The sequence below is a fragment of the Gracilibacillus lacisalsi DSM 19029 genome (assembly GCF_000377765.1).
Lineage (GTDB): Bacteria > Bacillota > Bacilli > Bacillales > Amphibacillaceae > Gracilibacillus > Gracilibacillus lacisalsi.
The window spans coordinates 115344-173014 of record NZ_KB898668.1; the positions used below are offsets into that span (position 1 = coordinate 115344).

Below are 57671 nucleotides of genomic sequence, written 5' to 3' on the forward strand. Positions count from 1 at the left end.
GTCATTTCCCAGATAGACATTGGCCATTCCACCGCCACCAATTAATTTAATGATCTCGTATCGTTCATTTAACACTTTTCCTTCTAGCATGGCGGCTCACCAACTTCTTCGTGCTGTTTAATAATCGCTAGCGATATGTTATCTTCTCCACCGCGTTCATTAGCCAAATCAATTAAGGTTTGACTTAGCTTATCATCTTCTGTTCGCATAATTATTTCATGTAGTTCCTCATCCGTAATTTTATTGGTTAATCCATCGGAACAAATTAATAATCGCTGATATTCATCCCACTGAGCATGAAAAATATCCGGTTCTAAATCTGGTTCTGTACCTAAGGCCTTTAGAATAACATTCCTTTTTGGGTGTAATTGCGCATCTTCTTCTGATAATTGACCAGTGCGGACCAGTTCACCTACTAACGAATGATCAGCTGTTACTTGTTTCCAATTCGATTGATTGAATAAGTATGCACGGCTATCCCCAATATGGCCAATTACAAGCTCTTGTGCAGTACAAATTGCAACCACTACGGTAGTTCCCATCCCTTGACAAGCAGAGTCCGACTGAGCTTTTTCAAATACCACGTTATTTACTTTCTTAATAGAATCTGCTAACCAATTTTCCAAATCTAGCTTTTCCAAAGGTTCATCTAATTCGGACCACATTTTTTCTATTTCTTCAATGGTGAGTTTACTAGCCACATCTCCCGCTTGATGTCCGCCCATGCCATCAGCTACCACTGCAAGCACCGCGTTTTCACTAGGGAAAACAGCTACAGCATCTTCATTTAACTTACGGACCTTACCTTTGTCGGATTGATATACGTATTTCATTTCAACACCTCTTCTCCCAGTCAACTATCCCTAACTAGTCTTGTCATGAAAAAGCCATCACTATTAATATCTTGAGGGAAAATCTGAATCCCCCACTCACTACGACCGCTACTGTCCTCCAATACTTCTGGAAGTTCAGCAAAAAATGCCGGATCCACTCGATAAGCTGGGTGTTTTGCAAGGAAATCCTTGATAACTTCTTCATTTTCCTCTTGATCAACGGTACAAGTGCTATACATCAGTTTACCTTCATTTTTTAATAATGGTTCTACATGGTGTAGAATTTCTTTTTGAATTGTTGCTAGCTTCCTGATGTCCTCACTTGTCTTATTATATTTTATATCAGGCTTACTCCGAAGTACACCAAGACCTGAACAAGGTGCATCAATTAGAATTCGATCAAATGTATGGTTAACGTGCTTTTCTTGTAGCTTTCGTGCATCTGATTGCGCTGCCTGAATAGATGTTAGTCCTAATTCTTTTGCTTTTTTGTTGACTAATGCTGCTTTTTTCGCGTGCAAATCATACGCAAATACAGTCCCGCTATCATTCATTTTTTCAGCGATATGTGTTGCTTTTCCTCCAGGTGCACTACATGCATCAAGCACGGTCATTCCTTCTTTTAAGCCCATCAATTCTGCAACCAACATAGAGCTTTCATCTTGAATGGTAAATAAAGCTTCCTGAAACGTTTCATCTTTCAAAATATTACCTTCTTCAATGACTAAACCTTGCTCTGAAAAATCGGACAATCTCACCCTTATATGACTATTTTCCAACCTTGAGAGTAATTGCTTTCTAGTTATACGAAGCGGTTGGACTCGAATAGACACTTGTTTATGTGTAATATTGGTTTGACACATTTGTTCGGTGGTTTCGATTCCGTATTGCTGATTCCATCGCTTTACCAGCCAGAGTGGATGACTTGTTTCGATACTAACTCGTTTCACTGGATCATTTATAAGCTGATAATCAGGAAAACCGTCCCGTTGTGCCGAGCGTAAAATACCATTGACAAAGTTGGCAATTCCTTTATGTCCTTTTCGCTTAGCAATTTCAACAGATTCATGAATCACGGCATGATCTGGCACTTTGTCCAAATACTTCATTTGGTAGAAAGATAAATAGAGTAACCATTTCACCCATGTATCGATCTTTTTGTTCGATTTAATAAACGTGTTCAAATCATATTCAAGTGTTAGCTTTCTTTGCAGTGTACCGTAGACGATTTCAGTAAGTAATCCTCCGTCTCTTGGTTCAAGTTGGTGTTTTTTAAGCATTTGATCAATAACTAGGTGACTATATCCACCTTGATCACTTATGCGCATTAAAAGGTCGAGTGCTATGTTCCTAATGTTGTATAATTGTTTTGTCATTCGCCTAGTTTCTCTCCTACTGTCATATTGCTGCCTACACCTCTAAGAAAATCGGCTGTCGTCATTTTTTTCTTTCCTGCTGGTTGTACTACTGTTAATTGTATTGCTTTGTGATCACCTGTTGCAACAAGAAGGCCTTCTTCACTAATGTTAATCACGCTACCTGCTTGCTCGTTAGTTGTTTTGTTTACCTTGGCTGCTTGATAAACTTTAAATACTTTGCCATTCCATGTTGTAAATGCAACCGGCCAAGGATGTAATCCTCGAATACGATTATAAACATCTTGTTGTGGCAGCATCCAATCAATTTCTTCTTGATCTCGAGTAATATTTGGCGCAAATGTTGCTTGACTATCATCTTGTGGCTTTCGATTAGCCTCCCCTGAAAATATCGAAGGAATCGTTTCTAGTAATAAATCTGCTCCCAATTCTGATAGTTTGTCATGTAATGTTGCTACGTCATCATTGTCTTCAATGGTAACTTCTCTCTGACTAATGACATCACCAGCATCTAATTTTTCTGCCATATACATAATGGATATTCCCGTTTTATCATGCCCCTCCAGAATTGCATAATGAATCGGTGCACCACCCCTTAACTTCGGTAATAATGACGCATGAACATTAATACAACCAAACTTCGGGATTTCTAATAACCCTTTTGGCAGTAATTGACCAAATGCAGCGGTAACAATAAGATCAGGATTTCTCTTCTTAATTTCTTCATAGTCGTCTTTAATTTTTTCCGGTTGAAATACTGGAATATCATGCTTTTCTGCTGCCACTTTCACTGGTGGAGGTGTCAGGATTTTTTTTCTTCCACGAGGGCGATCAGGCTGTGTTACGACTAAATCAATGTGGTAGTCTTCCTTAATCAATACTTCTAAAACTGGCACAGCAAAATCTGGCGTCCCCATAAAAATGATTTTCTTCATTTAAAAAACTCCTCTTACATTAATGAATATGGTTCAAAATCGACTTGTATCGTTAAATCATGTCGTTGAATATCATCATAATAATGTTCTTGTATTTTGCGAATAATTTCTCTTTGATTCGGTTCATCCTTATATTTTACCATGCACTGGTAGCGATATCTATTATTTATACGAACCATTGGTGAAGGAGTAGGTCCTAAAATAGTGGCATGATCTGACAAATATTTATATAACAGCTTACAAATTGTTTTGGTTACTTCTTGTGCCTTCCATTGATTTGGATGTGAAACGGTAATTAATGTCAAAAAATAATAAGGGGGATAATGAAAGCTTTTACGCATCTCCATTTCTTGCAAAAAGAACTGTTCATAATCATATTGACTAGCTAACTGTACACTGTAATGTTCAGGTGTATAGGTTTGAATAATAACTTCTCCAGGTAAACGATGTCTTCCTGCTCGTCCACTCACTTGTGTCATCAGTTGGAATGTTTTTTCAGCAGACCTGAAATCCGGCAAATGCAACATCGCATCGACTGCTAAAACACCTACAAGCGTTACATTTTCAAAGTCTAGTCCTTTAGCAATCATTTGAGTACCTAATAAAATATTGGCTTGTCCATTTCCAAATTGCTCTAAAAGCTTTTTATGCGATCCCTTTCGTCTCGTTGTGTCAACATCCATTCGAATCACACTAGCCTCAGGAATATGTTCTTTTAAGGCTTCCTCAACTTTTTGCGTTCCTGTTCCAAAATAACGAATGGTTTTACTTCCGCATGTCTCACACTCTTTCACCATAGGTATCTGATGATCACAATAATGGCATTTTAATTGGTGAGAGCTTTTATGGAACGTCAAGGCGATATCACAATTCGGACATTTCATCACATCTCCACATTCACGGCACATCACAAAAGTAGAATATCCTCTTCTATTTAAAAATAAAACAACTTGCTGGTTCTGATCGATCCTTTCTTTTATAGCATCAAGCAATTTTCGTGAAAACATGGTGCGATTTCCTGCATATAATTCGTCACGCATATCGACAATATCGACAGGAGGCATCGTACCTTCATTCATTCGATCAGGCATTTCTAATAAGTGATAAACGCCTTTTTTTGCTCTAGCATACGATTCTAACATTGGTGTCGCACTCCCTAAGACTACAGGACAGTTATGATAAGCACCTCGTTTTTTAGCAACTTCTCGTGCGTGATATCGTGGTTGTTCATCTTGCTTATAACTGGTTTCATGTTCTTCATCAATGATGATAATACCAATATTCTCAAATGGCGCAAAGATTGCCGATCTTGCTCCCACAACAACTTTCACTTCTCGTTTATGAATCTTTGTCCACTCATCAAATTTCTCTCCTGGTGATAATGCACTATGTAAAACCGCCACTTCCGACCCAAATCTGCCTTTAAAACGTTGCACCATCTGTGGTGTAAGTGCAATTTCAGGAACCAATACAATGGCCTCTTTTCCTTGATTTAACACTTTTGCGATCGCTTGTAAATACACTTCTGTTTTACCGCTACCTGTTACACCATGTAATAGAAAGACTTGATCCTGTTTCTCTTCAATTGCTTGCCAAATTGGTTCGATCGCTTGTTGTTGTTGCTTACTTAATGGTAGTGGTTGTGTTCTTTCAAATTCGTTACCTTGATAGGGATCGCGATAAACCTTTTTTTCTATTTTCTTTAAGAGCTTCTTCTCGACTAATTGATTAATGGTAGCTGTCGTCGTTTTGAAATTAGTTAAAAGTTCTTTTTGTTCGATCGGATCAGGATGTTGAATAAAGTAATTAATGATCTGTTTTTGTTTTTTCGCCCGGTTCGATATATCTTCTAATGCTTCCTCTAATAAGTATGTCTCTTTATCCGGTGCAATAAACAGTTTTGTTTTCTTCGTTTCTTTAGATTTAACGATATAATTGATTTGAACATGTCCGTTGCGTACCTCTTTTAATAATAGATGATAGTTACCATTTCTTTCGATAAATTCATCGTAATCGATAACGGCTCTTCCTGCAAAAAGTTTTTGCAATTCATCTGGTAATTCGTAATCTGTTAATGCCTCAATTTCCTTTTTGTATTTTGCCTTTAATATCTGCGGTAACATCGCCTGAAATGTTTGGATATAAAAGCTAACCGTTTGCTCGCTAATCCATTTACCTAGTTGCAATAACTCCTCTGTTAAGACCGGTGTAAGATCCATCACTTCATCAATAGATTTGAGTTTATCAAAATCAGAGTGATCAACAACGTCTAATACAAAGCCCATTATTTTTCGTGGTCCAAATGGAAGTGATACACGCATACCTTTTTGCACGAGATTCTCAAGCTTTTCTGGTATCAAATAATCAAACGTATGATTTGTCTGGTTTGAGGGGACATCCACAATAACTTTTGCTACTCGCATACTTAAACCTTCCTTAGTTCAGATTCTATTAGTTGAATAATCTGTTTGGCAATGTTCTTTTTGCTGGCCTGTTCAATTGCCTGTTCTTTCCCATCTCTCGTCATAAATAAAACTTCATTTCGATCAGAAGCAAACCCGATATCTTTACGGCTAATATCATTGAGTACAATGGCATCAAGATTTTTCTTCTCAAGCTTTTTCCTTCCGTACCTCTCAATATCTTGTGTTTCTGCAGCAAATCCAACAATAAATTGCTTTGTTTTGTGTTGTCCAAGATAATGTAGAATATCCGTGGTCCGTTCCATTTCTAGTGTCAATGGTCCATCTTGCTTTTTCATCTTGTGTTCGTTTCTTAATGTTGGACGGTAATCTGCTACTGCAGCGGCCTTAATAATAATATCCATATGCTCATAATGCCTTCTCACTTGTTCAAACATTTCATCCGCACTTGTTACCTCAATCGTTGTGACGTTTACCGGAGGGGTTAATGTTGTTGGTCCTGTTATTAAAATGACTTCCGCCCCGTTTTCCATTGCTGCTTGTGCTAGTGCATATCCCATTTTTCCAGAAGAATAATTGGTAAAAAAACGAACCGGATCTAAAGCTTCTCGAGTCGGACCCGCTGTAATTAATACTTTCTTTCCCATCCAGTTATTTGTTCGATTTGTTTCCATTTCTAATAGTTCAACAATGTTTTCCGGTTCTTCCAATCGACCTTTACCAATATAACCACATGCGAGATAGCCATCACCTGGTTCGATAAAGCGGTAACCCCAATTCTCCAGTGTATGTAAATTCTGTATCACAGCTGGGTGCTGATACATATGAACATTCATGGCAGGTGCGATATAAACAGGTGCTTGTGTAGCTAAAAGAGTAGTGGTTAACATATCATCCGCAATTCCATTTGCTATTTTGCCTAAGATATTTGCCGTAGCAGGAGCTAACAACACTAAATCAGCCCAATCTGACAAATCGATATGTGCTATTTTTGCAGGATCTTTTTCATCAAATGTGTCTGTATAAACCGGATTTCTTGATATCGCTTGAAAAGTAAGAGGTGTCACAAATTCAGTTGCATGTTCCGTCATTATTACTCTCACATCTGCCCCAGCCTGCGTTAATTTACTAGTTAATGCAACTGCTTTATAAACAGCAATGCCACCAGAAACTCCTAAAACCACTTTCTTTCCGTTTAACATATCGGTAACCCCTTTCCTGATATAGAAGAAACCCCCGCAAGCAGAAGCAATGCGAGGGAGTCTCTTCTATTCAACATCGATATTATTCATTGATCATTTTATACTCAGGATCTACTGTTAATTTCTCTTCTAAGATTTCCTCCAAAGCAAGCCCTACGAAAGTTGCTGCTCTAGGAGTTTCTACCTGGTGCATTTTCGTATCTTGAATTTGTCGTGCTCTTTTGGCAGCAAGTGTTACTAATGTGTATTTGGAATTAATTTTTGTTTGTAATTTATCAATCGATGGCTCCAAAATCATTTTTCATCTACCTCCAATAATGCTTTGTATTGTTTTGCCACTCTTTCGCGTTTACAATGTTCACTTTGTACAATTGCACGAACTTTTCTGACAGCTTCATTTATATTATCATTTACCACAACATAATCATATTTATCCATCATTTCAATTTCATTTCGTGCTTCTTTCAACCGGTTCATAATAAGGTCTTCTGTTTCCGTTCCACGGTCGATAATTCGATTTTTTAATTCTTCCAGACTAGGTGGTATTAAAAAGATAAAGACACCTTGCGGGAAGTTTTCTTTCACTTGTAATGCACCTTGAACTTCAATTTCAAGAAAGACATCATGGCCTTTCTCAATTGTATCTTCGACATATTGTTTTGGTGTGCCGTAATAGTTGCCAACATACTCGGCATATTCTAACATTTTTTTCTCATCTATCATTTGTTCAAACTGCTCACGTGTTCGATAAAAATAATCGACACCTTCTTGTTCTCCTTCACGCATCGCTCTTGTTGTCATAGAGATAGAATATTTTAAATTCGTATCTTGTTCAAATAACGCTTTTCGTACTGTTCCTTTTCCTACTCCAGATGGTCCAGATAGAATAAACAGTATTCCTTTCTCATCTATCAACATAGCTCCTCCTACTACTCTTCATTTATTTCGTCATGACTAATCACTCTTTGGCCGACAGTTTCTGGTTGAACAGCTGACAACACTACATGGTCACTATCTGTAATGATAACCGCTCTTGTTCTTCTGCCATATGTAGCGTCTACCAGTTTATTATTATCTCTTGCAACCGTAATAATACGTTTGATTGGAGCAGATTCTGGTGACACAATGGAAATAATTCTATTCGCAGACACCACGTTTCCAAAACCTATATTAATTAACTTCAAACTCATCTCGAGCTCCCCCTTAAATTGTAAAGAACAACTTATTCTACATTTTGTATTTGTTCTTTCATTTTTTCTGCTTCACCTTTTAAATAAACAATTTGCTCACTGATCCACACGTCATTTGACTTAGAACCTATTGTATTTAACTCTCTGTTTAATTCTTGAACAATAAAATCTAATTTTCTACCAATCGGATCAGTCTCCTCCATTATTTGCTGAAATTGCTTAATATGACTTTTTATTCTCGTTAGCTCTTCAGAAACGTCGCCTTTTTCTGCAAGCAGTGCAACTTCCTGATAGAGTCTCGAATCTTCGGAAACAGGCGTATCTTCAAGATATCTGTTAATACGCTCAAGTATTCGCTCTTGATACTCTATTATAACAATTTTTCGTCTTTCACCCAACTGTTTTATATTATGAAGTATATTTTCTGTTCTCATCAAGAGATCTTTTCTTAACTCAGCTCCCTCGGTTGTACGCATTTGATTAACTTTAGAGACCGCTTTTTCCAATGTTTTTTTCATATGTGTTTCTGTGTCAGAATTTATTTCTTCTTTTTCTTCAATGTGAAATATATCGGGAAACTGACTGATCATTTCCACTGAGATTTCTCCTGCCAACTGGTATTTTGTTTGTAATTGTTTTACATGATCAACGTATTGATCCACTAAGTCCCAATCTGTCTTTAATTGTTTACGGTGTGTATAGGCACCAGAAATATGTATAGAAACGTTGATTTTCCCCCGTTTCATCTTATTTTGGATGATTTTTTTTAATTGATCTTCAATAGGCAATAAAAAATGAGGCATATGAAAAGTAATGTCGAGATAACGATGGTTAACCGCTTTAATTTCTGCACTAATTTCTAACTGTTCATTCCGAAACTCTTCTCTGCCAAAACCAGTCATGCTTAACATATTTCATATCCCTTCCATTTACAGTATAAACACTAGTTTCTAACCATAATCATCATATCAAAAATTCTATTCAATAGACAAATAATTCTGTTACCTATGAAATTTGTGTTCAGAAAGTTGCCAAATAAGAAGCCAGAAGGTAAAGCGGTGTAGTTTCGAATCGCGAAACGTGTCCTTTTAAATACGTGAGCACAAAGAAAAGCTCCATAGAACTACATCGCACGCCGGAAAAGTGTTCTTTTTTTCCAAGGTACGGAGAAACAAGAAAACAAAGAGATTCGCCGCTTAACATTTGGTGACTTTTTGAACAACTTCTATAAGAAATGGTATAATGAAAGAATGAGGTGATTGAAATGGTTTTTGATGGAATTGTTACACGCGCAATAACACACGAACTTCATCAGGAAATGGCATCAGGACGTGTATTAAAAATATATCAACCTACAGATACTGAATTACTATTTACAATTCGAAAGTTCGGTACCAATAAACAACTTTTAATTAGTGCTCATTCAAGCTATGCTAGGATCCATTTTACAACAGATACATACGAAAATCCTCCAGAACCTTCGATGTATTGTATGATGCTTCGTAAATATTTAAATGGAAGTTTTATTGAATCGGTTGAGCAAATGGAAAACGAACGAATCATTCATATTCATTTTCAGACGAAAAATGAAATCGGAGACCAAAGCGTAAAAACATTGATAGTGGAACTGATGGGGAAACATAGTAATATTATTTTAGTTGATCAAGAACGTCAGATGATACTTGAAAGTATTAAACATGTTTCAAGTGCTCAAAATCGACACCGATCGATTTTACCTGGTAGCACGTATGTGCAACCACCTGATCAAGGGAAATACAATCCGTTAACCATTGACGGAGATACCTTTATTCGAAAATTGGATTTCAATGCAGGTAAACTTGATCAACAAATTGTCAATACCTATATGGGGGTTTCCCCTGTTTTAGCAAAGGAAATAGTAGCGCAAGCAGGGCTTGGAAAAACAGATGCATTTAAAGACGCATTTACAAGCATTCAACAACAAATACTAGAACATCAATATGAACCTTTTATATCGAGGAATAAAAAAGAAGGATTTTATGTTTTACCTTTATCGTTCAAAGATGGAGAGAAAGAGTATTTTAATTCTGTCAGCAGTATGTTAGATACGTTTTATTCCGGTAAGGCTGAACGTGACCGAGTAAAACAAAAAGCTGGTGATTTATTACGCTTTTTAACGAATGAACAAAAGAAAAACAAACGAAAGTTAGTGAAATTAGACAAAACATTGGAGCAAGCGAAAAATGCGGACCGCTACCAACGAGATGGAGAATTGTTAACAGCTCACATGCATTTAGTGAAGAAAGGCGATAAAGAAGTCACAGTAGTCGATTACTATGACCCAAATCAAGCAGAAAGAACGATTGCTTTAAACGAGAATAAAACACCAAGTGAAAATGCGCAAGCTCTATTCAAAAAGTATCATAAATTAAAAACGTCGAAACAGATGGTTGAAGAAGAGAAAAAGAAAACCTATCAAGAAATGGAATATTTAGACCAAGTGATCGAACAAATTGACACTGCTAGAGAACAGGATATCGAGGAAATACGCGAGGAGTTACAGGAACAAGGATATTTAAAGAAGCGACAAACAAAAACAAAGCAAAAAAAGAAAACGAAAAAACCAGTTCCGGAAACCTTTTATGCTTCAGACGGAACGGAAATTTTGGTTGGGAAAAACAATAAACAAAATGAATATTTGACCAATCGTATAGCACGCAAGGATGAAGTCTGGTTGCATACAAAAGATATTCCCGGTTCACACGTTGTAATTCGTTCAACAGACCCTAATGAAGATACGTTACTGGAAGCAGCACAGTTGGCCGCTAATTTCAGTAAATCAAAGCATTCTTCTTCTGTTCCAGTTGACTATACCTTAATCAGACATGTAAAAAAACCAAATGGTGCGAAACCAGGCTTTGTTACTTATGATAATCAAAAGACATTGTTTGTGACACCTGATCAAAGTTATTTGACAAAGTTAAAAGCAAAGCTAGACAATTAGTCGGTCTGGTATATTCCCCCTAAGATGGAAACAGATTAATAAATAAAATCTTTTTCCATCTTGGGGGATTTTTATACCTGCAGGTTCTATGCTTATTACCACAAAGGTCACGCCAATGTTAACAACAAGCGACAGTACCTTAAACTGTTATTTTTATGGTTGATCATTGTTATTATTTGGATCCATTTTTCCTTCACCTCGTTGGACTCTCATTTCTAAAGGAGGTGTACCATGAATGTATGTTGGCCCTGGTTGTAATTTAGGTTTTTGTCCCATCGCTTTTGGATTTTGAATATATTCAAAATTAGCCTGACCATCAAGAGTTGGACCATTTGCCCATCTTCCTGTACTGCTTTCTTCTCCTTCAGAATAATTCATAAACGAATACGAAACCTCTTGTTTTTCATACTCTTGGTTAAATGTACTAGGAACTACAGCACCTTGAGATTGTTCTAATTCTTCAATTGCAGCCATCCATTGATTTTGATGCATTGTATCGCGCGCAATTAGGAAGGAAAGCATATCTCTAACTCCTGGATCCGTTGTCATCTCGTACAATCGAACTACCTGAAGTCGCCCTTGAGATTCTGCATTAAGATTCGCCCTAAAGTCAGCTAGCAAGTTTCCACTGGCTATTGTATAACGGGCATTCCAAGGAAAACCTACACTATCATTAGGCTGTGCACCTAGTCCATTAACAATTGCGTGTTGAGGGTTCATACCGCCGAGAACAGCTTCAACAGCTGGATCTTTAGCAACTTGTTCTTGATCATGGGCAGGCGCACCATCTAATAATTGAGCAATCATTGTTGCAATCATTTCAACGTGTGCTATTTCTTCTGTTGCAATATCGAGAATCATATCTCGGTACTTACCTTCAGCACGACAATTCCATCCTTGAAATAAATATTGCATCATAACAGACATTTCACCATACTGTCCACCTAGAATTTCTTGTAATTTTTTCGCATATACTGGGTCTGGCTGACTTGGTTTGGCATCATATTGTAGCTCCTTAACATGATAAAACATTTACTAACCTCTCCTTTTTGTTAGGAATAATACTTCACAATACCAATTTTTATATGTTAAAACTGCGGCAAATTATCTAAGTTATTACTGGGATCACCATCTGCATTACTACGCAAATGCTTATCTCCATCCCGTCCTTTAAATGTATTGACATGTTCGATCTCACCGTTATCTGCCATTTGTTGTGCTTGTTTATAATCAACGACTTGTCCAGAAGATAATTTCATTTTCACAATATCTCCATCTTCATTTTTTTGAACAGCAACAATTTGTTCAGCCATTATATCGCCTCCTTTATTTCCTATTTTGCTTATTTTTTTTAAATTTATTACGGATTTCTATAGATCAATTAATTACAAGATCACATATTGATCAAAGTTAACAAGTAATTTGGTGGATATTATCTAATATTTTCTTTTCACCCCTTAACTAACTTGATATAGTTCTCTCTTTGATGGGGATAAACTTACTGTCAATAAGATTAGTGATAGCAACATCATTACTATTGTTCCTAGAATTACTGTTATTTGAATTGAAATAACTTGAGCAGCAGCTCCCATGATACTCGTGGTAACTATTATTAACATTGCTTCCACTAAGCTAAAGAAACTTCCAACTCTCCCCATCACGTCAGTAGGAATATTTGATTGGTAAAATGTAAGAAATCCCGTATTAGCATAGGAAATAAAAAAGGCAAGAATAAAAAAATCCTATTCCGGCAATAAGGAATGTATTAGAAAAAGCATATATAACATAACCAAATGAGACTAAAACCGTACCTATTCCAATTAAAATAGAATTTGTTATCCATTTTACTTAAAATGAATTTATAACTGCTCCTACCACGATTCCTCCACCTGCTATGGATACAAGTAGCCCATATTCGCTATCCGATAAAGATAAAACTTCTTTTGCAAAGGCAGCTTCGAGTGAGTCAATTGAACCAGCCAATACAACCATTACAAAACTAAACAAAACGTAAACCACCATTATATATTTCTTTTCACGAATGAATTTCAGTACTACGGTCCAATCATTTATAAATAGCTGAATGGAGATATTGTTACCTTCTGAGGAAGGAATGCTCTTCTTTTCTAAGTTCGGCATTAAACAGGTGATCAATCCAGAAAAGAATAAAGCTATTGCATTTATATAAATTGCAATTATAGGATTACTAATCAGAAACAATAATCCTGCAATAGCTGGGCCAATTAAAAATGCCCCTGAAGTAACTAAACTATGAAGTGAATTAAACCTTTTTCTATCTTTAGCAGGTATTAGTTTAGTTATATAAGTCATTGATGTTGGTTCAAACATTGAACTCGCCATGTTTATGATAAAAACAACTAGATATATGAGGAAAACGGATGACATCAAAGGCAACAAAGCTATCAATATAGATCGTATCAAATCAAGAAATATCATAAGTTTTCGTTTGTTTATACGGTCTACAAGACTCCCAGCCCAAAAATTTGTCAATAAAGTAGCTAAAGCTTTAATAACATACAATCCTGATACTGCAAGAGGTGAGCCAGTCATATCTAAGACGATTAAGTTAAGTGCTATAAAGTAAATCCATTCGCCTACATTTGAAACACCAATACCCAGTAATAAGATGGACGGGTATTTCCAAGACATAATAATATTCTTCATTCATACACCCCCATTATACATCCTTGAAATATTGTCAAATTCTTTAAAACAGTACAAAAAAATCTCACCCCCAAGACCTTAGTCTTGGGGGCGAGATTTAAATTTTATAGTCGCGGTGCCACCCCAGTTTATTAATATGTCACCATATTAACCTCTTCAAGTACGACAAAAGATAATTTTGCTTATACTTTAGCCCTATAACAGGAGCCCCTGTCACGCCATCATTTTATAAATCCAACGTGATACTCTGAGGTTTGTTTCAACAAAATAATTCATACTCCTTTTCACCTACTGGAGCTCTCTGATATGAATCCATTTAGTTTACTCTTCTCGTCATTGTATTTTGCATTTGAATGTATAATTTTATTTATGTTAACATTTGGTAGCTAAATATTCAATATTTTCATTAAACATAGTTAAAGAATAGCGTCTATTATTTATTTGACATGAACAATATTCATTTATATCATATCCTTGAAAGAATTCTTAATTGGAAAACTGCTTCATGACATTCAGTAATTCCTCAATGGTTTCTTGTCCCTCACCTTGCTTGATCGCTTCACTGACGCAATGTTTGATATGTCGTTCTGTGACTGAAAAACCTACATTTTTAAGTGCTGATTGAATGGCACTTATTTGAACTAATACATCTACACAATATCGATCATCTTCCACCATTTTTTGTATTCCTCGAACCTGACCTTCTATACGTTTTAAACGGTTAATGACTTTTTGTTTTTCATCATTGCTTCTTGGCTTAATTGGTTGGTCGTGTAAAAATTCATCCACAAAAACACTTCCTCTCTTTGTACTTACTTCATATCCATTATGGGTTTGTGTATTTTTTACAAGCGAACTGATAAAGTAAAGCTATTATACCATATCAATGCATCACCAGTTATCGTTCAATTACTACGCATTATATAGTACACTTGGATTATTGCTGAGTCCTTAGTTAACCATAATAACTCCATAATTGTAGTCATCTATCTAGTTAATGAGATCACCTCTTGAGTTACATAATTTTGCTTTTAAAAATTTCTACAACATTGGCAACACGATCTTAATATATGAACTTAGCCCCTGTTGGGATAACCTGATCACAATGAGTGAAACCTTTTATACAACCAGATCGTATATAAATTAGAGAGGAGCTTGAAACATTATGAAGAAGAACCTGCTACTAATTGCTTTTGTTTTTTCTATTTTTTTACTACCTCAACAAGTCTTTGCAGTCGATTTTTCCATTACAAACACAGAAATTAATGCATATTTACAGGAAGATGGTGATGTACAAGTTAAAGAGCAACATACCTATCAATTTGAAAGTGACTTTGATGGAATCACTCGAACATTAATACAGAAAGAACAGACAGAAATAACTGACTTCCAAGCATTTGAAAACAACAACTCTTTAGATGTTGAACAAGAAGAGAATCTTTTTAAAATTTATCGAAGTGGTTCAAACGAAGAGATCAAAATTGACCTATCATATACCATTACCAATGGAGTAGAACTATACACGGACTTGGGGCAATTTTACTGGCCTTTCTTTGACACCAGTAACGAATCCACGTATCAAAATATGGATATTTTTATCCACCCGCCTCAGGAAACTGAAGATGTGCTGACATTGGGGTATGATGAAGCTTATGAAACTGCGAGTATAGCTTCAGATGGGATTGTGCATTTTGCCATGGGTGAAGTTGAAAGCGGGACAAATGGTGACATCCGTGTAGCTTATGATGCTTCACTTTTCCCTGCCGCGGATCTTAAAGAAAACAAGACAATTCGCGAAGATATTCTAGCAGATAAAACTGAATTAAAGGCAAAACAAGAGGCATACGAGAATAGACAAGATCTATTAAGCCGTATCTCCCCTTATATTGTTAGTGGTTTATTTATTTATTTAATCGTGCTAGTTATGATCGGATGGAGAAAAAAGAACAGCAGGTTAAGAGAAGTAGTACGTAGCTCCATGCAATCACTATACTTACCGAATCAAGAGTTGAGTTTACCAGCTACTATCCTTTATATCAGAAATATGTCAGTGAGTAGTGAATTGGTTTCGGCAGCATTATTGGATCTGGTTAGAAAAGGGTATGTTAAACGAGATGGTGAAAGTAAATTTGTTGTCGTAAGTTCGAACACAGACTTTCAGCATGAAAACATATTAATCGAATGGTTATTCCATAAAATAGGTAAAAAAGGTGTATTCTCCTTAGCAGATCTTGAGGCCTATACAAAGAACAAAGATAACCATTCGACATACCACAATGACTTTGGCAAATGGATGGAAGCTGTAAAAGAAGAGGTAAAACAGAACCACCTGTTTGAAAAGAAAAAAGGAGTTCGTTGGACAGCAGGTATTGTCAGTCTTTTAATCATTCCCTTTATTATCATGCTAGGTGTACACTCTCTTTTAATGTGGATGATTTTCTCTATCTTTCTTAGTTTCTCCTTATTGCTATTCGCTATATTCTACCAACCCCTAACTATTCAAGGGGTTAGGATCAGGCAACAATGCAAACAGCTCAGCTCCAATTACGAGAATATCAGTGAAAACGATTGGAATGAATCGATGAGTGATGAACATATGCAAGCATATATTTATGCAATCGGTACAGGTAATAAGTCAATGCAGAAGAAATTCGAACACCTTAGTAATAATTTGTCCCCAACCTCTAAAGCTGATAGTAGCTTGCAAACAAATGACTTAGTGATGTTTATCCTTATTGCGAGTGCAATAAATAATCAATTTGACAATACTGTTTCGACGGTGTCCGCTACTACTAGTAATAGTGGAAGTGTTCCTGGCGGCGGAACAGGAGTCGGTGGCGGCGGTGGAGGTTCAGGTGCCTTCTAAAAATAAAAAGGTTTCGATCATAAATTGAGTGATCGAAACCTTTTTATTAATTTAGTAATAACATTCTCACTTTACTAAACATAAATCCCTTATCAAACAACCGACAGCGGAAAAAGCTTATTAAAGAAAATCATTCGTTTGTGCAATTACATAGTTAAAAAAGTATCTATTATTTATTTGACATAAGACCTATTCATTAATACTATTTGCCAACTTTCAGGGTCTTCTACGGTAATCCCCTGTTCTTTCCAGTATTCATTCTCTGGTTCCGCTTCTGGATAACCCAGTTGCTTTAACCGTTTCGATACTATTGCGATTTCATTTTCATCGGTTATATAGAAAACTAAGACATTGTCATTTGTAGGGGCAGGACAAGGACTGCCATCAATATGACGGGTGAATTCTAGATGATAATTAACATCTGGCAATCCAAATATAACTCCTTCATACCCTCTATGACCTTTAAATTGTTGAATTTGTTTAAGCCCTAACCCATTTTGATAAAAATCAATGATTTCTTCTAATTTGTCAGTAGGTCTAGCTATTCTTACTTGAGCTGCTGTGAAGTCCTTGAATTCCAAATATAAACATAAACCATCCTTTCTTTTAAATAGAATTTTTCAAAGAACTCATTTATACCTTAACATAATTACCTAATATTGGAGATAAAAATCCTTCTACTATGATTAAATTGGATCTAACGCAAACTGAATCAACCTATAAATTTACCCCCCTCTACATATATGTGCTTTAATGACATCCCATTTTTTACTTTGATGATGGATCATATATTGTCTAAAAAAGGTTAAAGCCTTCGTATAATTTAGTAGGAATCAGAGAAAATAAAAGGTAAGTATCGTTGAAACTTGGTAGCAATACTCATACAAATAACAAAGTAACCATGGAGGTGTTTTCCTTGAATCAGCCTTACCGGTGTCCTAAATGTAAAACAAACCGTTCACGTTTTAATGTAATTGAACAAGTTGTCCAACCAGTAAAATTAAACTCAGCTACTGGAGAAGTGATCAATAATTACGAGCAGGAACCGTTAGAAGCTTTTCATGTCGCCTACAACGGCCCTACTAAGAGAATACAATGCGGTGTATGTGGCTTAATTGAAGATGAAAACACCTTTATTAAGTATGCTCAAACAACATAAATAAATTATGGAGGATGAATAAAAATGACCAAAAATCGCAAAGGACCAAAACAACACGAACAACCTAATTTATCCCAAAACGTACAACTGCCCTCTGGTGAACCATTAGCAGGATCGCATAAAGTAAAAAATAAAAAACATTCCCGACAAAAACATGATGCATCACATGACATGTGAGGACCCTGTTCAATACGAAGTACAGGGTAGGAGTTATTCTACAAGCTGGACCGATTGCTAAAGAAAAACACTGCATATCAAAACAATTGTAAATCAACGTTTTCACAACTTATCTTTAAAAGCAGGTTCGGCTTTTTTATGATATAAATTATATTGAATGCAAACTAAATTGTTACCATATTAACTTGACTATTTTTTAAACCAAGTGCAGATCTAATTTTCAGTGCTATTCACTAAAATGTTTAATACATTTTATTATTATAATATGTGTATCAACCTCTTAATTTTTATTCAACAACCGCCCCGTTAGTTAACAAGAAAACCTACTTTTTATTGCTCCGGACTAACTCTTCTCGAACTTTTTAATTTCTTCGGTCTGTTTAAGAAGTTTATTATTAACCTTCCAGGATCGTATATTCCAAAAAATCCATCAAAGATAAAAATGAAAAGAAGTAACTCTATTATTTCCCTTCTTTTTGTTACTATGGCTACTCGTTAGTGCTATAACCTTAATACAACTACTTCGCGTTATATGAACCACTTGAGGGATTAATTTCTCCTAATTCAATTCTATTTCCATCAGGGTCTTTTAAAACCGCAATAGCCCCCCAAGCAAATTTTAAATTTTTATGTATAAAGACAACATCTTTTTCCTCTAATTTTTTCACTTCAGTAGTTAACGAGTCTACATCAAATCGTAGTACAGTGGGATTCTGCTTTCTCTGTTTTTCTTGAACTGAACCAACTCCACCTTGTTCTACCATTAAATAACCATTTGGTAAATCAAAAGCAACTAGAGTTTCTTTAATATTTCTTACAGGTAATTGCAAAATATCTCTATAAAACCTGATACACTTTTCGTACTCTTCAACAAATAATATCAAACCAAACTCTCTAAAATTCATACAGTCACTCCTGATCTCATTATAAGTTTTATTTAATAATTGATTACCAATGTTTCTTAAAAATCGCCTAATCCACTGGGTGAAATTAGACGACATTCTAAAATTAATGATGTATACGCAGTAGTAGGAATTTTCAACACGAACTCGTCGAACAACATCGAATAAATACATTTCCTGCGGTTTCCCAGGAAATATTCATTTTAATTATTTCCTAGTTCATCACGCCATTGTAATAAGTCTATTTTCGCTGCATCTGTAATTTCATTATTTTCGACTAATGCTTCAGCTAAAATATCAAAGTTAGTGATCGTTGTAAAAGGTATGTTAGCATCTTTGAATTGTTTGTCTGCTTTTCTTAATCCATAACTAAAGATAGCTAATACACTCAAAACCTCAGCACCTGTTTCTTGTAATACAAGTGCACTTTCAATAGATGATCCACCTGTAGATATAAGGTCCTCAATTACGATGACTTTATCTCCCTCTTCTACCTTACCTTCTATCTGATTTTGCTTGCCATGTCCTTTTGGCTTGGATCGTACATAAACCATTGGAAGATTTAAATAATCTGCTAGCCATGCAGCATGAGGTATTCCTGCTGTGGCACAACCTGCAATCACATCTGGTTTTTCTTCTAATTGATCAATTATTTCCACGAATTGTTTTACGATTTGCTTTCGTACATCTGGGAAAGACATCGTTAATCGATTATCACAATAGATGGGCGAATGAATACCAGATGTCCATACGAACGATCGGTCGGGTCTAATTTGTATAGCATCTATCTCATATAGAGCATTGGCCATTTCTTTTGATTTAAGCATTTCCCCACTCCTCTACTACTCGGCTATAATTAGCTTTTGGATTTTCTGCCTGTGTAATACTTCTGCCTATCACTAAATAATCTGCTCCATTTTGTTTCGCAAGTTGAGGGGTTGCTACTCGTTTTTGATCATTCTGATTAGACTCAGTCAATCTAATTCCTGGTGTTACGGTTAAGAAGTCATCACCACAAGCTTGTTTAATAATTGGTACTTCATGTGCTGAACATACAACACCATCTGCACCACTATTTTTCGTTAATAATGCTAGACGTTTAACGACATCGTCTACTGATTGATTGATATATAATTCCTCTTTTAATGTTGACTGATCCATTGATGTCAGAACAGTTACCGCAATTAGTTTAGGAACTTTACCATCCGCTCCAGCTTCAAGCCCTCTTTTGGCTGCTTTGATCATATCAGACCCTCCTGAAGCATGGACGTTGACAATATCAACCCCTAAGGTAGCTAAATTATACATGGCTTTTTCCACGGTTGTCGGAATATCATGAAGTTTCAAATCTAAAAAAATCGGATGTTTATGTCCTTTTAACCAATCAATCATTTCCCTGCCTTCACGATAAAATAATTCCATCCCTACTTTTACAGGTACTCCATATAAGTCATGCTTCTCGATAAATACTTTCACATCATCTGCTGTACGAAAATCTAAGGCGAGGAAAAATGGTTGTTCCATTACACATGCCCCTTTCCTATTGCGTCTTCCACAGAATAAAATCCATACTGCTTTAACATACTTGGTAAATCATTAATTATCTCAGGGCATGCAAGTGGGTTTTGAAAATTAGCCGTTCCCACTGCTACAGCATTAGCACCTGCTAGAAGAAATTCTAAAACATCTTCCGCTGTAATGATTCCACCCATTCCAATAATCGGAATATCGAGAGCTTGACGGACTTCATAGATCATCCGAATCGCAATCGGTTTTATTGCTGGACCTGATAACCCACCAGTTTGATTGGCAATAATCGGTTTGCGCTGTTTTAAATTTATTTGCATTCCTGTTAGCGTATTAATCATCGATAAACCATCAGCTCCGGCATCTGCTACCTCTTTTGCCATTTCTACAATATTAGATACATTCGGAGATAATTTGACATATACCGGGTAGTCACTTGCTTCTTTTACCTGATAAGTTACTTCTTTCGCAAGTGACGGATCCGTTCCAAATTGGACACCACCCTCTTTTACATTAGGGCATGATATATTTAGTTCTAATGCAGCGATATCTTTTGAATGATTCAATGCTTTAGTCACTTTGACATATTCTTCTACCGTACTACCTGCAACATTTGCAATTACTGGTGTGTCATATGATCGTAAAAAAGGTAACTCTTCCTCGATAATTTTTTCAACACCAGGATTTTGCAGGCCGATCGCATTTAACATACCACTAGATGTTTCGGCTACTCGTGGAGTCGGATTCCCGAATCTTGCTTCACCTGTTGCAGCTTTAACGATAATTGCTCCCAATTCACTTAAATCATAAAATTGACTATATTCTTTACCAAAGCCGAAACAACCAGAAGCAGGCATGACAGGATTTTTTAACATTAGGCCAGGTAATCTTGTCGTTAAATTCATGATAAGATCACCTCATTTGCTGAAAATACTGGTCCATCCTTACAAATTTTTTTCGATTGCTTAGGATCTTGTTTTAAAGGGACAACACATGCATAACAGGTACCGACACCACATCCCATTCTCTCTTCTAAGGAAATGTAGCCGTTGTATCCCTCTAATTGATGCGAAACCGCCTTTAACATTGGGGTTGGCCCACAAGAGAAAAAGTAATCGAAAGTAGGATTTATTTCATCAATAATATCTGTAACAAAACCTTTTGTTCCATAACTACCATCGTTTGTTGCAATATACGTATCACCTAACACTTGAAACTTTTCTTCATAAAAAATTTGATCTTTCGATTGGAAACCTAGAACACTCGTCACCTTTACTCCGTTTTCCTTGAGTGTTTTTGCTAGATAGTAGAGCGGAGGGACTCCAATCCCACCACCAACTATTAAAGCTTGATCTATTTCTAACTGATCAATGGGGTAATAGGTTCCGCATGGCAAAATTACATCAAGCGTGTCTCCTGCCTGATATTTACTTAGTTCACGCGTTCCTTCCCCGAATATTTTAAAGATAATAGTAAAAGTTTCCGCCTGCGTGTCAACCCCTGCGATAGAAACTGGCCTGCGCAACATATGATTCGGTAAGGCGATATGCACAAACTGTCCAGGTTTTAGTTCTTTTGCTAAAGGTGATTGTACTACTACTTCAAAGGTATCTTCTGCAATTTGCATATGACTGTTTATTTTCAGCAATTGTTTCGTGATCACAGTACAATCGCCTTCCCTTCTACTGCAGGCTTGGCAGTAAATGTTGTCGAATCAATGACATTCACGATTGCTTCTGCAGTGTCTAAGCTGGTTAAACATGGGATACCATGCTCTACCGCTTCACGGCGAATTCTAAAACCGTCTGAGCGTGGTTTCTTACCAGATGTCAACGTATTAATAACAACTTGTACTTCTCCTTGCTCAATAATCGAAATTACATTTTTCCCTTCTGCTCCGACTTTCCCAACTTCCGTAACTGGTATATTTAATTCTCTAATCGTCTTAGCAGTTCCTTCTGTTGCATAAAGATGGAAGCCTAATTCAAAGAAGCGTTTCGCAATTTCTGATGCTTCACCCTTATCTTTATCAGCTATCGTAATCAGGATTGCCCCTTCCATCGGAATTTTTAACCCAGATGCCGTTAGACCTTTATATAATGCTTTTTCTAATGTTCTGTCACGTCCAATTGCTTCCCCTGTTGATTTCATTTCAGGTCCAAGCATTGTATCGACACTACGTAACTTTTCAAAAGAGAATACTGGTACTTTAACTGAAACTGTTTCTGGCTCAGGTAGTAAGCCTTTTTGATAACCCATGTTTGCCAGTGATTCACCGATAATACAACGGGTTGCAATATTAGCCATCGTTACTCCCGTTATCTTACTTAAAAACGGAATCGTCCGGCTTGCTCTAGGGTTTACTTCTAGCACATAGACTTCATCGTGGTGCACGACAAATTGAATATTGATAAGTCCTTTGACACCTAATTTTTCTGCTATTTTTATCGTAGTGTCTACACATTTTTGCTTAATATCATCTGATAATCGCTGCGAAGGATAGACGGCAATCGAGTCACCAGAGTGTACCCCAGCACGTTCAATGTGCTCCATTACACCTGGAATGATCGTTGTTTCCCCATCACTAATTGCATCGACTTCCACTTCAATTCCAGTCAAATATTTATCGATTAACACAGGATGCTTATGCTTAATATGGTTTGTTTTCGCTAAATAGCTCTCCAATTCATCTTCACTATAGACAATTTCCATCTGACTTCCACCAATTACATAGGATGGGCGTACTAAAACTGGATAACCGATTGAAGAGGCTGCTGCTTTTGCTTGATCTAACTGACGCACACTTTTCCCTTGAGGTTGTGGAATGTCTAATTCTTGTAAAAGTTGTTCGAATTTATCCCGATCTTCCGCTGTATCTATTGCTGTTAGCGGAGTACCTAATATTCTTACTCCGCGACGTTCTAACCCTTCCGCAAGATTGATAGCTGTTTGACCTCCAAATTGAACAATTACTCCCTCTGGTTGTTCTAAATCAATGACATGCATGACATCTTCTAATGTTAATGGTTCAAAATATAATTTGTCTGACACACTAAAGTCAGTTGAAACTGTCTCTGGGTTACTATTCATAATGATTGCTTCATAGCCAGCTTCTTTTAGTGCTAGTACAGAGTGAACTGTCGCATAATCGAACTCAATCCCTTGACCAATTCGGATTGGGCCAGAACCGATCACTAATACTTTATTGCGGTTGGTTACTACCGATTCATTTTCCTCTTCATATGCACTGTAGAAATAAGGTGTTTCCGATTCGAACTCTGCTGCACAAGTATCTACCATCTTATAAACTGGCAAAATATTTTCTGCTTTTCTAAGCTGATACACTTCATCTACATCGACATTCCAAAGGCGAGCGATGTGTGTATCTGACAAACCAAATTTTTTTGCTTCTTTTAGCAGGTCAAGATTTTGCGGAATATCCGCTAATTTCGCTTCAAAGTCGATAATCTTCTTTAATTTTTCTAAGAAAAAGCGGTCTATTTTGGTTAATTGGAATATTTCTTCAACTGACATGCCTTGTCTCAATACTTCTGCTAATACATAAATTCTTTCATCATCAGCATGTACTAAACGTTCTTTTAACCATTCTATTGATTCATTTTCTAAGACAGGCAAGTAGAAATCTTCACCACTAATATCGAGTGAACGTATTCCTTTCAATAAGGACTCTTCGAAATTGCGGCCGATCGCCATTACTTCTCCTGTCGCTTTCATTTGAGTACCAAGCTTACGGTTACCTAATACAAACTTGTCAAATGGAAAGCGAGGGAATTTCGTCACAACATAATCCAATGCAGGCTCATACATCGCATAAGTAGTTCCAGTAATTGGATTCATGATTTCATCTAAACTCATACCGATCGCGATTTTAGCGGCAATCTTGGCAATTGGATAACCTGTTGCTTTTGACGCTAAGGCAGACGAGCGGCTTACCCTTGGATTTACTTCAATAATATAATATTGGAAGCTGTTTGGATCTAGTGCTAATTGAACGTTACAGCCCCCTGCAATTTCTAATGCGCGAATTATTTTTAAAGAGGCAGAACGTAACATTTGATATTCACGGTCACTCAATGTTTGTGATGGCGCAACGACTATCGAATCTCCCGTATGAATGCCGACTGGATCAATGTTTTCCATGTTACAAACAACGATGGCTTGATCATTTTTGTCGCGCATGACTTCATACTCTATTTCTTTAAACCCTGCGATATTCTTTTCGATCAAACATTGATTTACTGGGGATAATGCTAAGCCATTTCTTGTTATTTCTTTTAAATCTGCTTCGTTGTAACACATACCACCACCGGTACCGCCTAATGTATACGCTGGTCTTACTATTAGTGGATAGCCAATTTCTTCGGCAAAATCTAATGCTTGATCTACTGTGTTGACAATTTGACTTTCTGGTACAGGCTCATTAATTTCATTCATTAAAGTTCTAAATTTTTCACGATCTTCTGCCTGTTGGATCGCATCCAGTTTCGTACCTAATAATTCTGCTCCATACTCTTCTAAAATGCCTGATTCATCTAAAGCAACAGCTAGATTCAAGCCAGTCTGGCCACCAAGCGTTGGCAATACAGCGTCAGGACGTTCTTTACGAATGATTTTAGATAGAAATTCTACAGTTAAAGGTTCCATATATACCGTATCCGCAATCTTGTGGTCGGTCATAATCGTTGCTGGGTTGGAGTTTGCTAGAATAACCGTATAACCTTCTTCTTTCAATGACTGACATGCTTGTGTTCCGGAATAGTCAAATTCTGCTGCTTGTCCAATCACAATCGGACCTGATCCGATTACTAAAATCTTTTGAATATCCGTTCTTTTTGGCATTAGACTTCCTCCTTCTGTGCTGTTTGATAGCTTGCGATATTCTCCATAAATTGGTCAAATAAATAGTTCGTATCATCAGGGCCTGGTGAGTTTTCTGGGTGATATTGAACCGAAAAAGCTGGATATTCGGAATGTTTAACTCCTTCCACAGTTTTATCATTTAAGGCGATTTGCGTAAGCACTAAATCTGTTTGTGCAATCGATGCTTCGGTGACCGCATACCCATGATTTTGTGAAGTTAAATAAGTCCGTTTGGTTTCAAAATCATAAACAGGATGATTCGATCCGCGATGACCAAATTTTAATTTTTCCGTATCGGCCCCGCACGCTAATGATAATAATTGGTGTCCTAGACAGATACCAAAGGTTGGTATAGTCGGAATCACATTTTTGATCATTTCGATCGCTTCTGGTACGTTTTTAGGATTACCAGGACCATTCGTTAGCATGATGCCATCCGGCTTTAAACGCAAAATATTATCTGCACTGTAGTTGTATGGTACGACTGTAACATGACAATTACGTTTCGTTAATTCTCGTAAAATTCCATGCTTCATCCCAAAGTCGACTAATACAATCCGATATCCTCTTCCTGGTGAAACATACGGCTTTACAGTTGAAACCTGTTCTACTTGGTTTGTTAACAGATTTGCTTGTTTTAATTTCTCCAAAGCTTCTTTATCTTCAGCACCTGCTTCTGTTAAAATGCCACGCATTGTACCATGCTTACGCAATATTTTCGTTAGTTTTCTTGTATCAATTCCAGAAATTCCTGGAATATTATTTGCTTTTAAATACTCATCGAGGTTTTCATCACTACGGAAGTTGGAAGGCATTTCAGCATATTCCTTTACGATAAATCCAAAAATGGATGGCGTAATCGTTTCAAAATCGTCTCGATTAATGCCATAGTTTCCGATAAGCGGATATGTCATCGTAACAAGTTGACCACAATAGGAAGGATCTGATAATATTTCTTGGTAACCTGTCATCCCCGTATTGAATACAACTTCTCCAATACTTTCTTCTAATGAACCAAATGCATCTCCATGAAAAACGGTACCGTCTTCTAAAATAAGCTGTCTTTTCATTCTGTTACCTCCTCAAAAGCGATCTGACCTTGATAAATCGTCATAACTGGTTTTCCCGTTACCTCCCATTTATCAAATGGTGTATTTTTTCCTTTTGATACAAACATTTCTTTATCTATACTTCCTTTTGTTTGGAGATCAAGTAACGTTAAATCGGCACTAGCACCAACCTCCATTCTTCCGTATGGTAGTCCGAAAGTATCTGCTGGTTTTACAGTCAGCCAATCAACGAGCTGTTTCAGTGTAAAGATTCCTTTTTGTACAAAGTGGGTGTGTAGAAGAGAAAATGCTGTTTCAAACCCAACAATGCCAAATGGTGCTTCTTCCATACCGTTCGCTTTCTCTTCAGCAGTATGCGGCGCATGATCTGTTGCAATAAAATCGATTGTTCCATCTAGTAAACCTTCGATAAGTGCCGCTTGATCTTCTTTTGCACGTAAAGGTGGGTTCATTTTAAAATTCGCATCATTTTCGGTAATAGTATTTTCATTGATTAATAGATGATGTGGTGTTACTTCTGCTGTTACACGAATCCCTGCTTTCTTCGCATCGCGGATTACGCGGACAGATTCTTTCGTACTGACGTGGCATACGTGATAATGACATCCCGTTGCTTCTGCTAGAAGAACATCACGGGCAATTTGGACAGACTCACAAATCGAAGGTATGCCAGGTAAACCTAATCGCTGACTCACTTGACCTTCGTGCATCACGCCGTTGTGGATTAAGGTATTTTCCTCACAGTGAGCAACAATAGGCATGTCAACCGCTGCTGCTTGTGTCATCGCCTGGAGCATCATATCAGCTGATTGAACACCTACACCATCATCTGTATAAGCAAAAGCTCCCGCTTGCTTTAATGCCTTCATATCCGTTAACTTGTTACCTACAAGTCGTTCAGTAATGGATGCATAAGGCAATACTCGAATTGCTGCTGTTTCTTTAATTCTGTCCTGAATGGATTGTAGCACTTCAACAGAATCAGGTGTTGGTTGCGTATTAGGCATCGCACATACTGTTGTATAGCCCCCACGTGCCGCTGATTTTGTACCCGTAGCAATCGTTTCTTTAGCCTCACCACCTGGCTCTCTTAAATGAACATGGACATCCACAAATCCTGGAGTAACCAAGTTGCCCTTACCATCGATTCTTTCTGCTCCCGGAACTTCCATGTCGGTTCCAATTGCTTTAATTTTTCCATCTTCTATTAAAATTTCACACGATTGTACATTACCATTATCCGATAATTGCTTGACGTTTGTTAAAATTTTCTCCATTGAAGTTGCCCCCTTGGTTCAAAAGTGTCTCCATTACTGCCATTCTTGCTACTACACCATTTTTCATTTGTTTGAAAATTCGAGATCTTTCACATTCTACTAAGCTAGAATCTATTTCTACTCCTCTATTCACAGGTGCTGGATGCAAGATAATTGCATGCTTCTTCATGCTTGCTTCTCGTTCTGTCGTCAATCCGTATTTCTCCAGATAACTTTCTTGTCGCAGGCTGAATGGACCCTGATGTCGTTCATGCTGAATACGCAGTAACATCAGAACATCCGCTATCTCTATCGCTTCATCCATCGATACATATGGAAAAGCTAATGAGTCATCATGCCATTCTTCCTTACCTGTTAGATAGACCTCACATCCTAATGTGGAAAGGGCAATTGCATTAGATCGAGCAACTCGACTATGCTTGATATCTCCAGCAATCACTACTTTTAATCCATTAAATTGTTTATATTCCTGATAAATGGTTACAAGATCAAGCAGGCACTGTGTTGGGTGCTCACCTGTCCCGTCTCCTGCGTTAATAACAGGGATGGATAAAGATTCGGCTAATTGTTTCGCAATATTCTCTTCTTGATGTCTTAAAACGATAAAGTTTGCCCCAATCGCTTCAAATGTTTTTGCTGTATCATAAATACTTTCACCCTTCGTTATACTTGAGACGTCTGCCATAAAATCTAATGGTTCAATTCCAAGTTTTCTTTCTGCTACAACAAAACTCATCTTAGTGCGCGTACTAGGTTCAAAGAAAAGGTTAGCGGCAAAAAATTGTCCTTTTAGTGGATTTCCACCTGTCTGACTAATATGATTTGCTCTTTTTACCAATTGCAGTATCTCTGTTGCTGTTTTATCCTTCATCGTCACAAAATGCTCCATCTTTACATCCTCCCCTTCTTTTTTTAATGAACACTTATTCTTCATCTTCAGGTGTTGCAAACATATTACCATTGCCATAACCTGATTCTTTCTCAGGTAAGATAAGGTTTAAAATCAAACCAATTAAGGCTGAAAGTGCCATGCCTGCGATGGTCACATCTACATCTCCGACCGGAATGTTTACATATGCTCCACCTATTCCGATTACTAAGATAACTGACGAAATGACTAGATTTCGTTTAATACCAAGGTCGATGTTGTTATCAATCAGCATTCGTAAGCCACTTGAGGCAATAATACCGAACAACAGGATTGACACACCGCCCATTACTGGAGTAGGAATAGATGCTATCAGTTCGGTAATAATTCCGATAAATCCGAAAATAATCGCTAGTACTGCTGCTCCACCGATAACAAACACACTAAATACTCTCGTTATAGCCAATACGCCAATGTTTTCACCATACGTTGTATTTGGCGGCCCTCCTAATAAAGAGGCAATAATCGTTGCAACTCCATCACCTAATATTGAGCGATGTAATCCAGGCTTTTTAATAAAGTTTTTGCCTGCTACTTTAGATAACACCATTTGATCACCGATATGTTCCGCTACCGTTACAACTGCAACTGGTACCATAAGTAATACGATACTCCAGCTAAACACATCCGCTGGATTAAACGTAACAAACGGGAGAACAAAATCGGGTACTAAGAATATAGACTGAATCGCCTCACCAAATGAGTTACTAGAAACAATTTTATCCCATGCAGCTTGTACGCCAGTGGCATCTAAAACCTTAACATTGGTAATAGCAGATATAATGAGTGAGTAAACATAACCACCAATGATCCCAATCAGGATCGGGATAAGTCCGAAAAATCCTCTAAATAATAAGGAGCCAATAACCGTGATCAGCAATGTTACAATGGCTGCACTGAAGTGAACACCGCTATATTCACCGTCTACGTTCATTGCCATATCAATCGCAGTTGGAGCTAATCCTAAACCAATCACAATAATGACTGGTCCTACTACGATCGGTGGTAATACTTTTATAATCCAATCCGTTCCAAAAGCAGCGATCAGTAACGAAAGTGCTCCATACACAACACCTGCAAGGAAACTTCCAATCATGACTCCACCAGGTCCACCTATCGCCATCGCACTTGTGATCGGTGCAATAAAAGCAAAGCTGGAACCTAAATAGGCCGGAATTTGACCTTTTGTAATTAATAGGTATGCTAGTGTACCTAAACCACTGGATACTAAAGCGACCGCTGGCGATAATTCTGTTAGAAACGGTACTAAAATAGTAGCCCCAAACATCGCAAATAAGTGTTGTATACTGAACAGTAACCATTTTGATAATTTCGGTACTTCTCTGACATCTAAAACCATTTTTTTCTCTGACATTTCTCTATCTCCCCTTCATTTCGGATAAAAAAAACCTCTTTGCTGGTCGCAAAGAGGTAGACGTGTAGTATAAAAGGTACACGTATCCTTTAAATGCGACCTTGCAAGCATCTCTGTACTTGTTTAAAGGTCTTATTCTTTTTCATAAATACTGACACTATCTTTTTGATCTATTTCTTCCAACTCAACTGTAATAATTTCATTTTGGGATGTTGGAATGTTTTTACCAATAAAATCTGCACGTATAGGCAGTTCACGATGTCCCCGATCAACTAAGACGGCTAGTTGCATTTGAGACGGTCTTCCTTGATCCATAATCGCATCCATCGCAGCTCTCACTGTTCTGCCTGTGTATAAAACATCATCTACTAAAATAACGTTTTTACCTGTAACTTGCTCTTTTAGGTTGGCTTCATTCAGTGTTGGTTCCTGATTGTCGACATGTGATAAATCATCACGGTAAAGTGTAATATCCAATTCTCCAATCGGAACCTTTACACCTTCGATATCTTGAATCCGTTCTTGAAGCCGTTTGGCAATCGGAACTCCTCTTGTTTTAATACCTACTAGCATCAATCCTTCTACACCTTTGTTTCGTTCGAGAATTTCGTGGGCAATTCGTGTCAGTGCCCTTCTCATTGCCGGTGCGTCTAGTACATTTGCTTTTTTATTCATCATAAAAACCTCGCTTTATATAACTTGTTAAAACCTATTACTCGTTTGAGAGAGATCACCATATATCATTGTTCTTCCATAAAAAAATCCTTATTCTCCGTGAGAGAATAAGGATTTTGGACATACTTGTGGTATGTTGATCCGTTTCCTTTTCAGCCTCACGGGACTGTTTTAAAAGGTCTTTATGATATTGGTTATATTATGTCAAAAACGGCACGTGAAGTCAATAACTTTTTCGGATATTTTCTAATACCTTCGCAAATTTATCTGGTAACGGTGCCTCAAACTCCATTTGCTCTTGCTTGACGGGATGTTCAAAGCTTAAATGATATGCATGTAGTGCTTGTCCATCAACATCAATTGTTTTCCGTTGACCATATTTGGGATCGCCAACCAATGGGTAACCAATATATTTCATGTGTACACGAATCTGATGGGTTCTTCCAGTTTCTAACACGCATTTCACAAAAGTGAATTTCCCATGCAGTCTTTCGATTACTTCAAAATGTGTCACAGCATGCTTGCCTTTCTCCGTAACATCCATTAGTTGACGATTTTTTTCGCTTCGCCCTATTGGAGCATCAATTGAACCATATTCATGCGGAATATCCCCATGAACAATTGCTTTATATGCTCTTTTAATTTTTTTCTCTTTCAGTTGCTCTGCTAATCTTTCGTGAGCAACATCATGTTTAGCTACTACTAATAAACCACTTGTGTCTTTATCAATCCGATGGACTATCCCAGGTCTTTTTACACCATTAATACCTGATAAATCATCACAGTGGAACAGTAAAGCATTGACTAAAGTATCTTCCTGATGGCCAGCTGCTGGATGAACGACCATTCCACTCTTTTTATTAATGACAAGAATATCTTCATCTTCATATACGATATCAATTGGTATATCTTTTGCCACGACATCTAATGGTTCTACTTCCGGTACTTGCCACTCAATTTGATCTTCAGTCTGACATTTATAGTTTTGTTTCACGGACTTACCGTTTACAAGCACTAAGTTTTTATCAAACCAAGTTTTAATTTGTGATCTGGAATAGTCTTCTGTAATGTCGACTAACAGTTTATCTATCCGTGTTCCTTGATCATTCGTCTTAACTACATAAGAAAACTCGCTCATTTCTGGTTGCTCCTTTTTTTGTTTCTCTCATCTAAAAATGTATAGATGAAAATAGCAATAACTCCTACTACCAATGCGGAATCAGCAATATTAAAGATTGGATAATCATATGTACCGATATAAACGTCAAAGAAGTCGACTACTTCTTTTCGGAACAGGCGATCAATAAAATTGCCAATTGCTCCGCCTAATATAAAAGCTAATGCTAGTCTTAACCATTTACTCTCCTTGCCAAACTTTTGGATGTAAAAAATTATAAAACCAATAACAATCACGGTAATGATATAGAAAAAGAACATTTGCCCTTCTAGTATCCCCCATGCTGCACCAGAATTTCGGTGTGATGTTAAATAAAAAAAGGATTCAATAACGGTGATTCGTTCTCCAATTTCCATATTTGTTACGATGAGCCATTTTGTTACTTGATCAACAATGACAACTGCTAATGCTATTACATATACTCTCCACATAATATACCTCCGACATTTCATTAAACGACTACTTAAATACCCATCATATTATACCATTATCCTCCCATTAAAGAAAACTTGTAATACCAAAAGCTACAAACACATGTCTACCATATTAACAACTTTCGTAGTATCCATATACTGCGCAGTAACGAGGAAAAGGATTTGTTCTTTTCCATGCTTCACTTAGAGAGTGCATGCAAACCGCTCCGGCAGAATACTGCGCTTTCCGTGGGCTCGGCTTCAGCTCTCGCTGTCCCACAGGAGTCTCCGTATTCTGCCTACGCTATTTAGATAATTCTACCTTTTATAAGAGGAAATACTCAGTAACCATTACCTGTTATTACTTCTTTCAAAATTCAGGACACTACGCAAAGCGGAGGCAAGATACGTAGACTCCTACGGGAACAGCGCGAGCTGAAGACCCCGTGATGCACCTGCGTCTTCTAGTAACGCTTCGAAGTGGCTTCCTCGGTGCAAGGGAGCAAAGAAGATAATTCCAAGTAGTTCCTGGCTAAGGCCGTGCCCGTGGAAAGCGTAGTATCTTGCCGGAGCGTAAGTAAGCACTCGTTAAAGTTAGAATAGAAGAAAGCTTCACTCCACAAATTTTTACTAGTTCGCAGTATATATCTACTACGATATTTCCATGTGGAATAGAAAAGCAACTATCTTTATGTGGAAGATAGTTGCTTTACTATTACTATTCTACAAGGTCTGCATAGTTTTCTTTTACTACCGTTGCACAACGCGTACATAATGTCGGATGATCTTGATCTTCACCGACGGTATCTGAAATCACCCAACAACGCTCACAGGTTTCCCCTTCATGTTTACTAATTTTCAATTTAACATGTTCAAACGTTTGACCATCTGTTAGTTCATCAACTAGTTCCACATGAGAAACAATTAACAATTGATGTAGATATGGTACTTCAGCTAATAACGTTGCTACTTTATCATCATTTGCTTTGATAGTTACAGAAGCCTCTAATGATTTACCTATTACTTTTTCTGCACGCGCTTCTTCTAATGCTTTCAAAATATCATCACGTACATTCATAAATTGTGACCATTTAGCAGCTAATTGCTCTTGGTCTTTGATTTCTCTTGCTTCTGGCATATCCGTTAGCTGTGGACTTTGTGCTTCCACACCTGGAATATAACTCCACACTTCCTCCATTGTATGAGTTAAGATCGGTGTTAGCAATTTCACTAAGGAAGTGATGATTTCGTGATAGACTGTTTGAATGCTACGTCTTCTATGATTATCCTCTGCCTCAATATAGAGAATATCTTTAGCAAAATCTAGATAGAAGGAGCTTAAATCAATCGTACAGAAATGATGAATCGTTTGATATACCGTTGAGAAATCATATTCATCATAAGCTTTGCGTGCCTTGTCAATCACTTGTTGCAGACGGTATAACATGTAACGGTCGATTTCTTCCAATTGTGCTTCTTCTACACGATTTTGAAGGGTGAAATCAGATAAATTACCAAGTAAGAAGCGGAACGTATTTCGAATTTTACGATATCCTTCTGACGTTTGTTTAATAATCTCATCGGAAATACGAACATCTGCCTGATAATCAACAGAAGATACCCATAAGCGCAGAATATCTGCACCGTATTGTTTCATGATTTTAGAAGGCACAACTACATTTCCTACTGATTTACTCATTTTACGACCATGACCATCTAATGCGAAACCGTGACTGATTACTGTTTCATACGGAGCTTTACCTGTTACGGCCACAGCTGTTGAAATCGATGAATTAAACCAGCCACGATACTGATCAGAACCTTCTAAATAAACGTCTGCAGGTCGTTGTAGATCTTCTCTTCCTTCCAATACGCCTTCATGAGAGCTACCAGAGTCAAACCATACGTCCATGATATCCATTTCTTTCGTAAATTCTCCATTTGGACTGTGTTCAGAAGAGAATCCTTCCGGTAGTAAATCTTTCGTATCCCACTCAAACCAGATATTAGAACCATGCTCTTCAAATAGTTTGGCAACATGATTGATTGTTTCGTCATTAATGATTGGTGTTTTATCTTCACCGTAAAATACAGGGATTGGCACACCCCACGTACGTTGTCTAGAAATACACCAATCTTCACGATCACGCACCATATTAAATAGTCGCGTTTCACCCCATTTTGGTAACCAGTTAATCCGGTTAATTTCCGCTAAAATATCTTCTCGGAAATCTTTGATCGATGCAAACCACTGATTAGTCGCACGGAAAATCGTTGGTTTTTTCGTACGCCAGTCATGTGGGTAGGAGTGAGTGATAAAGGTAAGTTTTAGCAGCGCATTGTTTTCTTCAAGTTTTTCAGTTACTTGTTTGTTAGCAGCATCATAGAATAACCCTTCGAAACCTGGCGCTTCCTCAGTGAAAACTCCTTTTTCATCAACCGGGCACAATACATCTAAACCATATTGCTTACCAACAATAAAGTCATCTTCCCCGTGGCCTGGAGCAGTATGAACAAGTCCTGTACCACTTTCCGTAGTTACGTGCTCACCTAAAATAACTAAAGATTCACGATCATAGAAAGGATGCTTTGCTACTAATTTATCAGCTTCCTGACCTTTAAATGTTTTAACCACTTCTGCTTCTTGCCACTCAAGTGTATCTTTTAAATCACTTAACATATCATGTGCGACAATATATTTTTCTCCAGCTTCTTTAACAACTGCATATTCCAGATCAGGGTGTACCGAAATCGCTAGGTTTGCTGGAATTGTCCATGGTGTCGTTGTCCAGATGATAAATTTTTCATCTCCATCTAATAAATCTTTACCATCTTTCACATCAAATGTTACATAAATAGACGCTGAGCGCTTATCTTGATATTCAATTTCCGCTTCTGCTAAAGCAGATTCTGATGATGGAGACCAGTAAACAGGTTTTAGCCCTTTATAGATATAGCCTTTTTTAGCCATTTCTCCGAATACTTTAATTTGTGCTGCTTCGTAGGACTTGTTTAATGTGATATAAGGATTTTCCCAGTCCCCTCTGACACCTAACTGTTTAAATTGATTTCGTTGATTATCAATTTGTTTTAATGCATACTCCGCACATTTTTGTCTGAATTCCGCAATAGTCATTTTTTTGCGGTTCACTTTCTTCTTAGCAAGTGCTTGCTCGATTGGAAGACCGTGTGTGTCCCAACCTGGTACATATGGTGCGTGGAATCCTGCCATTGATTTATATTTGACAATAAAATCTTTCAATACTTTGTTTAGTGCATGACCCATATGGATGTCTCCATTAGCATATGGAGGTCCATCATGTAATACGAACAATGGTTTCCCTTCTGTTCGCTGTTGTACTTTTTCATACAGATTTTCTTCATCCCACTTTTTCTGCATTTCTGGTTCTTTGTTAGGTAAATTACCACGCATCGGAAATTTCGTTTGTGGCATTTTTAATGTTTGTTTATATTCCAATTTAACTCCTCCTTATTCTGATTTGCAAAAAACTGCGAACTTGTAAAATGTTTGTTGAGTGGACATTTAGTGCGTTATTTGACGGAATAACGACCGTTTTTCGGTGTTGACGGACATCTAATCCCTTATTTGGTTATTTTTCGAGAGAATTAGCCTTATTCTGATGAATAACGGAATAGATGTCCGCTAGTATCCTAAAAACGCCTCTTTTGCAACCATTAACGGAACAAATGTCCGCGATCATCCCGGGTTTACGTTACCCTGCTGTTTACCGATGTTGTTCACCGTTTAAGGTATCTGATCAAAAAAAGAACTCCTCATCCCGGAAAGGGACGAGGAGTTCTCGCGGTACCACCCTTATAGATAACAGCATTCGTTGTGCTATCCACTCAGTAATTCGTAACGTGAATCACTCGTTTACACTTACTCTATTCAGTGTAACTACTCATGGGTGATCTTCTATTTAGGCACTAAATTAGGCTTACACCATCCCTAACTCGCTTTGTTAGTAATCCAAATATACTCTCCCAATCATAGTATTTCCTTCAAGTATGAAAAGTTTGTAGTAAGAATTATATGTAATAATTTTTATTACGTCAAGAATTAATATTGATTGGACTCTTCTCTTTCCATATCTTCTTCTTCGTTTTCGATGTCCATTTCAAATAATCCATCCCAATCATTATTTTCTACTAAATCAAGTTGTGCCTCTACCAACATTTTCAATCTGGTACGGAAGACTTTCGCTTGTTTCTTTAATTCTTCTACTTCTAAAGCGATAGATCTTGATTTATGCAGTGCTTCATTAATGATTCGGTCTGCATTTTTTTCTGCTTCTTTTATGATTAATTTAGATTCCTTTTTGGCATTTTCTTTTACTTCTTCTGCCGTCTCCTGTGCGACCAGAATCGATTTGTTTAACGTCGTTTCGATATTGGAAAAATGGCTAAGCTTCTCATTTAATTGATCCACTTTTTCTTTTAAATCTTTCTTTTCACGAATAACTGTTTCATAATCTTTGATCACTTGATCAAGAAATTCATTTACATCATCTTCATCATAACCCCGAAAACCTCTAGCAAATTCCTTGTTATGAATATCGAGTGGTGTTAAAGGCACATCGGCCACCTCCTATTAGATGTCATTCTTTATACAATATCTTATCATACTTTATTGACAAATCACTAAAAAATTCAACAAAAATTATAATAATTTTTCAAAAGTGATTCTTATTTTATCTTTTTTGGTACGACCTTGTAATTCAGTAATCCTGGATCTACCTTTACCTCTAATCGATATGAGATCTTCTTCCTCAAGCATAAAGGAAGGCTGATCAATGGTTTGGAAATTTACCTTCACTAAACCTTTCTTGATCAGATTCAACGCTTGTTGTCTGGACATTTGGTACAATTCTTTGATGATTACATCTAAGCGTAAAGATGCGCATGTTGCCGTTAGTGATTGCCAAGCATCTTGAGATGGCAGTCTTTCGATCATCGGAACTCTTTCAAAAGTGACTCCTGCCTTCTTGATTGACGTGACATTTGTAATAAGATAAGTTGTTATATCTGATGCTACGAGAATTTGAATAGTATCATCGTGAATAACAATATCACCCATCTTTTTTCGTTTAATACCAGCAGATAGAAAAGCGCCTAATACGTCTCGATGTTCAATGGAAACAAATTTTTGCGGAAATGTGGTTTGTAATAACTCCACTTCAAAACTCGCTTCATTGATTTCTTCATAAAAAGGGGCTAGTATAGCGCGTCTTCGTTCAGCTGATTCCCATCCTCCAAAGAAAGCTAACTGCAATTCTTCATCATTTCCAATTATCATCTCAAAAATCTTTTGTTCCCTTGGGTGTAGAAAATCAATTACTTTTCGCTGATATCTTGTCGTTACTTCATCACGCCAAGACAATACTTGGTCGATAAAAGGGTATTCCTCTTGCCTAAAATGTTGATATAAATCCATAGGATCACCTATATACCGATTACGATATAAAGGAAGTTATAAAATAAGAAATTTAACCCTCGCAAAGCGAATTGCAATACAAATAGTGCCACAATCGGTGATATGTCAATCATACCACCAATTGGCGGAATAATTTTCCGAAATGGTTCCAAATACGGCTCTACGATCGAACCTAACATTTGACCAAAAGAGGACTCCCTAGCTCCTGGAAACCAAGACATCAAAATATAAATAATAATCGCATATGTGTAAATCGTCATCGCATAATATAAAATATCATGTAATAATCCCATTTTAACTAATTACCACCTTTGTTCTGGATCTGCTTCTTCCATTATTTCCGTAATATTTCCGGATATTTCAATGTTTTCTGGGGTACATAAAAAAGTTTGTGAACCTAGCTTTTTAATTTGACCAGATACAGCATAAACTGTTCCACTCATAAAATCAATAATTTGTCTTGCCTGTTGTGTATCCACTCGTTGTAAGTTAATCACAACCGATCTCCGATTCACAACATGATCAGCAATATCTTGTACCTCATTGAATGATCTGGGTTCAAATAAAACCATTTTCGCACTTTTTTGAACTGATTTTAAACTGACAACGTTGGCTTTCTCTTCTTTTCTTTCGCTTCGTCTCTGTGGTTTATCCTCTTCTTCTATTTCTTCTTCGATGATCTCATACTCTTCATCTTCAATTCCGAAGAAATTACGGAACTTCCCCTTCATACTCATCATTCATCACCCCTATTCTTCATATGGCCCCACTAAACTGGAACCAATACGTATATGAGTAGCACCTTCTTCAATTGCAACCTGGTAATCATTACTCATTCCCATAGACAAATACTGACACGGTGCATGGTCCCATCCCTTTTCTTGAATAGTACTCTTTAACTTATGTAAGGATTGGAAGACATTACGCAATATCTGTTCATCATCTACATGCGGAGCCATCGTCATTAATCCAACTACTCTAATCTTTGGATAGTTTCGTAACGTGTCAATAAATGACTCAACATCTTCTGGTTGCAGTCCATGCTTAGATTCTTCGCCACTAACATTCACTTGAACAAAACAATCAACAGGCTTGTCTGTCCGTTTATTAATTTCTTTAGCTAATGATTTTCGGTCTAATGAATGAATATAGTCTATCTTATCAATAATGTCTTTTACTTTACGAGACTGTAACGTACCAATAAAATGCCAAATTGCTTGTTCTCCTATATTCTCGTGTTTCTCAAGAAAACCTTCCATCCGATTTTCACCTAAATGGCGAACCCCAGAATGTACGGCTTCTAAAGCTCTTTCTATTGTAACATATTTTGTTACCCCGATAATGGTGATATCTTCAGGATCCCGTCCCGCTTTCTCGCATGCATGTTTGATATTTTCCTGTATTTGTGTGAGATTTTCTGCTACTGTCATGTTTAAAGCTCCTTTCATCACCGTTAAACGAATGCAATAAAACCCATCATTCGGCCAGTAGGGTGTTGGTCTCTTCGATGAGAGAAAAATGATGAATGATGTGATGTGCAATACTTAGAAATATGTATATGATCGGGTGAAACCCCTGCATCCACTAATAACCGATAGTTTAAATCTTTTAAATCTAACTGGTATTGGTCATCTGCCCCTTGATAAGAATCAACATATTTTGCATCAATATGCTGAATAACATGATCATTTACTTGGTAGCATGAGCCGCAAATACTTGGTCCAATCACAACCTCAATATCTTTTACATTAGATGACAATTGTTTAAAATGATCGATTGTTTTTTTTGCAATATTGGAAACAGTCCCTTTCCAACCTGCATGTGAAATAGCAACTGTTCCTTGCTTTCTGTCAGCGAAAAATAATGGAACACAGTCTGCAAACAATGCGGTACACAACACATTATCCTCCGTTGTAATTAAACCATCCGTTTTTGGTATTGCATCCTCTCTGGAAAATGCTCCACTACCACTATCTTTTGATTGAACGAACTGCACATGATTACCATGTATTTGGTCTGCCATTACCCACTTGTCTAATGAAAATGAGATCATTTTCGCTACTCGTTGTCGGTTTTGTAATACATCGCTTGGATTATCCTCTACATGAAAACCTAGGTTATTACTTTGATATGGGGGGTGACTAATACCGCCCTCACGTGTTGTAAAACCAGCTACAAGGTTAGAGTTATTACTCATCCATGGTTTAATCCATAATATTCCTTCACCTTCAAGTTGCATAAAGGGTTCTGTCATCATACCCCTCCTATTTTAGATCATTTTATCATATTTTAGCGTTGTAATACAGTTCGATGTCGATTACTGCTGATAAGTTGATGAAGAATCCTCTTTCTCTTGAACTGGAAGAGTTGGATATTGTCCGTTCTTTTTCACCAAAATAACATCATGCCCTATTTTCATAACATGTTCCCAAGGAATGATGATTTCCCGTGACTCTCCAAAAACTCCAAAAGTTTTTGTTTTTGTTGCCACTACTAAATTAGTGATTTTTCCTATATCTACATTTATCTCAATATCCGTTAAACTCCCTATTTTTGTTCCATCTTCAATATACACAATATCTTTCATTTGTAAAGCGGATAAGGTTATCATTTCGCTCCCTCCTTTATATCAATATATATGTCTTGACTTAAAAAATATGGTGTTTATGACAATAAAATTCGCACATGTTCTCTTTATAATGGCACACACTAACTATACGAGGAGGGATTAATATGGGTAGAGATGAACATAAGAAAAATACTACGAGAAATCCATTAGCACAAACACCAAAAATGGAAAAAACAGATGGAATTGACGTAGAATTCTCTAATGAACTCGCCGATGCAGAAGATTTAGAAGCAAAAGAACGAGGCGAAAGAGCAGACAAAAGAGCCAAGAAGCGATGAAACCTCATCGCTTCTTAACATCATAAAACACACAATATTTATAAACGATGAAATAACGTGGACATAAATTAATTACCTCCATTGGAGCAAACTGTTCCGGAATTCCGATCCTTATCCCCGGAAGAGTCTTCGCTGTTCCGGGGATAAAGTTTTCTCTTCCGAGGATAACGTCTTCTCTATCGGGGATAAACGACTATATCCAGGGAACAGAAATGAATATCCAGGGAAGGAAAAGAGATATCCCTGGAACAGACAGGGATATCCCCGGAAGCGCCCGTCCTGTTAACAGATGATCCGCAGTATGTTTTGAATGAATAAAAGGAGCAAAACCACTATGGTTTTGCTCCTTTTTTTATTCAAACATTTCTTTATTCATTTCTTTAATTGCAGCTTTTTCCAATCGCGACACTTGAGCTTGTGAAATACCAATTTCTTCAGCTACTTCCATCTGTGTTTTACCTTGGAAAAAACGTTTGTTAAGTATCATTTTTTCACGCTTATTTAACCGCTGCATACCTTCTTTTATTGACAAATGATTAATCCAGTCGTTATCTTTCACATTGTCATCACTTACTTGATCCATTACATAAATAGGATCCCCGCCATCATTAAAAATAGGCTCAAATAAAGAGACAGGGTCTTGAATTGCATCAAGAGCAAAAATCACATCAGTTACTGGTACATCTAATTCTTCTGCAATTTCCATAGGAGAAGGATCTTTTGACGTTTTGTTTAATAATTTCTCTCTTGCATGCAGCGCTTTATAGGCAATATCACGTAATGACCTGGATACTCTTATCGGATTATTATCACGTAAATACCTTCTAATTTCACCGATAATCATTGGGACAGCATAGGTGGAGAATTTTACATTCTGACTTAAATCAAAATTATCAATTGATTTTAATAAACCGATACAACCGACTTGAAATAAATCATCACCGTACTCCCCGCGATTATGAAACCTTTGAATAACACTAAGTACTAATCTTAAATTGCCATTAACTAATTTTTCTCTTGCAGATTGATCCCCATTCTGCATAGCCTTAAATAAAATTCGCATTTCATCATTCTTTAATACTGGTAAGGTTGCTGTATCTACCCCACAAATTTCTACTTTATGTCTTGTCATTTAATACCCTCCCAATTGGAGATCCTTCTCAAAAATCAGTATCACCAATCGGGAGTTTTTTATGCATCATCCATCATTTACCACATGTGTTTTTCAGACCATTTTATTAAACTCTTTTTGCAACCTTTTAATAATTTTTTTCTCCAATCGTGAAATGTAGGATTGCGAGATACCAAGTAAATCCGCAACATCTTTTTGGGTCATTTCTTCCTTATCCACTAGCCCAAATCTTAATTCCATAATTTGTCTTTCTCTGCCATTTAATTGTTCTAACGCTTTTCGTAATAATGTTTTATCAATGCTCTGTTCCAAATCTTTAAATGTCACATCTTCATCCGTACCTAACACATCTGAGAGTAGAAGCTCATTGCCATCCCAATCCACATTTAACGGTTCATCAAACGAAACCTCTGTTTTTATTTTGTTATTTTTTCGAAGATACATTAATATCTCATTTTCAATACACCTTGACGCGTATGTCGCTAGTTTAATCTTCTTTTCGGGATTAAAGGTATTGATCGCTTTAATTAAACCAATTGTTCCAATACTGATTAAATCCTCAATATTAATACCCGTATTTTCAAATTTTCGCGCAATATAAACAACAAGACGTAAGTTTCTTTCAATTAACATAGCTCTTGCAGCTTTATCACCTACTGGCAATCGATGAATTAATTCATATTCCTCTTCTTTAGATAGTGGTGGTGGTAATGCTTCGCTTCCCCCAATGTAATAAATTTCGTCTACTTTAAAGCCCATTTTCTTCAGAATTTTGTAAAATATCATTTTATATTTTTGTTGTACGATTAGCATTCCTTCCACTCCTTATCCTTTATAATGTCACCCTGTCTGCTGAAAAAGTTTAGGGTGTAATAAACAATGGTAACTGTTGTCAGCCACTAAATTCCCAAATTGAATACCTATTAAAACCTTCTTGTTTGTCAGTTGGACATTTTTCATATGTATTTCAAGTAAATCCGGTTTAAAAGCCAGCATAAAATCATGTTGTCCACTCACCCCTTGAAAAGGTAATATTCGAAAAGTGTCCGAAGTAGAATCGGGTATTTCACCTTCCATTAAATTCTGAGCGGATGTTTGCAGTTTCATGATTTCTTCTTTGTCAAACCAATGTTCCAAAATCGTTTGGTCGACAATAATGACAGGCGTCTGGGTAAACGGATCTACTAAATGGTTTCCACTATCTAAATATCCAGTTGTTTCCACTTGTTTGCTTTTCCACTTAATCGTTACCCGATAGTAAAACTCTTGTTGGAACTGATGCATTTTGTGCTTGTCCATTCGGTATTTTGTAAAGAAGAAGATGATAGGAAATCCAATTAAAACAAATAGGCCATGTATTTCATCATTTGCTAGACCTGGACTCGATAAATAATCCTCAGTTGAAAACAAAAAGTGAATGGCAAATAAGCCACCACCTATCGAAAATGTCATAAAATAAAATGAACAAAGCAATTTGAAATAGATAGCAACATTTTGAAAGCCAAAAGCAATCCAAATAATAATAAAAGAATGTACTATTTTTAGTATCCATGAATCAATCGGAAACGTTGGAAAAATGAAGGAAATTGGTACAATAAGCGAACCAAAAAAACTGGCTATTACTAAACGATACCATTTGGTTATTTGTTTTGTAATCGATTGAGTTAGTAATAGAATCATCCAGTCTATCATGAAATTGAGTAGCCATACGACTTCTACATAAACAACCACCATGTCCTTCCTTTCCAGCTAATATGAAATAAGCTTTACTTGTCTATTTAGTATAAAGAATAGAAAGAAAGAAGTCTGTCACAGTTTGTATGCAAAAATCATCTAGTTTTCAGAAAAAAGACATAAAAATGTTGAATTACTGAAGAGACATCGAAGAGAGGATAAATCTAAGAGAGGTATGCTAAAAACTTATGAAAGCAATTTCAATATACTTCGCACTATGTCAACACTACATCAAAAAATGATTCTTTTACATAGTAGATATAAACTGCGAAGTAATGAAAATTTGTGGAGTGTGGCCATCTTCCATTCTGATTGATGATGAGTGCTCACATACGCTCCGGCAGAATACTGCGCTTTCCGTGGGCTCGGCTTCAGCTAACTTGGTGAAGAAAGGCACTTCACCAAGTGGATCTTCAGCTCTCGCTGTCCCACAGGAGTCTCCGTATTCTGCCTCCGCTATTTTTGTTATCTGATTATGGAAAGAAATGAACTCATGGAACTAAACTTTTCTGTTTAATTACAGTACTTATCGGGCTGAGAAAACCTTTTTAGCATAGTCGTACCCTACGCTACATATGGCGGAGAAATCAACTGGCTGATTACGGATAAGTGTTGTGGAGCATATCTTAACGAAGGCCGCCCACTTTCACTCCTGTGGGAATTGTTTGACCTGAAGATCCACTTTTTCGAGCGGTTTTGGCTCGAAAAAGTTAGCTGAAGGGCAAACCCCACGGAAAGGGAAGTGGGCAGCCGGAGTGGTAGTTATCATCACTATATATTTCAAAATTAACTCTTAATGCAGTACGAGTACCGGAGAAGAACAAATCCATGTCCAGTTACTGCGCAGTTTATGGATAATATGTATGTATTTTGTTAGATTAAGAAACCCCCGTTTCAAAACAACTGAAACGGGGGTTTACCGTGAAGGATATTTCCTTATCTTCTTCGATTACGATTTCTTAAAAATGTTGGTATATCTAATGTGTCTTCTTCTTGCTTTGGTCTTGAACTGGAAGAAGAAGATGGACTAGGTTCTTGTGCTTTTTCTGGCTGCTGTTTTTCTCTCTTAGGAGAGCTAGCTTGTAAAACGGACTTTGGTTTATTTTGTGCATTTTTGATTTGTGACTCATCAAAGCCGGTTGCAATAACAGTTACGACAATTTCATCCTTCAAATCTTCGTTAATGACGGAACCGAAAATAACATTCACTTCTTGATCTGCTGCTGATGTTACAATGTCTGCTGCCTCTTGTACTTCATATAAGCTTAAATTAGTTCCGCCTGTTATGTTCATTAAGACACCATGCGCACCATCAATAGAAGTTTCCAGTAGTGGAGATGAAATAGCCTTCTTAGCAGCCTCAGCCGCACGACTTTCACCTGTAGCTACACCGATACCCATAAGTGCCGAACCTTTATCAGCCATAATAGTTTTCACATCGGCAAAGTCGACGTTTATTAGTCCAGGTGTTGCAATTAAATCAGAAATACCTTGTACACCTTGTCGTAACACATTATCTGCTTCACGGAATGCTTCTAGCATAGGTGTATTTTTATCAATTATTTCAAGTAATCGGTCATTAGGAATGACAATTAATGTATCTACACTGCTTTTTAATCCATCAATACCTGAGACCGCTTGAGTGGCTCTCTTTCTTCCTTCAAAAGTAAACGGGCGAGTAACTACCCCTACTGTTAATGCTCCTAACTCTTTAGCTACTTGGGCAATAACTGGAGCAGCACCTGTACCTGTTCCACCGCCCATACCAGCTGTCACAAAGACCATGTCAGAGCCTTTAAGGATTTCTTCAATTTGTTCCTTGCTTTCTTCTGCAGCTTTTCTTCCTACCTCTGGGTTTGCACCTGCCCCCAATCCTCTTGTTAATTTTGTACCAATTTGCATTTTAACTTCTGCTTTTGAAAGATTTAATGCTTGTGCATCTGTATTCACTGCAATAAATTCTACACCTTGTACACCGTGCTCTATCATTCGGTTAACAGCGTTACTTCCACCACCGCCTACACCGATTACTTTTATCGTAGCTAGCTGATCCATGTTCGTATCAAAGTCTAACATACCATTTCCTCCCATTTTGCTAGATTAATAGTCTGTCTTTTTCCACGTCTTCATTTACCCCAATATTCTTAATCAAAGAAATATTTGAAGAAATTTGCTAATTTAGGTTCTTTCTTTTCTTTCACACTTTGTTTATTGGTTGTTTTCTTTGTTCGTTTTGGTTTTGGCTTAGGTTTTTCCATATCTACCTGATGTACTTGTTCTCGTTGTTCTGTTACTGCATCTGAAAACTCTTTCCCTTGTATTTTCGCATTCTTGTACGCAAATTTCAAGATACCAATGCCTGCTGTAAATTGAGGTTCGCGAACCCCGATATAATCAGGAATCGCAATTCGAACATTACTTTGGTAAATATCTTGTGCTAAATCAGCAGCCCCTGGCATACTCATCGTACCACCTGTAAGCACCAGTCCACCAGGAATTTCGTCATATCCCATTTTTTGAATCTCACGCGCACTATATACTAATATTTCTTCTAATCTAGCTTCGATTATTTCGGTTAAATCTAGCTGATTATACACCTGCCTTTGATTACTACCAATGATATTCACTTCAAATGTTTCCTCTTCATTGGCATCATTAAAGAAGGCGTGTCCATGATCGAGTTTAATATCCTCCGCTTCTTCTGATGATGTGCGGAGTCCAATAGATAAGTCCTTCGTAATATTATACCCACCTAATGGGATTACACTAGTAGCTACCAATCCGTCGTTTTCAAAAACAGAAACGGTTGTACTTCCTCCACCTATATCGAGTAATGCGACACCTAAATTTTTCTCGTCTTGAGATAAAGCCACTTCTCCTGTTGCTAATGGTTGCAAGCAAATATCCATAATACTTAAACCAGCTTTTTCAACGCATTTCAATATATTATGTAACATCGTCTTCGAACAGGTTATAATCGTACCTTCCATTTCTAATCGAACCCCAATCATTCCTCTGGGATCTCGAATCTCATCTAAACCGTCAACAATAAATTGCTTTGGTATTACATCAACGATTTCTCTTTCAGGTGGAATGGACATTACCTGTGCTGCATCCAATACACGATGAATATCTTCTTCTGATATTTCCTTATCATCACTGGATACTGCAACAACTCCGTGACATGGTTGTAATTGCACATGATTACCATTAATTCCTACGATAACTTGATCAATATGTATATCTACCATGCGTTCAGCTTGTTCAACTGCTGTTCGAATTGAATGAACAGTCTCGTCTATATCAACGATGGCTCCTTTTTTCATACCTAGAGACTTAGCGGTACCAACCCCAATCACATTTAAAGAATCACCAAGAATTTCTCCGATGATAACCTTTATTTTTGATGTACCTATATCCAAGCTGACTAGAATTTCACCGTTATCCATAAGGCACCTCCTATTTCAATGCATTAAACTACGATTCATTTCATATAAGTATAATAAACTGTATTAAACACTATTATAATAAAAAAAACAATATTTTTACATGAATATATGTAAATTTACCGGAAAAATATTAAATATTATGATTTCTCACCTTTTTTGCTTTTCTATACAATTCATATTTTTCTAGTAAGAGCCTTCTTATCATCGCTAAATTCTGGAATAATCTCACTCCAAATGCGAAAATTGCTGCTAAATATAAGTCAATGCCTAGTTGTACACCGATAAAGGCTAAAAAAGCAGCTAATGATACATTGAAGAAGAAACCAGATATAAATACTTTTTGGTCGAATTTCGCCTCCAGTTGCGCCCTAATACCTCCAAATAGCGTATCTAAAGCAGCCAACACTGCAATAGATAAATAATTGGTATAAGCATCTGGTATGCTCATATTTGTCATAAAACCTAATAATAAACCAATTATTAAAAAGAGTGCCGGTAACCACATTAACTTTCACCTTCTTCTGGGACATCAACAATATCTACATCTTGTAAGTCAATCTGCTCATCATACTCTGGAAGTACGATATCACTTTGTTCAGATATATTCATTGTAACATTTTCTAACGCGAAGTAGTCACCTATTTCACTAACTTCTAGATGGTTTATTATTTCTTCCGAATCATTTGTTAGAACATGTATTTTAGTTGGCAATTCTCCGATTGAACTATTGTTAACATATATGTTTCCATTCACATCTCTTATCGGTGTTATATTAATGACTCGTTGACTTTCAACAGCCATTTCTCTTGCGCCAGCTGCATTTAATTCGTTGATTAATAATTGGAGTAACTCGGCATTTATTTCAGGATATTCCTGATAATCTTCTTCTAAAAACATTGGCTCTAGTGAAATAATGATCCCTTGTCCACTTTTCTCTGTTAACCCGGCTTGTTCCCGTAATTCATGGATCGAATTTTTTAATGATTCAATTTGTTGGTGTTCAGTTTGATCTTGATACTCTTGAAGTGTTTGTTCTGCTTCTGCAATCTCCATGTATAGATTTTGCTGAATCTTCTGTTCTTCCAACAGTGCTGTTCTAATTTCCCAAGTATCTCTTGTATCTCGGTCAATGGTTTGGTGATTGGTATTAAATAATATCGCAATCATCAAGCCGATCAATAAACATACTATTCCAATCGCAACGTGCTGTTTATTAAAACCATTTTTCATACCGTCACATATCCTTTGCGTACATTTCAATATTAGATTTCTTCTCGATTGTCACTTCGATGTTATCTTGAACAAGTTGGTCGATAATCCCATTTCTAAGGTTTAAACTGACATCAAGGACTTCTTGATCACCAATTGCCGTAATCACAAATGGTGCAGGGTATGAATTGCCGTCAACTGATATAACTGGCCCAATACAAGATATGTAACTATTACGATATATTCGCTGTCCATTTATTGCTATTGCTTTGGCACCAGCACTAAATAATTCGTTTACCGTCTGATGAATATGCCGGTCATGAACAATATATTGATTTGCATGATCCTCTGCAGGAATAAAGCTTGCATCTTTTAATGTTACCATAATTCCATCACCACTAATTGACAGTTCACCAGTCAATTTTTGCAAATTAGATTTAGTAGCTACTAAATCTTTTAATACATCAGCTTCCTCACCAATTTCCTGTTCTATGGCTTGTACTTCTTGGCGAATTTGAGTTAATTCAGATCTTAATTGCTTATTTTTTTCTTCCATATCAATTAATTGTTTTCGATAATAAAAATCTCGTTCCCATTCCTGATTATTGACTTGTGAGATTTCAGCAGTTGATTTTGTTTGCTGATAACTAAAAGTTAACAAAAAGCCTGATACCAGAAAGACCAATGCAAACACTAATTGTTTACTCTTCATTTTCCTCTTCTATCTCCTCCTCTTCTTCCTTATCTACATCATAAGGAGTAAATACTGCTCCACTTTCATCAATTTTTATAATACCAGCTTCACTCTGATCCAACTGACTTACAATTGAAGGATAGCTGTCCATGTTTGCAGATAAATTCCGTATCGAGGACTCTACCTCTTGACCATCTGTCATATATAGTTGAATCTTATATGGATTAGAATCTGAAGGAATCCAGTTTACTTCAGAGATTAATGCAGCAACATATGTAGATAGGTTGGCTAATTCTTCCGCTATTTCTTGCAAATAGTGATTATCGTTAAATCCTTTTAAAACAGGAACATCTCCATTTATATTGGAAGAATTAACCTCGTCTAATAAATCACCATTTTCTAAAAGTGGTTGTATTTTTCCATCCAATTCAACATATGCAACATGGCTTAATTCCGTTATATCCATAATGATCGTGTTCGGAAATGATTTCGAAACATCCGCATCTTTAACTTGTGGATGTGAAACAATATTTTCTTCTAATTCTTTCGTTTGTACTCCCCAAAAGTTTGCATTTTCTTCTATTTCACTCTGAGTTATTATTTCTTCTTTTTCCAGCCATTGCAAACCATTTACTGATATATTTTTTACATAACTCATAGGTGATTGCAAGTAAATCACAATAAAAATCAATACAAAAAAGATGAGCAAATAAAAAATCAGTTTTCTGTTTGCTTTTTTTCGACGCTCTTGTTTCAATTTTGGAATTCGATCTTCTATCGAAACGACTCTTTTTTGTACCATATTTATACTTCCTTTTCTATTATCCATTCACTAATTTTGGTATGCATGTCTTATTCCGATTATATCATAGTCATTACTTTCTAGGTATCATCCAAATCTCCCAAGTTTATTGCCGATATTTACTAATGTTGATTAATATTCCGACAGAACAAAGCGTCAAAGTTAATGAGGAACCTCCATAGCTTAAGAATGGTAATGTAATGCCAGTGACCGGAATTAAACCAATGACAACACTGATATTAATCATGACTTGGATAGCTATCATACCGACAATGCCAACCGCTAGTAATCTAGCAAAAAGATCTGGTGCATGGATCGCCGTTAATATTCCTCTCCAAATAAACAAAAAGAATAGAATAATGACAAAACTTGCACCAATAAATCCTAATTCCTCTGCGATAATTGCAAAAATAAAATCATTATGCGGTTCCGGCAGATAAAAATATTTTTGCAGGCTGTTTCCAAAACCAACTCCTAATAACCCCCCAGGACCAATCGCGTACAAGGACTGAATGATTTGAAAGCCTGTCCCTAAAGGATCTTGCCAAGGGTCGAGAAATGCTGTGATACGATTAATTCTGTAGGGAGCAGAGATAATAAGCAGTAGAAATCCAATAACACCAAAGCCTGCTAAAAATACAAAGTGCATGATTTTGGCACCTGCTACGAAAATCAACAGAAAACAAGTTACCAAAAATACCATACCTGTACCTAAATCAGGCTGCAGCATAATAATTAGAAAAACGATTACTGAAATCGAAAGTGGTGGGAGAAAACCCTTTTTAAATTCTGTAATTTTATCCTGATGATTGACTAGAAAGCCACTTAAAAACATAATCATCGCAAGTTTAATAAATTCGGCAGGTTGAATGCTAAATGCACCTACTCCTATCCAACTTCTTGCACCACCTCTAACCATTCCGATCCCAGGAATCAAAACAGCAACTAACAGGATTAATGAGCCGATAAAAATCCTTTTTCGATACTTGATCCATTGAAAATAAGGAATGTTAGAAACAATCATCATCGCAATTACACCTACACCAGCAAAAAGTATCTGTCGTTTTAAGAAATAAAAAGAATCATTGAATTTATACTCAGCCCAAATCGAAGAGGCGCTATAAACCATGATTGTTCCGACCAACAAGATAGCAACGATGACAAAAATTAAGAAATAATCCGGTGTACGTTGACTTTTCATCTTCGCTTCCACGAAAAAAACCCCCAAATCTATTAATGAATTAGGGGCCTGTTATATTTTTATACAACATCGTCTGTGCTCATTATAATAGACAAGCCCCTATTATAATTTATGCACAGATTCCATAAACATGTTGCCTCTTTCTTCAAAGGTTTTATATTGATCCCAGCTTGCACAAGCAGGTGATAATAAGACAACATCGTCTTTATTGGATAATTGATATGCTTTTTGAACAGCTTCATTCATCGAGTCTACCAATTCTATATTTTCAATTCCACTAGCCTCTCCGACTTTTCGTAATTTCGTACTTGTTTCACCAAACAATACAAGTGCCTTCACATTTGACATATATGGCATTAATTCATCGAAATCATTACCGCGGTCAAGACCACCTGCTAGCAATATAATTGATTGATTAAATGCTGATAATGCCTTAGTTGTTGCAAGTATATTAGTTGCTTTGGAATCATTATAAAACTTTCGACCGTTCACTTCTTTCACAAATTGCAGACGATGTGTTACACCTGTGAAAGATGTAAGGACAGTTTCAATCACTTGATTTGAGATACCTTCAAGTTTCGCAACCGAAACAGCAGCTAAAATATTCTCTAGGTTATGTTCCCCTACTAACACGACAGATGCTAAGTCAATCACTTTTTCTCCACGGAAATATATTGCTTCTTCATCACAATATGTACCGTTTGTGATTTCTCCTTTACGGCTAAATGGAACAAGGTTGGCGCCAGCATGTTTAATTAAATTTACAACACGTTGATCATCAGCATTATAAACTAAATAATCATGTTCTGTTTGATTTTTAAAGATATTAGCTTTTGCATTTTGATAATGTTCCAACGTATGATGGTAATCTAAATGTGCTTCAAAAAGATTAAGCAGTACGGCGATTTTAGGTTTAAATGTATCTATACCTAATAATTGAAAAGAAGATAATTCAGCAATCATTGTTTGCTTATCATCCATTTGCTCGGCCACTTCTGATGCAACATGGCCAATGTTCCCCGCCAAGCTAACTGGTGCATCTGCTTTTTTAAACATTTCATAAATTAAAGTGGTTGTCGTTGTTTTCCCATTTGAACCAGTAATACCAACGATTTGATCAATGCCGAAGTACGGTATTAATTCTATTTCTGTTAAAACAGGAAGTTCTTGTTTAACAGCACTATCTATTAAAAGATTTTCATAGGGAATACCCGGATTTTTAATAATGGCATCAATATCTTCAATCAATGACAAAGGGTGGTCACCAACAACTACAGAAACACCTTCAGAGCGGAGAGTCTGTACATTTTCATCATCTTCTTTAGCTTTCAAATCATTGGCAACTACCTCTATACCATTTCTATTTAACAATTTCGCAACAGCTGTTCCACTTTTGGCAAGACCTAACACCAGTACTTTAGCAAAAGGGAAATCCTTTAATTTTCTCATGATGACAACACCTCAATATAAATACCTAAAAATGCAAATAGTATACCGACTGCCCAAAACGTGGTCACTACTCTCCATTCAGACCAACCTTTTAACTCATAGTGATGGTGGAGTGGGCTCATTAGAAAGATTCTCTTTCCTCTTGTTTTAAACGAAATAACCTGAATAATAACGGACAATGTCTCTAAAACAAAAACACCGCCAATAATAACTAATAAAATTTCCAATTTTAAAAGTATAGCAATAGCGGCAATAGCACCACCTAAAGCCAAGGAACCAGTATCACCCATAAATACTTTAGCAGGATGTGCATTAAATACTAGGAATCCCAATAACGCACCTACAACAGATAAACTAAATAATGTTACACTCAAATTCGGGATACCGTACCAAGCTAATATAGCAAACGCACCGAACGCAATAGCAGCGGTTCCAGCCAATAATCCATCAAGTCCATCAGTCAGGTTGACGGCATTGGAAGCACCTACTAACATTACTACGATAAAAATAGGATATAGCCAACCTAAGTCAAATGAGATGTTGGTACCTGGTACAGCAATGCTTGTTGAAAAATTTTGTTGCAGTAATACTACATAAAAGATAATGGCAATCACGATTTGTCCTAATAACTTTTGCTTAGAGGTTAGTCCCAGGTTTCGTTTTAAGACCACTTTAATAAAATCATCAAGGAAACCTAATAAGCCGAACCCAATCAATACTAATAGTAACAACAAGACCTCATAGCCTAAAACACCATTGTTAACACGGCTAACGACAACGATGCTTGTTATTGAAATACTTAGGATAATCATAACACCACCCATTGTTGGCGTGCCTGATTTTTTTTGGTGTGATTGAGGTCCTTCTTCTCTAATACTTTGTCCAAATTTTAACCTTTTCAGAAAAGGAATTAAAATCGGGGATAGTAGGACAGTAATTAAAAATGCGATCGCTACTGTAATTAAAAACGTATATTCATTCATCCATGTTCTCTCCAATCTTCTATCCAGGTGTTACGAATGTAACTGGTTAATTCAAATACTTGATAGCTACTTGTTCATCATCAAAATCTAAGACTTTGTCACCGACAATTTGGTATGTTTCATGTCCTTTACCAGCGATTAAAACAACATCTTTGTCATTTGCTTGTTCAATTGCTTGTTTAATTGCTTCTTCACGATCTAATATCGTTTGATAATTGTTATGCTTCAGACCTTCCACCATATCATCAATAATTGCTTGTGGGGATTCTGAACGTGGATTATCAGAAGTAAAGATAGCTTGATCGGCGTATTGACAGGCAACCTCTGCCATCAATGGTCTTTTACGACGATCCCGATCTCCACCACAACCAACTACTACACGTATATCTCCTGCACAAAAGCGTTTGATGGTTGACAATACATTTTCCAATGAGTCTGGTGTGTGTGCATAATCAATAATCACACCAAAGTCTTGCTTATGTTCCACTGGTTGGAAACGTCCTTTTACTCCTGAAGTATTGTTTAACACATGTTGTATGATGTCTAATTCAATACCAGAAGCATAAGCTGCAGTTGCCGCTGCTAACAGGTTATATACACTAAACATTCCCATAAGCTTACTCTTGATTGGAACATTTCCTTTTGGTGTTTTCATTATAAAGGAAACACCATTAGCCATCAATTCTACATTGACAGCTTGGAAAGATGCTTTATTTTGTACACCATAGGTTAACACTGGTTGAGCTGTTGCTCTATTTAAAAATCCTGCATGCTCATCATCTTGATTAATAACCGCATATTTTGGTTTTTCATGTTTCAACGTATTACCTAACTGAGAAAATAATAAACTTTTAGCGTATAGGTAGTTTTCCATTGTTTGATGATAATCAAGGTGATCTTGACTTAAATTAGTAAATACAGCGATATCGAAGTCTACTCCATGAACTCTCCCTAAGTCTAATGCATGAGAAGATACTTCCATTGTCGCAACATCTATTTTCTTTTCGACCATTTGATGTAAGTTTTTTTGTAAAAATAAAGCATCAGGTGTTGTGTTTTTTACTGGATGACTCTCACCATCAATCATCATTTGAATTGTACCTATTAATGCTGTTTTTTGTTTTGCATACTGGTGGATTTCATCGATGATATGTGTAACCGAGGTTTTTCCATTTGTACCTGTGACACCAATAACCTTTAACTTACAGGAAGAATGGTCATAAAAAATGTTAGCTAAATGAGCCAAAGCCCTGGATGTATCTGGGACGATAACGACCGGCACAGATACATCCAGCTCTTTTTCCGCTACGATAACTGTTGCGCCATTATCAACCGCAGCTTCTGCAAATTGATGACCATCTACGGTATACCCTTTGATACATACAAATAAAGAATCTTTCTTTAAAAGTCTGTGATCCATTTCTATATGTTCTATATTAATCATATCAAGGTTCTGTTGACATTGATAATCTGGTAAATTTTCAATTAATTCTTTAGCATTCATACTAGTCACCTTTTCTTTTTTTGGGTTACTTTTAATAAACAACTACATTATTATATCAAAGACTTTTAAACTTTACGATAAATATTTATAACTATTTATTGCCTAAAACAAGCCTGATTTTACTTCCTTCTTGGACTTTTTCTCCTGCAGCAGGTGCTTGATCAATAATATAATCGCCTTCTCCCACCACATCAACTTCTAAGGAAACCAAATACTGCTGTAATTCACTTTTATTTAAACCGACTAAGTCAGGTACTTCTACAGGAGGAGATTCGGGCCATTGGTAGTCTTTTTCAATGCCATCATCTTGCTTTGGCACTCCTAAAGCACGCAAGCTATCTTCTATTACGGTGCCGACGATTGGAGCAGCTACCACTCCGCCAAATTGTACAACATCTTTTGGATTATCTACCGCAACATACACAACTATTTCAGGATCATCAGCTGGTGCAAACCCGATGAATGATACAATATGATTATTCTCCATATACTTTCCATCTTCACCGACTTTTTGTGCAGTCCCTGTCTTTCCGCCAACTCGATAACCATCCACATAAGCACTTCGACCAGTTCCTAAGGCAACAACTGACTCAAGAGCCTCACGTACTTCTTTAGATGTATCAGCAGAAATAATTCGATTTTTCAAGACGGGCTCAGTAGTATTTACTGCATCACCTGTCACAGGGTCAAGGAATGCTTTTGCAACATATGGCTCATATAAGTAGCCACCGTTAACTGCAGCTGATACGGCCATGACTTGTTGGATTGGGGTGACTGATACACCTTGACCAAAAGCAGTAGTTGCTAACTCAACAGGACCGACATTGTCTAAATCGAATAAAATTCCTGTAGCTTCACCTTGTAAATCAACACCTGTTTTTTGGCCAAAGCCAAAATCCTCAATATAAGAAAATAGTCTCTCTTTACCTAACTTCTGCCCTAAAACAATAAAACCTGGGTTGCAAGAATTCTGTACAACTTCTAAAAATGTTTGATGTCCATGCCCCCCACTTTTCCAACAATGTAAATGTGTTCCACCTACTTCAATATCTCCATCATCCACATATTCATCGTTTTCAAGATCCACTAGTCCTTCTTCCAAAGCTGCGGCTAACGTTATAATTTTAAATGTGGAACCAGGCTCATATGTGCTCCAAATCGGCAAATTGCGATTATATACGTCTGCGCTAATATCCTGATAATTTGCAGGATCAAAATTCGGTCTTGACGACATCCCTAATATACTTCCATCCTTAGGATTTACTGCAATAGCTATCGCGCCATCCGGATTATATTTCTCTTCAGCTATATCTAATTCTCTCTCAATAATGGTTTGAACTCTGCTATCTATGGTGAGTTGAAGATCATAGCCGTCTTCAGGGGGAGTATATTTATCAGCCATTTGCGGCATTCTTTTTCCTTTGGCATCACTGTAAAAGGATAAACTGCCTTCTGTTCCACTTAACATCTCTTCATACATTAATTCAAGTCCCGTTAATCCTTGGTTATCAATGCCACTAAATCCAAGTACATGTGACAAATAAGCCCCATTGGGATAGTGTCTAATGGAATCTTCTGCAATATAAATTCCTTCTAAATCTAACATTTGAACTGCCATTGCTTTTTCTTCCGATATTTTCCGTCCTTCTGGCTGTAATATCACAATTCGCTCATTTTTATGAATAGCTTCTAATACATCTTCATAAGACATATCCAATACATTTGCTAACTGTCTAGCTGTTTGTTCTGCTTCTGTCACTTGTCTTGGCACAACCATTACAGTAGGAGCGGAAACATTCTCTGCTAAAACCTCTTCATTAGTGTCAATAATCTTACCTCTTTCTGGCTCAAATACAATATCTCTACTCCACAAATCTTCTGCCTCAGCAATTAGAAAATCGGACCAGATAAATTGCACATATCCTAACCTTATCACAATGACCGCCATAATGATTAATGCAAAAAGAAACACAGTGACTATTCTGCGTTGCACCTTAATATTGGTTATTCGTTTCATGACATATCTCCTTTAATTCAAGAAACTGTTTGTCCCAATATATGTTTGTGAAAGGCTGAATAGAACACTGTGTATGATTGTTTACTATTCTTCTTCGTTCGCTTCTTCACCGGATTCATCTGATGCATTTTCCTGATCTTCCGGCACATCCGGTTCTTCCAGTTCAACCATTAAATAATCTTTTTCGTTAAGTGATGATCCTGTCTCAATACTTTGTTTCTTGACATAACCATTCCCCATCCACTCTAAATCTAGATCTAAAAAGTCTCGGAAAGATAAGACATCTCTAAATGACCATCCCGTTAAATCTGGCATTTTCATATTATCCGTTGCCACCAAAACGGTTTGCCTTGCTGTTATCTTGGTACCTGGTTGTATGTTTACTTTCTTGATTTCTTCACCATCACCGATAACAATTGGCTCTATGCCTAATTCCTTCAATTTATTAATATATGAATCTGTTTGTTTACCTTCCCACTCAGGAATCTCCACAACTTCGACAGGTTCTGTTGCATCCTTGTCCGGTTCGATATTTAAATAGCGCAAACTATTTTCCATTACATTTTTAAAGACAAAAGAAACGGGCGCTGAACCTGATTCTGTGTCATCTAATTGTGGTTCCTTAACTGATACATACATAATTAACTCTGGGTCTTCAGCAGGGGCCATGCCTAAGAAAGAAAAGGTGTAACTATTTCTTCCATTTTTATATTTGCCTGTCTCAGGATCTACAAAATTGGCAGTGCCTGTTTTACCTGCAACTGTATAGTCGTTCAAATTATAAATCTTATGACCTGTTCCATTTTCAGAAGTAATAACGGTTTCTAACACCTCTAAAGTTTTTTTCGCAGTTTCGGCAGAGATTGGTTCACCTACTACTTCAGGTTCATTTTCAGCAATTACTTGATGTGTATCATGATCCACTGTTTTATCAATGATATATGGTTTTAACATTTTACCTTCATTTGTAATCGCAGTTGCTGCTTTCATCAATTGTATTGGTGTTGTAGTAGAACCTTGACCAAACGCAGTCGTTATCTTCTCATCCAACCATTTGTAAAGAATTTGACCTGGCACTTCT

General features: G+C 36.8%; 55 protein-coding genes, 1 pseudogene and 2 other annotated features (2 of these 58 cut by a window edge). Of the genes and pseudogenes, 5 read left to right on the forward strand and 51 right to left on the reverse strand.

The window, feature by feature from the left end; genetic code table 11:
* The 10 genes from pknB to D569_RS0112295 form a co-directional block, all read right to left on the reverse strand.
* On the reverse strand, positions 1-90 hold the beginning of the coding sequence (gene pknB / locus D569_RS0112250) for a Stk1 family PASTA domain-containing Ser/Thr kinase (RefSeq protein WP_018932718.1). The gene continues 1905 nt to the left of window position 1, outside the view; the window shows 90 of its 1995 coding nt (coding positions 1-90); the start codon lies at positions 88-90; its stop codon lies beyond the left edge, outside the window.
* Positions 84-833 (reverse strand): Stp1/IreP family PP2C-type Ser/Thr phosphatase, encoded by a 750-nt coding sequence (locus tag D569_RS0112255; protein WP_018932719.1) that lies wholly within the window; start codon positions 831-833, stop codon positions 84-86. Before D569_RS0112255 ends, pknB begins: the two co-directional genes overlap by 7 nt.
* A gap of 20 nt (positions 834-853) precedes the next feature.
* Entirely contained in the window at positions 854-2209 is a 1356-nt protein-coding gene (gene rsmB / locus D569_RS0112260; protein WP_018932720.1) for a 16S rRNA (cytosine(967)-C(5))-methyltransferase RsmB, read from the reverse strand.
* Complete coding sequence (fmt, locus tag D569_RS0112265; RefSeq protein ID WP_018932721.1) at positions 2206-3144, reverse strand: methionyl-tRNA formyltransferase; 939 nt, start codon at positions 3142-3144, stop codon at positions 2206-2208. Before fmt ends, rsmB begins: the two co-directional genes overlap by 4 nt.
* Positions 3145-3158: 14 nt before the next feature.
* The gene (priA, locus tag D569_RS0112270) at positions 3159-5567 is read right to left on the reverse strand and encodes a primosomal protein N' (protein WP_018932722.1); all 2409 of its coding nucleotides are present in this window, start codon (positions 5565-5567) and stop codon (positions 3159-3161) included.
* 2 nt (positions 5568-5569) lie between these two features.
* A complete protein-coding gene (coaBC, locus tag D569_RS0112275) occupies positions 5570-6769 on the reverse strand; it encodes a bifunctional phosphopantothenoylcysteine decarboxylase/phosphopantothenate--cysteine ligase CoaBC (protein WP_018932723.1) in 1200 nt (399 codons plus the stop codon).
* A gap of 82 nt (positions 6770-6851) precedes the next feature.
* Positions 6852-7067 (reverse strand): DNA-directed RNA polymerase subunit omega, encoded by a 216-nt coding sequence (gene rpoZ / locus D569_RS0112280; RefSeq protein WP_018932724.1) that lies wholly within the window; start codon positions 7065-7067, stop codon positions 6852-6854.
* A complete protein-coding gene (gene gmk / locus D569_RS0112285; RefSeq protein WP_026287317.1) occupies positions 7064-7684 on the reverse strand; it encodes a guanylate kinase in 621 nt (206 codons plus the stop codon). The genes rpoZ and gmk overlap by 4 nt, the downstream gene beginning before the upstream one ends.
* Positions 7685-7698: 14 nt before the next feature.
* Entirely contained in the window at positions 7699-7959 is a 261-nt protein-coding gene (gene remA / locus D569_RS0112290) for an extracellular matrix/biofilm regulator RemA (RefSeq protein WP_018932726.1), read from the reverse strand.
* Between the two features lie 32 nt (positions 7960-7991).
* The gene (locus tag D569_RS0112295) at positions 7992-8870 is read right to left on the reverse strand and encodes a YicC/YloC family endoribonuclease (RefSeq protein WP_018932727.1); all 879 of its coding nucleotides are present in this window, start codon (positions 8868-8870) and stop codon (positions 7992-7994) included.
* Positions 8871-9223: 353 nt separating this feature from the next.
* On the opposite strand from D569_RS0112295, the gene D569_RS0112300 reads away from it, so the two are divergent.
* A complete protein-coding gene (locus D569_RS0112300) occupies positions 9224-10942 on the forward strand; it encodes an Rqc2 family fibronectin-binding protein (protein ID WP_018932728.1) in 1719 nt (572 codons plus the stop codon).
* A gap of 153 nt (positions 10943-11095) precedes the next feature.
* Here D569_RS0112300 and D569_RS0112305 read toward each other — a convergent pair whose 3' ends face one another.
* The 4 genes and pseudogenes from D569_RS0112305 to D569_RS0112320 all read right to left on the reverse strand — a co-directional run bounded on the left by D569_RS0112305 (position 11096) and on the right by D569_RS0112320 (position 14416).
* Positions 11096-11974, reverse strand: a complete 879-nt coding sequence (locus tag D569_RS0112305) for a manganese catalase (RefSeq protein WP_018932729.1) — start codon at positions 11972-11974, stop codon at positions 11096-11098.
* A 56-nt stretch (positions 11975-12030) separates the two neighbouring features.
* Positions 12031-12255, reverse strand: coding sequence for a DUF3892 domain-containing protein (locus D569_RS0112310; RefSeq protein ID WP_018932730.1), 225 nt, complete (start codon positions 12253-12255; stop codon positions 12031-12033).
* 144 nt (positions 12256-12399) lie between these two features.
* A pseudogene (locus D569_RS23440) lies at positions 12400-13627 on the reverse strand (MFS transporter).
* 83 nt (positions 13628-13710) lie between these two features.
* Positions 13711-13973 (reverse strand) — a binding site (T-box leader).
* 140 nt (positions 13974-14113) lie between these two features.
* Complete coding sequence (locus D569_RS0112320) at positions 14114-14416, reverse strand: metal-sensing transcriptional repressor (protein WP_018932732.1); 303 nt, start codon at positions 14414-14416, stop codon at positions 14114-14116.
* A gap of 376 nt (positions 14417-14792) precedes the next feature.
* On the opposite strand from D569_RS0112320, the gene D569_RS0112325 reads away from it, so the two are divergent.
* Positions 14793-16493 (forward strand): DUF2207 domain-containing protein, encoded by a 1701-nt coding sequence (locus D569_RS0112325; protein ID WP_018932733.1) that lies wholly within the window; start codon positions 14793-14795, stop codon positions 16491-16493.
* Positions 16494-16666: 173 nt separating this feature from the next.
* Here D569_RS0112325 and D569_RS0112330 read toward each other — a convergent pair whose 3' ends face one another.
* Positions 16667-17074 carry a VOC family protein gene (locus D569_RS0112330; RefSeq protein ID WP_018932734.1) on the reverse strand — a complete coding sequence of 136 codons (408 nt, stop codon included), beginning with the start codon at positions 17072-17074 and terminating at the stop codon, positions 16667-16669.
* A 335-nt stretch (positions 17075-17409) separates the two neighbouring features.
* On the opposite strand from D569_RS0112330, the gene D569_RS0112335 reads away from it, so the two are divergent.
* Both D569_RS0112335 and D569_RS0112340 read left to right on the forward strand, forming a co-directional pair.
* A complete protein-coding gene (locus D569_RS0112335; RefSeq protein WP_018932735.1) occupies positions 17410-17652 on the forward strand; it encodes a hypothetical protein in 243 nt (80 codons plus the stop codon).
* 24 nt (positions 17653-17676) lie between these two features.
* On the forward strand, positions 17677-17829 hold the full coding sequence (locus tag D569_RS0112340; RefSeq protein WP_018932736.1) for a small acid-soluble spore protein P: 153 nt from the start codon (positions 17677-17679) through the stop codon (positions 17827-17829).
* A gap of 518 nt (positions 17830-18347) precedes the next feature.
* Here the strand turns inward: D569_RS0112340 and D569_RS0112345 are convergent.
* The 21 genes from D569_RS0112345 to D569_RS22835 form a co-directional block, all read right to left on the reverse strand.
* The gene (locus D569_RS0112345) at positions 18348-18734 is read right to left on the reverse strand and encodes a VOC family protein (protein WP_018932737.1); all 387 of its coding nucleotides are present in this window, start codon (positions 18732-18734) and stop codon (positions 18348-18350) included.
* Positions 18735-18934: 200 nt separating this feature from the next.
* Complete coding sequence (pyrE, locus tag D569_RS0112350; protein ID WP_018932738.1) at positions 18935-19558, reverse strand: orotate phosphoribosyltransferase; 624 nt, start codon at positions 19556-19558, stop codon at positions 18935-18937.
* Entirely contained in the window at positions 19551-20255 is a 705-nt protein-coding gene (gene pyrF, locus D569_RS0112355) for an orotidine-5'-phosphate decarboxylase (RefSeq protein ID WP_018932739.1), read from the reverse strand. Before pyrF ends, pyrE begins: the two co-directional genes overlap by 8 nt.
* Positions 20255-21163 (reverse strand): dihydroorotate dehydrogenase, encoded by a 909-nt coding sequence (locus D569_RS0112360; RefSeq protein WP_018932740.1) that lies wholly within the window; start codon positions 21161-21163, stop codon positions 20255-20257. Before D569_RS0112360 ends, pyrF begins: the two co-directional genes overlap by 1 nt.
* Entirely contained in the window at positions 21160-21921 is a 762-nt protein-coding gene (locus tag D569_RS0112365) for a dihydroorotate dehydrogenase electron transfer subunit (protein ID WP_018932741.1), read from the reverse strand. The genes D569_RS0112360 and D569_RS0112365 overlap by 4 nt, the downstream gene beginning before the upstream one ends.
* The gene (gene carB, locus D569_RS0112370; protein WP_018932742.1) at positions 21918-25118 is read right to left on the reverse strand and encodes a carbamoyl-phosphate synthase large subunit; all 3201 of its coding nucleotides are present in this window, start codon (positions 25116-25118) and stop codon (positions 21918-21920) included. The genes D569_RS0112365 and carB overlap by 4 nt, the downstream gene beginning before the upstream one ends.
* A complete protein-coding gene (locus D569_RS0112375) occupies positions 25118-26209 on the reverse strand; it encodes a carbamoyl phosphate synthase small subunit (RefSeq protein WP_018932743.1) in 1092 nt (363 codons plus the stop codon). Before D569_RS0112375 ends, carB begins: the two co-directional genes overlap by 1 nt.
* Positions 26206-27486: a dihydroorotase gene (locus tag D569_RS0112380; protein WP_018932744.1), complete on the reverse strand. Its 1281-nt coding sequence runs from the start codon at positions 27484-27486 to the stop codon at positions 26206-26208. Before D569_RS0112380 ends, D569_RS0112375 begins: the two co-directional genes overlap by 4 nt.
* Positions 27446-28375, reverse strand: a complete 930-nt coding sequence (locus D569_RS0112385; protein ID WP_018932745.1) for an aspartate carbamoyltransferase catalytic subunit — start codon at positions 28373-28375, stop codon at positions 27446-27448. Before D569_RS0112385 ends, D569_RS0112380 begins: the two co-directional genes overlap by 41 nt.
* A gap of 34 nt (positions 28376-28409) precedes the next feature.
* The gene (locus tag D569_RS0112390) at positions 28410-29789 is read right to left on the reverse strand and encodes a solute carrier family 23 protein (RefSeq protein WP_018932746.1); all 1380 of its coding nucleotides are present in this window, start codon (positions 29787-29789) and stop codon (positions 28410-28412) included.
* A gap of 132 nt (positions 29790-29921) precedes the next feature.
* Positions 29922-30464, reverse strand: coding sequence for a bifunctional pyr operon transcriptional regulator/uracil phosphoribosyltransferase PyrR (gene pyrR, locus D569_RS0112395; protein ID WP_018932747.1), 543 nt, complete (start codon positions 30462-30464; stop codon positions 29922-29924).
* A gap of 223 nt (positions 30465-30687) precedes the next feature.
* Positions 30688-31602 (reverse strand): RluA family pseudouridine synthase, encoded by a 915-nt coding sequence (locus tag D569_RS0112400; RefSeq protein WP_018932748.1) that lies wholly within the window; start codon positions 31600-31602, stop codon positions 30688-30690.
* On the reverse strand, positions 31599-32072 hold the full coding sequence (lspA, locus tag D569_RS0112405; RefSeq protein WP_018932749.1) for a signal peptidase II: 474 nt from the start codon (positions 32070-32072) through the stop codon (positions 31599-31601). The genes D569_RS0112400 and lspA overlap by 4 nt, the downstream gene beginning before the upstream one ends.
* Before the next feature lie 700 nt (positions 32073-32772).
* Positions 32773-35532 carry an isoleucine--tRNA ligase gene (gene ileS, locus D569_RS0112410; RefSeq protein WP_018932750.1) on the reverse strand — a complete coding sequence of 920 codons (2760 nt, stop codon included), beginning with the start codon at positions 35530-35532 and terminating at the stop codon, positions 32773-32775.
* A gap of 325 nt (positions 35533-35857) precedes the next feature.
* Positions 35858-36076, reverse strand: a binding site (T-box leader).
* A 59-nt stretch (positions 36077-36135) separates the two neighbouring features.
* Positions 36136-36651: a DivIVA domain-containing protein gene (locus D569_RS0112415; protein ID WP_018932751.1), complete on the reverse strand. Its 516-nt coding sequence runs from the start codon at positions 36649-36651 to the stop codon at positions 36136-36138.
* A gap of 84 nt (positions 36652-36735) precedes the next feature.
* On the reverse strand, positions 36736-37509 hold the full coding sequence (locus tag D569_RS0112420) for a YlmH family RNA-binding protein (RefSeq protein ID WP_018932752.1): 774 nt from the start codon (positions 37507-37509) through the stop codon (positions 36736-36738).
* An 8-nt stretch (positions 37510-37517) separates the two neighbouring features.
* A complete protein-coding gene (locus D569_RS0112425) occupies positions 37518-37802 on the reverse strand; it encodes a YggT family protein (RefSeq protein WP_018932753.1) in 285 nt (94 codons plus the stop codon).
* A gap of 9 nt (positions 37803-37811) precedes the next feature.
* On the reverse strand, positions 37812-38246 hold the full coding sequence (locus D569_RS0112430; RefSeq protein WP_018932754.1) for a cell division protein SepF: 435 nt from the start codon (positions 38244-38246) through the stop codon (positions 37812-37814).
* Positions 38247-38258: 12 nt separating this feature from the next.
* The gene (locus tag D569_RS0112435; RefSeq protein WP_018932755.1) at positions 38259-38939 is read right to left on the reverse strand and encodes a YggS family pyridoxal phosphate-dependent enzyme; all 681 of its coding nucleotides are present in this window, start codon (positions 38937-38939) and stop codon (positions 38259-38261) included.
* Between the two features lie 23 nt (positions 38940-38962).
* Positions 38963-39766: a peptidoglycan editing factor PgeF gene (gene pgeF / locus D569_RS0112440; RefSeq protein WP_245548501.1), complete on the reverse strand. Its 804-nt coding sequence runs from the start codon at positions 39764-39766 to the stop codon at positions 38963-38965.
* Between the two features lie 60 nt (positions 39767-39826).
* Positions 39827-40120 (reverse strand): YlmC/YmxH family sporulation protein, encoded by a 294-nt coding sequence (locus D569_RS22835; protein ID WP_018932757.1) that lies wholly within the window; start codon positions 40118-40120, stop codon positions 39827-39829.
* Positions 40121-40242: 122 nt separating this feature from the next.
* On the opposite strand from D569_RS22835, the gene D569_RS24010 reads away from it, so the two are divergent.
* Positions 40243-40416 (forward strand): YfhD family protein, encoded by a 174-nt coding sequence (locus D569_RS24010; protein WP_018932758.1) that lies wholly within the window; start codon positions 40243-40245, stop codon positions 40414-40416.
* A gap of 352 nt (positions 40417-40768) precedes the next feature.
* On the opposite strand, the gene sigG is transcribed toward D569_RS24010, so the two are convergent.
* From sigG to D569_RS0112525, 15 genes are all read right to left on the reverse strand, one after another.
* Entirely contained in the window at positions 40769-41548 is a 780-nt protein-coding gene (sigG, locus tag D569_RS0112455; protein WP_018932759.1) for an RNA polymerase sporulation sigma factor SigG, read from the reverse strand.
* 93 nt (positions 41549-41641) lie between these two features.
* Positions 41642-42361 carry an RNA polymerase sporulation sigma factor SigE gene (sigE, locus tag D569_RS0112460; protein ID WP_018932760.1) on the reverse strand — a complete coding sequence of 240 codons (720 nt, stop codon included), beginning with the start codon at positions 42359-42361 and terminating at the stop codon, positions 41642-41644.
* Between the two features lie 27 nt (positions 42362-42388).
* Positions 42389-43282: a sigma-E processing peptidase SpoIIGA gene (spoIIGA, locus tag D569_RS0112465; protein WP_245548502.1), complete on the reverse strand. Its 894-nt coding sequence runs from the start codon at positions 43280-43282 to the stop codon at positions 42389-42391.
* Between the two features lie 936 nt (positions 43283-44218).
* Positions 44219-45358, reverse strand: a complete 1140-nt coding sequence (gene ftsZ / locus D569_RS0112470; protein ID WP_018932762.1) for a cell division protein FtsZ — start codon at positions 45356-45358, stop codon at positions 44219-44221.
* Positions 45359-45426: 68 nt separating this feature from the next.
* The gene (gene ftsA, locus D569_RS0112475) at positions 45427-46731 is read right to left on the reverse strand and encodes a cell division protein FtsA (RefSeq protein ID WP_018932763.1); all 1305 of its coding nucleotides are present in this window, start codon (positions 46729-46731) and stop codon (positions 45427-45429) included.
* A 130-nt stretch (positions 46732-46861) separates the two neighbouring features.
* Entirely contained in the window at positions 46862-47236 is a 375-nt protein-coding gene (locus D569_RS0112480) for a small basic family protein (protein ID WP_018932764.1), read from the reverse strand.
* Entirely contained in the window at positions 47236-47961 is a 726-nt protein-coding gene (locus D569_RS0112485; RefSeq protein WP_018932765.1) for a DUF881 domain-containing protein, read from the reverse strand. The genes D569_RS0112480 and D569_RS0112485 overlap by 1 nt, the downstream gene beginning before the upstream one ends.
* Positions 47962-47965: 4 nt before the next feature.
* Positions 47966-48652 (reverse strand): DUF881 domain-containing protein, encoded by a 687-nt coding sequence (locus D569_RS0112490; protein ID WP_018932766.1) that lies wholly within the window; start codon positions 48650-48652, stop codon positions 47966-47968.
* On the reverse strand, positions 48642-49436 hold the full coding sequence (locus D569_RS0112495) for a cell division protein FtsQ/DivIB (protein ID WP_018932767.1): 795 nt from the start codon (positions 49434-49436) through the stop codon (positions 48642-48644). The genes D569_RS0112490 and D569_RS0112495 overlap by 11 nt, the downstream gene beginning before the upstream one ends.
* Before the next feature lie 106 nt (positions 49437-49542).
* The gene (gene spoVE / locus D569_RS0112500; protein ID WP_033404912.1) at positions 49543-50637 is read right to left on the reverse strand and encodes a stage V sporulation protein E; all 1095 of its coding nucleotides are present in this window, start codon (positions 50635-50637) and stop codon (positions 49543-49545) included.
* 102 nt (positions 50638-50739) lie between these two features.
* Positions 50740-52086 (reverse strand): UDP-N-acetylmuramoyl-L-alanine--D-glutamate ligase, encoded by a 1347-nt coding sequence (gene murD / locus D569_RS0112505; protein WP_018932769.1) that lies wholly within the window; start codon positions 52084-52086, stop codon positions 50740-50742.
* Positions 52083-53069 carry a phospho-N-acetylmuramoyl-pentapeptide-transferase gene (gene mraY, locus D569_RS0112510; protein WP_018932770.1) on the reverse strand — a complete coding sequence of 329 codons (987 nt, stop codon included), beginning with the start codon at positions 53067-53069 and terminating at the stop codon, positions 52083-52085. Before mraY ends, murD begins: the two co-directional genes overlap by 4 nt.
* A gap of 46 nt (positions 53070-53115) precedes the next feature.
* Positions 53116-54573, reverse strand: coding sequence for a UDP-N-acetylmuramoyl-L-alanyl-D-glutamate--2,6-diaminopimelate ligase (locus tag D569_RS0112515; RefSeq protein ID WP_018932771.1), 1458 nt, complete (start codon positions 54571-54573; stop codon positions 53116-53118).
* Between the two features lie 91 nt (positions 54574-54664).
* Positions 54665-56590, reverse strand: a complete 1926-nt coding sequence (locus tag D569_RS0112520; protein ID WP_018932772.1) for a stage V sporulation protein D — start codon at positions 56588-56590, stop codon at positions 54665-54667.
* Positions 56591-56674: 84 nt separating this feature from the next.
* Positions 56675-57671 carry the 3' end of a penicillin-binding protein gene (locus tag D569_RS0112525; protein WP_018932773.1) on the reverse strand. Its footprint extends 1211 nt past the window's final position, so the window shows 997 of its 2208 coding nt (coding positions 1212-2208); its start codon lies off the right edge, out of view; it ends in the stop codon at positions 56675-56677.

Bases quoted from the DNA above. Each gene is read 5' to 3' on its own strand.
- D569_RS0112385 (WP_018932745.1), bottom strand. From the start codon at position 28,375: ATGGAGCATTTTGTGACGATGAAGGATAAAACAGCAACAGAGATACTG.
- D569_RS0112435 (WP_018932755.1), bottom strand. From the start codon at position 38,939: ATGACAGTAGCAGAAAATCTCACACAAATACAGGAAAATATCAAACAT.
- D569_RS0112480 (WP_018932764.1), bottom strand. From the start codon at position 47,236: ATGTGGTTACCGGCACTCTTTTTAATAATTGGTTTATTATTAGGTTTT.
- ftsA (WP_018932763.1), bottom strand. From the start codon at position 46,731: ATGGATAACGGTGAAATTCTAGTCAGCTTGGATATAGGTACATCAAAA.
- D569_RS24010 (WP_018932758.1), top strand. From the start codon at position 40,243: ATGGGTAGAGATGAACATAAGAAAAATACTACGAGAAATCCATTAGCA.
- D569_RS0112305 (WP_018932729.1), bottom strand. From the start codon at position 11,974: ATGTTTTATCATGTTAAGGAGCTACAATATGATGCCAAACCAAGTCAG.
- D569_RS0112425 (WP_018932753.1), bottom strand. From the start codon at position 37,802: ATGGGATTATTACATGATATTTTATATTATGCGATGACGATTTACACA.
- murD (WP_018932769.1), bottom strand. From the start codon at position 52,086: ATGAGAAAATTAAAGGATTTCCCTTTTGCTAAAGTACTGGTGTTAGGT.
- D569_RS0112520 (WP_018932772.1), bottom strand. From the start codon at position 56,590: ATGAAACGAATAACCAATATTAAGGTGCAACGCAGAATAGTCACTGTG.
- D569_RS0112375 (WP_018932743.1), bottom strand. From the start codon at position 26,209: ATGAAAAGACAGCTTATTTTAGAAGACGGTACCGTTTTTCATGGAGAT.
- D569_RS0112340 (WP_018932736.1), top strand. From the start codon at position 17,677: ATGACCAAAAATCGCAAAGGACCAAAACAACACGAACAACCTAATTTA.
- fmt (WP_018932721.1), bottom strand. From the start codon at position 3,144: ATGAAGAAAATCATTTTTATGGGGACGCCAGATTTTGCTGTGCCAGTT.
- mraY (WP_018932770.1), bottom strand. From the start codon at position 53,069: ATGAATGAATATACGTTTTTAATTACAGTAGCGATCGCATTTTTAATT.
- D569_RS0112515 (WP_018932771.1), bottom strand. From the start codon at position 54,573: ATGAATGCTAAAGAATTAATTGAAAATTTACCAGATTATCAATGTCAA.
- pgeF (WP_245548501.1), bottom strand. From the start codon at position 39,766: ATGATGACAGAACCCTTTATGCAACTTGAAGGTGAAGGAATATTATGG.
- spoVE (WP_033404912.1), bottom strand. From the start codon at position 50,637: ATGAAAAGTCAACGTACACCGGATTATTTCTTAATTTTTGTCATCGTT.
- D569_RS0112300 (WP_018932728.1), top strand. From the start codon at position 9,224: ATGGTTTTTGATGGAATTGTTACACGCGCAATAACACACGAACTTCAT.
- D569_RS0112295 (WP_018932727.1), bottom strand. From the start codon at position 8,870: ATGTTAAGCATGACTGGTTTTGGCAGAGAAGAGTTTCGGAATGAACAG.
- coaBC (WP_018932723.1), bottom strand. From the start codon at position 6,769: ATGTTAAACGGAAAGAAAGTGGTTTTAGGAGTTTCTGGTGGCATTGCT.
- lspA (WP_018932749.1), bottom strand. From the start codon at position 32,072: ATGTGGAGAGTATATGTAATAGCATTAGCAGTTGTCATTGTTGATCAA.
- D569_RS0112255 (WP_018932719.1), bottom strand. From the start codon at position 833: ATGAAATACGTATATCAATCCGACAAAGGTAAGGTCCGTAAGTTAAAT.
- pyrF (WP_018932739.1), bottom strand. From the start codon at position 20,255: ATGGAACAACCATTTTTCCTCGCCTTAGATTTTCGTACAGCAGATGAT.
- ftsZ (WP_018932762.1), bottom strand. From the start codon at position 45,358: ATGTTAGACTTTGATACGAACATGGATCAGCTAGCTACGATAAAAGTA.
- D569_RS0112490 (WP_018932766.1), bottom strand. From the start codon at position 48,652: ATGAAGAGTAAACAATTAGTGTTTGCATTGGTCTTTCTGGTATCAGGC.
- D569_RS0112360 (WP_018932740.1), bottom strand. From the start codon at position 21,163: ATGAATTTAACGACAAGATTACCTGGCCTAATGTTAAAAAATCCTGTC.
- D569_RS0112325 (WP_018932733.1), top strand. From the start codon at position 14,793: ATGAAGAAGAACCTGCTACTAATTGCTTTTGTTTTTTCTATTTTTTTA.
- pyrE (WP_018932738.1), bottom strand. From the start codon at position 19,558: ATGCTTAAATCAAAAGAAATGGCCAATGCTCTATATGAGATAGATGCT.
- spoIIGA (WP_245548502.1), bottom strand. From the start codon at position 43,282: ATGGTGGTTGTTTATGTAGAAGTCGTATGGCTACTCAATTTCATGATA.
- rpoZ (WP_018932724.1), bottom strand. From the start codon at position 7,067: ATGATTTTGGAGCCATCGATTGATAAATTACAAACAAAAATTAATTCC.
- D569_RS0112430 (WP_018932754.1), bottom strand. From the start codon at position 38,246: ATGAGTATGAAGGGGAAGTTCCGTAATTTCTTCGGAATTGAAGATGAA.
- rsmB (WP_018932720.1), bottom strand. From the start codon at position 2,209: ATGACAAAACAATTATACAACATTAGGAACATAGCACTCGACCTTTTA.
- sigE (WP_018932760.1), bottom strand. From the start codon at position 42,361: ATGCTAATCGTACAACAAAAATATAAAATGATATTTTACAAAATTCTG.
- D569_RS0112310 (WP_018932730.1), bottom strand. From the start codon at position 12,255: ATGGCTGAACAAATTGTTGCTGTTCAAAAAAATGAAGATGGAGATATT.
- D569_RS0112345 (WP_018932737.1), bottom strand. From the start codon at position 18,734: ATGAATTTTAGAGAGTTTGGTTTGATATTATTTGTTGAAGAGTACGAA.
- priA (WP_018932722.1), bottom strand. From the start codon at position 5,567: ATGCGAGTAGCAAAAGTTATTGTGGATGTCCCCTCAAACCAGACAAAT.
- D569_RS0112390 (WP_018932746.1), bottom strand. From the start codon at position 29,789: ATGTCAGAGAAAAAAATGGTTTTAGATGTCAGAGAAGTACCGAAATTA.
- sigG (WP_018932759.1), bottom strand. From the start codon at position 41,548: ATGACAAGACATAAAGTAGAAATTTGTGGGGTAGATACAGCAACCTTA.
- pyrR (WP_018932747.1), bottom strand. From the start codon at position 30,464: ATGAATAAAAAAGCAAATGTACTAGACGCACCGGCAATGAGAAGGGCA.
- D569_RS0112420 (WP_018932752.1), bottom strand. From the start codon at position 37,509: ATGGATTTATATCAACATTTTAGGCAAGAGGAATACCCTTTTATCGAC.
- D569_RS0112495 (WP_018932767.1), bottom strand. From the start codon at position 49,436: ATGGTACAAAAAAGAGTCGTTTCGATAGAAGATCGAATTCCAAAATTG.
- D569_RS0112380 (WP_018932744.1), bottom strand. From the start codon at position 27,486: ATGGAGAAAATTTTAACAAACGTCAAGCAATTATCGGATAATGGTAAT.
- D569_RS22835 (WP_018932757.1), bottom strand. From the start codon at position 40,120: ATGATAACCTTATCCGCTTTACAAATGAAAGATATTGTGTATATTGAA.
- remA (WP_018932726.1), bottom strand. From the start codon at position 7,959: ATGAGTTTGAAGTTAATTAATATAGGTTTTGGAAACGTGGTGTCTGCG.
- carB (WP_018932742.1), bottom strand. From the start codon at position 25,118: ATGCCAAAAAGAACGGATATTCAAAAGATTTTAGTAATCGGATCAGGT.
- D569_RS0112400 (WP_018932748.1), bottom strand. From the start codon at position 31,602: ATGAGCGAGTTTTCTTATGTAGTTAAGACGAATGATCAAGGAACACGG.
- D569_RS0112485 (WP_018932765.1), bottom strand. From the start codon at position 47,961: ATGAAAAATGGTTTTAATAAACAGCACGTTGCGATTGGAATAGTATGT.